Origin of the sequence: Micromonospora sp. DT227 (genome assembly GCF_049841835.1) — a bacterium.
Classification (GTDB): Bacteria; Actinomycetota; Actinomycetes; order Mycobacteriales; family Micromonosporaceae; genus Micromonospora.
In genome coordinates, this window is the sequence record NZ_JBNCLA010000001.1 from 639,243 (window position 1) to 695,411 (window position 56,169).

General features: G+C 72.9%; 53 protein-coding genes, 1 tRNA gene and 1 pseudogene (2 of these 55 running past the window's edge). 24 read left to right on the top strand and 31 right to left on the bottom strand.

From position 1 onward, the window contains the following. Together ACLQ2W_RS03180 and ACLQ2W_RS03185 are read left to right on the top strand one after the other, a co-directional pair. A protein-coding gene (locus tag ACLQ2W_RS03180; RefSeq protein ID WP_425785145.1) for a phytoene/squalene synthase family protein crosses the window boundary here: on the top strand, positions 1-871 show its 3' portion. Its footprint begins 56 nt before the window's first position; only the last 871 of its 927 coding nucleotides appear in the window; its start codon lies beyond the left edge, outside the window; its stop codon occupies positions 869-871. Further along, entirely contained in the window at positions 868-2,190 is a 1,323-nt protein-coding gene (locus ACLQ2W_RS03185) for a cryptochrome/photolyase family protein (protein ID WP_425785146.1), read from the top strand. The genes ACLQ2W_RS03180 and ACLQ2W_RS03185 overlap by 4 nt, the downstream gene beginning before the upstream one ends. Before the next feature lie 273 nt (positions 2,191-2,463). On the opposite strand, the gene ACLQ2W_RS03190 is transcribed toward ACLQ2W_RS03185, so the two are convergent. Beyond that, positions 2,464-3,564 (bottom strand): serine hydrolase domain-containing protein, encoded by a 1,101-nt coding sequence (locus ACLQ2W_RS03190; RefSeq protein ID WP_425785147.1) that lies wholly within the window; start codon positions 3,562-3,564, stop codon positions 2,464-2,466. A gap of 93 nt (positions 3,565-3,657) precedes the next feature. Between ACLQ2W_RS03190 and ACLQ2W_RS03195 the strand changes: the two genes are divergently transcribed. Continuing rightward, the gene (locus ACLQ2W_RS03195) at positions 3,658-5,142 is read left to right on the top strand and encodes a dihydrolipoyl dehydrogenase family protein (RefSeq protein ID WP_425785148.1); all 1,485 of its coding nucleotides are present in this window, start codon (positions 3,658-3,660) and stop codon (positions 5,140-5,142) included. 4 nt (positions 5,143-5,146) lie between these two features. Here ACLQ2W_RS03195 and ACLQ2W_RS03200 read toward each other — a convergent pair whose 3' ends face one another. The 3 genes from ACLQ2W_RS03200 to ACLQ2W_RS03210 are packed head-to-tail and all read right to left on the bottom strand — an operon-like array spanning position 5,147 to position 6,579. Next, entirely contained in the window at positions 5,147-5,911 is a 765-nt protein-coding gene (locus ACLQ2W_RS03200) for a crotonase/enoyl-CoA hydratase family protein (protein WP_405091938.1), read from the bottom strand. A gap of 36 nt (positions 5,912-5,947) precedes the next feature. Then, a complete protein-coding gene (locus ACLQ2W_RS03205; protein WP_425785149.1) occupies positions 5,948-6,373 on the bottom strand; it encodes a PIN domain nuclease in 426 nt (141 codons plus the stop codon). After that, positions 6,370-6,579 (bottom strand): type II toxin-antitoxin system VapB family antitoxin, encoded by a 210-nt coding sequence (locus ACLQ2W_RS03210; RefSeq protein WP_357304141.1) that lies wholly within the window; start codon positions 6,577-6,579, stop codon positions 6,370-6,372. Before ACLQ2W_RS03210 ends, ACLQ2W_RS03205 begins: the two co-directional genes overlap by 4 nt. 123 nt (positions 6,580-6,702) lie before the next feature. On the opposite strand from ACLQ2W_RS03210, the gene ACLQ2W_RS03215 reads away from it, so the two are divergent. Beyond that, positions 6,703-7,554 carry a Rieske 2Fe-2S domain-containing protein gene (locus tag ACLQ2W_RS03215; protein ID WP_425785150.1) on the top strand — a complete coding sequence of 284 codons (852 nt, stop codon included), beginning with the start codon at positions 6,703-6,705 and terminating at the stop codon, positions 7,552-7,554. A 20-nt stretch (positions 7,555-7,574) separates the two neighbouring features. On the opposite strand, the gene ACLQ2W_RS03220 is transcribed toward ACLQ2W_RS03215, so the two are convergent. From ACLQ2W_RS03220 to ACLQ2W_RS03275, 12 genes are all read right to left on the bottom strand, one after another. Next, the gene (locus ACLQ2W_RS03220; RefSeq protein ID WP_425785151.1) at positions 7,575-8,603 is read right to left on the bottom strand and encodes a LysM peptidoglycan-binding domain-containing protein; all 1,029 of its coding nucleotides are present in this window, start codon (positions 8,601-8,603) and stop codon (positions 7,575-7,577) included. 15 nt (positions 8,604-8,618) lie between these two features. Continuing rightward, positions 8,619-9,047, bottom strand: coding sequence for a hypothetical protein (locus ACLQ2W_RS03225; protein WP_425785152.1), 429 nt, complete (start codon positions 9,045-9,047; stop codon positions 8,619-8,621). Further along, positions 9,044-9,514, bottom strand: a complete 471-nt coding sequence (locus ACLQ2W_RS03230; RefSeq protein WP_405091943.1) for a TadE/TadG family type IV pilus assembly protein — start codon at positions 9,512-9,514, stop codon at positions 9,044-9,046. The genes ACLQ2W_RS03225 and ACLQ2W_RS03230 overlap by 4 nt, the downstream gene beginning before the upstream one ends. After that, positions 9,511-9,921, bottom strand: coding sequence for a TadE/TadG family type IV pilus assembly protein (locus tag ACLQ2W_RS03235; RefSeq protein WP_425786001.1), 411 nt, complete (start codon positions 9,919-9,921; stop codon positions 9,511-9,513). Before ACLQ2W_RS03235 ends, ACLQ2W_RS03230 begins: the two co-directional genes overlap by 4 nt. 74 nt (positions 9,922-9,995) lie before the next feature. Then, the gene (locus ACLQ2W_RS03240; protein WP_425785153.1) at positions 9,996-10,196 is read right to left on the bottom strand and encodes a hypothetical protein; all 201 of its coding nucleotides are present in this window, start codon (positions 10,194-10,196) and stop codon (positions 9,996-9,998) included. A 26-nt stretch (positions 10,197-10,222) separates the two neighbouring features. Further along, positions 10,223-11,083 carry a type II secretion system F family protein gene (locus ACLQ2W_RS03245; RefSeq protein WP_425786002.1) on the bottom strand — a complete coding sequence of 287 codons (861 nt, stop codon included), beginning with the start codon at positions 11,081-11,083 and terminating at the stop codon, positions 10,223-10,225. A gap of 2 nt (positions 11,084-11,085) precedes the next feature. Further along, positions 11,086-11,988 carry a type II secretion system F family protein gene (locus ACLQ2W_RS03250; RefSeq protein ID WP_425785154.1) on the bottom strand — a complete coding sequence of 301 codons (903 nt, stop codon included), beginning with the start codon at positions 11,986-11,988 and terminating at the stop codon, positions 11,086-11,088. Next, a complete protein-coding gene (locus ACLQ2W_RS03255; protein WP_425785155.1) occupies positions 11,985-13,529 on the bottom strand; it encodes a CpaF family protein in 1,545 nt (514 codons plus the stop codon). Before ACLQ2W_RS03255 ends, ACLQ2W_RS03250 begins: the two co-directional genes overlap by 4 nt. Beyond that, positions 13,519-14,352: a ParA family protein gene (locus ACLQ2W_RS03260; protein WP_405091949.1), complete on the bottom strand. Its 834-nt coding sequence runs from the start codon at positions 14,350-14,352 to the stop codon at positions 13,519-13,521. Before ACLQ2W_RS03260 ends, ACLQ2W_RS03255 begins: the two co-directional genes overlap by 11 nt. Then, a complete protein-coding gene (locus ACLQ2W_RS03265) occupies positions 14,352-15,017 on the bottom strand; it encodes an SAF domain-containing protein (RefSeq protein WP_405091950.1) in 666 nt (221 codons plus the stop codon). The genes ACLQ2W_RS03260 and ACLQ2W_RS03265 overlap by 1 nt, the downstream gene beginning before the upstream one ends. Then, entirely contained in the window at positions 15,014-15,958 is a 945-nt protein-coding gene (locus ACLQ2W_RS03270; protein WP_425785156.1) for a hypothetical protein, read from the bottom strand. The genes ACLQ2W_RS03265 and ACLQ2W_RS03270 overlap by 4 nt, the downstream gene beginning before the upstream one ends. Further along, entirely contained in the window at positions 15,952-16,518 is a 567-nt protein-coding gene (locus ACLQ2W_RS03275) for a hypothetical protein (RefSeq protein WP_425785157.1), read from the bottom strand. The genes ACLQ2W_RS03270 and ACLQ2W_RS03275 overlap by 7 nt, the downstream gene beginning before the upstream one ends. A gap of 579 nt (positions 16,519-17,097) precedes the next feature. On the opposite strand from ACLQ2W_RS03275, the gene ACLQ2W_RS03280 reads away from it, so the two are divergent. Next, a complete protein-coding gene (locus ACLQ2W_RS03280; RefSeq protein WP_425785158.1) occupies positions 17,098-17,880 on the top strand; it encodes a prepilin peptidase in 783 nt (260 codons plus the stop codon). 44 nt (positions 17,881-17,924) lie between these two features. Here ACLQ2W_RS03280 and ACLQ2W_RS03285 read toward each other — a convergent pair whose 3' ends face one another. Further along, on the bottom strand, positions 17,925-18,413 hold the full coding sequence (locus ACLQ2W_RS03285; protein ID WP_425785159.1) for a hypothetical protein: 489 nt from the start codon (positions 18,411-18,413) through the stop codon (positions 17,925-17,927). Positions 18,414-18,473: 60 nt separating this feature from the next. On the opposite strand from ACLQ2W_RS03285, the gene ACLQ2W_RS03290 reads away from it, so the two are divergent. Beyond that, a complete protein-coding gene (locus ACLQ2W_RS03290) occupies positions 18,474-19,250 on the top strand; it encodes an SAM-dependent methyltransferase (RefSeq protein WP_425785160.1) in 777 nt (258 codons plus the stop codon). A gap of 177 nt (positions 19,251-19,427) precedes the next feature. Beyond that, a complete protein-coding gene (locus ACLQ2W_RS03295) occupies positions 19,428-20,612 on the top strand; it encodes an MFS transporter (protein WP_425785161.1) in 1,185 nt (394 codons plus the stop codon). 3 nt (positions 20,613-20,615) lie between these two features. On the opposite strand, the gene ACLQ2W_RS03300 is transcribed toward ACLQ2W_RS03295, so the two are convergent. Continuing rightward, on the bottom strand, positions 20,616-20,939 hold the full coding sequence (locus ACLQ2W_RS03300; RefSeq protein WP_425785162.1) for a hypothetical protein: 324 nt from the start codon (positions 20,937-20,939) through the stop codon (positions 20,616-20,618). Beyond that, positions 20,936-21,835, bottom strand: coding sequence for an RNA polymerase sigma-70 factor (locus ACLQ2W_RS03305; protein ID WP_425785163.1), 900 nt, complete (start codon positions 21,833-21,835; stop codon positions 20,936-20,938). Before ACLQ2W_RS03305 ends, ACLQ2W_RS03300 begins: the two co-directional genes overlap by 4 nt. 166 nt (positions 21,836-22,001) lie before the next feature. Here ACLQ2W_RS03305 and ACLQ2W_RS03310 point away from each other — a divergent pair, with 166 nt between their 5' ends. The 8 genes from ACLQ2W_RS03310 (at position 22,002) to ACLQ2W_RS03345 (ending at position 32,196) form a co-directional block, all read left to right on the top strand. Beyond that, a complete protein-coding gene (locus tag ACLQ2W_RS03310) occupies positions 22,002-22,487 on the top strand; it encodes a carboxymuconolactone decarboxylase family protein (protein ID WP_425785164.1) in 486 nt (161 codons plus the stop codon). A gap of 205 nt (positions 22,488-22,692) precedes the next feature. After that, positions 22,693-23,613, top strand: a complete 921-nt coding sequence (locus ACLQ2W_RS03315; protein ID WP_425785165.1) for an endonuclease domain-containing protein — start codon at positions 22,693-22,695, stop codon at positions 23,611-23,613. Then, a complete protein-coding gene (locus ACLQ2W_RS03320) occupies positions 23,600-24,253 on the top strand; it encodes a hypothetical protein (protein ID WP_405091961.1) in 654 nt (217 codons plus the stop codon). The genes ACLQ2W_RS03315 and ACLQ2W_RS03320 overlap by 14 nt, the downstream gene beginning before the upstream one ends. Then, positions 24,253-27,435, top strand: coding sequence for a helicase HerA domain-containing protein (locus tag ACLQ2W_RS03325; RefSeq protein WP_425785166.1), 3,183 nt, complete (start codon positions 24,253-24,255; stop codon positions 27,433-27,435). Before ACLQ2W_RS03320 ends, ACLQ2W_RS03325 begins: the two co-directional genes overlap by 1 nt. A gap of 212 nt (positions 27,436-27,647) precedes the next feature. Next, complete coding sequence (locus tag ACLQ2W_RS03330; protein WP_405091963.1) at positions 27,648-27,941, top strand: hypothetical protein; 294 nt, start codon at positions 27,648-27,650, stop codon at positions 27,939-27,941. Beyond that, the gene (locus ACLQ2W_RS03335) at positions 27,941-28,561 is read left to right on the top strand and encodes an RNA polymerase sigma factor (RefSeq protein WP_405094113.1); all 621 of its coding nucleotides are present in this window, start codon (positions 27,941-27,943) and stop codon (positions 28,559-28,561) included. Before ACLQ2W_RS03330 ends, ACLQ2W_RS03335 begins: the two co-directional genes overlap by 1 nt. Next, positions 28,548-30,440, top strand: coding sequence for an EAL domain-containing protein (locus ACLQ2W_RS03340; protein WP_425785167.1), 1,893 nt, complete (start codon positions 28,548-28,550; stop codon positions 30,438-30,440). Before ACLQ2W_RS03335 ends, ACLQ2W_RS03340 begins: the two co-directional genes overlap by 14 nt. Positions 30,441-30,723: 283 nt before the next feature. After that, positions 30,724-32,196 (top strand): endo-1,4-beta-xylanase, encoded by a 1,473-nt coding sequence (locus ACLQ2W_RS03345; protein ID WP_425785168.1) that lies wholly within the window; start codon positions 30,724-30,726, stop codon positions 32,194-32,196. A 15-nt stretch (positions 32,197-32,211) separates the two neighbouring features. On the opposite strand, the gene ACLQ2W_RS03350 is transcribed toward ACLQ2W_RS03345, so the two are convergent. The 12 genes and pseudogenes from ACLQ2W_RS03350 to ACLQ2W_RS03405 form a co-directional block, all read right to left on the bottom strand. Continuing rightward, positions 32,212-32,649 (bottom strand): MerR family transcriptional regulator, encoded by a 438-nt coding sequence (locus tag ACLQ2W_RS03350; protein WP_425785169.1) that lies wholly within the window; start codon positions 32,647-32,649, stop codon positions 32,212-32,214. 18 nt (positions 32,650-32,667) lie between these two features. Then, a complete protein-coding gene (locus ACLQ2W_RS03355) occupies positions 32,668-33,708 on the bottom strand; it encodes an NAD(P)-dependent alcohol dehydrogenase (protein ID WP_425785170.1) in 1,041 nt (346 codons plus the stop codon). A gap of 46 nt (positions 33,709-33,754) precedes the next feature. Beyond that, positions 33,755-34,831 carry a Gfo/Idh/MocA family protein gene (locus ACLQ2W_RS03360; protein WP_425785171.1) on the bottom strand — a complete coding sequence of 359 codons (1,077 nt, stop codon included), beginning with the start codon at positions 34,829-34,831 and terminating at the stop codon, positions 33,755-33,757. A 1-nt stretch (position 34,832) separates the two neighbouring features. Beyond that, complete coding sequence (locus ACLQ2W_RS03365) at positions 34,833-35,954, bottom strand: Gfo/Idh/MocA family protein (RefSeq protein WP_425785172.1); 1,122 nt, start codon at positions 35,952-35,954, stop codon at positions 34,833-34,835. Continuing rightward, the gene (locus tag ACLQ2W_RS03370) at positions 35,951-36,835 is read right to left on the bottom strand and encodes a sugar phosphate isomerase/epimerase family protein (RefSeq protein WP_425785173.1); all 885 of its coding nucleotides are present in this window, start codon (positions 36,833-36,835) and stop codon (positions 35,951-35,953) included. Before ACLQ2W_RS03370 ends, ACLQ2W_RS03365 begins: the two co-directional genes overlap by 4 nt. A 14-nt stretch (positions 36,836-36,849) precedes the next feature. Beyond that, positions 36,850-37,686: an ATP-binding cassette domain-containing protein gene (locus tag ACLQ2W_RS03375; protein WP_425785174.1), complete on the bottom strand. Its 837-nt coding sequence runs from the start codon at positions 37,684-37,686 to the stop codon at positions 36,850-36,852. Next, a complete protein-coding gene (locus ACLQ2W_RS03380; RefSeq protein ID WP_425785175.1) occupies positions 37,683-39,497 on the bottom strand; it encodes a dipeptide/oligopeptide/nickel ABC transporter permease/ATP-binding protein in 1,815 nt (604 codons plus the stop codon). Before ACLQ2W_RS03380 ends, ACLQ2W_RS03375 begins: the two co-directional genes overlap by 4 nt. Next, on the bottom strand, positions 39,494-40,435 hold the full coding sequence (locus ACLQ2W_RS03385; protein ID WP_425785176.1) for an ABC transporter permease: 942 nt from the start codon (positions 40,433-40,435) through the stop codon (positions 39,494-39,496). Before ACLQ2W_RS03385 ends, ACLQ2W_RS03380 begins: the two co-directional genes overlap by 4 nt. 82 nt (positions 40,436-40,517) lie before the next feature. Beyond that, complete coding sequence (locus tag ACLQ2W_RS03390; protein ID WP_425785177.1) at positions 40,518-42,038, bottom strand: ABC transporter substrate-binding protein; 1,521 nt, start codon at positions 42,036-42,038, stop codon at positions 40,518-40,520. Positions 42,039-42,084: 46 nt separating this feature from the next. Beyond that, a complete protein-coding gene (locus tag ACLQ2W_RS03395) occupies positions 42,085-43,230 on the bottom strand; it encodes an ROK family transcriptional regulator (protein ID WP_281943774.1) in 1,146 nt (381 codons plus the stop codon). Between the two features lie 889 nt (positions 43,231-44,119). Continuing rightward, positions 44,120-46,333 (bottom strand): SF1B family DNA helicase RecD2, encoded by a 2,214-nt coding sequence (recD2, locus tag ACLQ2W_RS03400; RefSeq protein ID WP_425785178.1) that lies wholly within the window; start codon positions 46,331-46,333, stop codon positions 44,120-44,122. Between the two features lie 16 nt (positions 46,334-46,349). Continuing rightward, positions 46,350-47,016, bottom strand: a pseudogene (locus ACLQ2W_RS03405) (uridylate kinase); the annotation flags it as partial. 120 nt (positions 47,017-47,136) lie between these two features. On the opposite strand from ACLQ2W_RS03405, the gene ACLQ2W_RS03410 reads away from it, so the two are divergent. The 9 genes from ACLQ2W_RS03410 to ACLQ2W_RS03450 all read left to right on the top strand — a co-directional run. Beyond that, positions 47,137-47,209: transfer RNA gene (locus ACLQ2W_RS03410), tRNA-Lys, on the top strand. A gap of 310 nt (positions 47,210-47,519) precedes the next feature. Next, positions 47,520-47,714 carry a hypothetical protein gene (locus ACLQ2W_RS03415; protein WP_281943769.1) on the top strand — a complete coding sequence of 65 codons (195 nt, stop codon included), beginning with the start codon at positions 47,520-47,522 and terminating at the stop codon, positions 47,712-47,714. A 156-nt stretch (positions 47,715-47,870) separates the two neighbouring features. Further along, positions 47,871-48,920: a LacI family DNA-binding transcriptional regulator gene (locus ACLQ2W_RS03420; RefSeq protein WP_425785179.1), complete on the top strand. Its 1,050-nt coding sequence runs from the start codon at positions 47,871-47,873 to the stop codon at positions 48,918-48,920. Positions 48,921-49,176: 256 nt separating this feature from the next. Next, positions 49,177-50,250 carry a LacI family DNA-binding transcriptional regulator gene (locus ACLQ2W_RS03425; protein ID WP_425785180.1) on the top strand — a complete coding sequence of 358 codons (1,074 nt, stop codon included), beginning with the start codon at positions 49,177-49,179 and terminating at the stop codon, positions 50,248-50,250. After that, positions 50,247-51,536 carry an extracellular solute-binding protein gene (locus ACLQ2W_RS03430; protein WP_425785181.1) on the top strand — a complete coding sequence of 430 codons (1,290 nt, stop codon included), beginning with the start codon at positions 50,247-50,249 and terminating at the stop codon, positions 51,534-51,536. Before ACLQ2W_RS03425 ends, ACLQ2W_RS03430 begins: the two co-directional genes overlap by 4 nt. Continuing rightward, positions 51,536-52,489, top strand: a complete 954-nt coding sequence (locus ACLQ2W_RS03435) for a carbohydrate ABC transporter permease (protein WP_425785182.1) — start codon at positions 51,536-51,538, stop codon at positions 52,487-52,489. Before ACLQ2W_RS03430 ends, ACLQ2W_RS03435 begins: the two co-directional genes overlap by 1 nt. A gap of 1 nt (position 52,490) precedes the next feature. Further along, entirely contained in the window at positions 52,491-53,336 is an 846-nt protein-coding gene (locus ACLQ2W_RS03440) for a carbohydrate ABC transporter permease (protein WP_199199815.1), read from the top strand. A gap of 1 nt (position 53,337) precedes the next feature. Next, the gene (locus ACLQ2W_RS03445) at positions 53,338-54,408 is read left to right on the top strand and encodes a glycoside hydrolase family 130 protein (protein ID WP_425785183.1); all 1,071 of its coding nucleotides are present in this window, start codon (positions 53,338-53,340) and stop codon (positions 54,406-54,408) included. Positions 54,409-54,425: 17 nt separating this feature from the next. Continuing rightward, on the top strand, positions 54,426-56,169 hold the 5' portion of the coding sequence (locus ACLQ2W_RS03450; protein ID WP_425785184.1) for a hypothetical protein. It continues 281 nt past the right edge of the window; only the first 1,744 of its 2,025 coding nucleotides appear in the window; the start codon lies at positions 54,426-54,428; its stop codon lies off the right edge, out of view.

A 56,169-nucleotide genomic window follows, 5' to 3' on the forward strand; every position in this document is an offset into this window, starting at 1 on the left:
CGGCCGTACCTACTATCTCGCCACCCGGCTGCTCCCCGCTTGGAAACGGCGGCATGTGCACGCCCTGTACGGCTTCACCCGCTACGCGGACGAGATCGTCGATCGCACCGAGGACCTGCCGCCCGCCGAGCGGGCCGCCAGGCTGCGCGAATGGTCGGACCGGTTCGTCGCCGGCCTGCACGGTGCGTCGGTCGACGACCCGCTGCTCCCCGCCGTGCTGCACACCATCGCCGTGTTCGACCTGGACCGCGCCGACTTCGCGTCGTTCCTGCGCAGCATGGCGATGGACCTGACGGTGATGTCGTACCCGACCTACGACGACCTGCTCGACTACATGGAGGGCTCGGCCGCCGTCATCGGCACCATGATGCTGCCGATCCTGGGCAGCTCCGACCCGGCCGCCGCCCGGGAACCCGCCCGCCAGCTCGGCTTCGCGTTCCAGCTCACCAACTTCATCCGGGACGTCGCCGAGGACCTCGACCGCGGCCGGACCTACCTGCCCGACGAGGACATGGCCAAGTTCGACGTCACCCGCGACGACCTGCTCGCCGCGAAGGCCGCCGGGCGGACCACGCCGGCGATCCGCGAGCTGATCGAGTACGAGGTGACCCGCGCCCAGGCCCACTACCTCGCCGCCGCGCCCGGCATCCCGCTGCTCAACCCCGCCTCGCAGGCCTGCATGCGCACCGCGTACGCGCTCTACGGCGGCATCCTCGACGAGGTCGCCGCCCAGGACTTCGACGTCTTCGTCCGCCGGGCCCTGGTGCCGCAGCGGCGGCGGATGTCGGTGGCCGCCCGGTCGCTGCTCACCCCGACCGGCACGCCGGTGCGGGTGCCCGGCCCGGCGCTCACCCCGGCCCTGGCCGGATGACCGAGCGTACGGCCGTCGTGCTGTTCACCCGCGACCTGCGGGTGCACGACCACCCGGCGCTCGCGGCGGCCGTCTCGGCGTTCGACCGGGTGGTGCCGCTCTACGTGCTCGACCCGACGTTGCAGAAGCTCTCGCCCAACCGCACCCGGTTCCTGCACCAGAGCCTGGCCGAACTGCGCGAGGCGCTCCGCAAGCGCGGCGGCGACCTGGTCGTCCGACGCGGCGACCCGGTGGCCGAGACGGTCAAGCTGGCGCGCCAGGTCGGCGCCGAGGGCATCGGGCTCTCCGCCGACGTGACCCGGTACGCCCACCGCCGGGAACGCCGGCTGCGTGCGGAGTGCGAGCGGCACCGGATGTTCCTCCGGCTCTTCCCCGGGCTCACCATCGTTGAGCCGGGCGCGCTGCGGCCGGCCGGCGGCGACCACTACCGGGTGTTCAGCCCCTACTTCCGCGCCTGGCAGGGCGTGCGGCTCCGGGAGGAGTTGGCCGCGCCGAAGCGGGTCCGGCTGCCCGACGGCGTCGACCCGGGCCGGCTGCCGGAACCGCCGAAGGGCGACAGCCCGGACGCCGCCGAGGGCGGGGAGAGCGTCGCCCGCCGCCGCCTCACCGCCTGGCTGCCCACCCTCGACCGGTACGACGACATCCACGACGACATGGCCGGCGACGACACCTCCCGGCTCAGCCCGTACCTCCGATGGGGTTGCGTCTCCCCGCTGGCGGTGGCGAACCGGGCCGGCGACCGCGACGGGCCGTTCGTCCGGCAGCTCTGCTGGCGCGACTTCTACCACCAGGTCGTCGCCGGTTTCCCGGACCTGTCCACCACCGCCTACCGGCGGGGCGCCCGGGAGGAGTGGCGGGACGACAGCCACGCGCTGGCGGCCTGGACCGAGGGGCGCACCGGGATGCCGATCGTGGACGCCGGCATGCGGCAGATGCGCGCCCAGGGCTGGATGCACAACCGGGCCCGGCTGATCACGGCCGGCTACCTGACCAAGCATCTCGGGCTGGACTGGCGGCCGGGCCTGGACGTCTTCTTCCGCTGGCTGCTCGACGGCGACCGGGTCAACAACTCCGGCAACTGGCAGTGGGTGGCCGGCACCGGCAACGACTCCCGGCCGTACCGGGGCTTCAACCCGGTGCGGCAGGCCGAGCGCTACGACCCGGACGGCGCGTACGTACGGCGCTGGGTGCCGGAGCTGGAGTCGGTGCCGGGCAAGGCGGTGCACCAGCCGTGGCGGCTGCCCGACGAGACCCGTCGGGGCCTCGACTACCCGCCGCCGCTGGACGTCCCCGGCAGCGACCCGGTCTGGATGCGCTGAGCCGAACCCGCGCGTCCCGATCACCTTCCGTGACTTCGGCGTCCGGCCGGACCCTGCCTCCGGTTCCCTTTGCTCTGCAGCCATATCCGCATCGGTAACGGAACGTGGCTGGGCAGCCCGCCCGCGCCGTTCCGGCGCGGCGGCTGAACTGCCTGATGACGACGATGCTGCGCCATTGGCTGCAGAGCAAAGGCGAAAACTGGGAAGGGGTCTTCCCGCCCGGAGGATCACCCTGCGCAACAAGGCTCCGTCGTCACGCTCGGTGGCAAGCGGTCAGAGGCAGGAGTGCAACGCCTCGACCAGTTCGTCCACCCGGTCGTGGTCGGCCAGTCGCGCGGTCGCGTAGGCGAACGTGTAGCCGCGCGCCGGGTCGGCCCAGGCGCTGCTGCCGCCGATGCCGCCCATGCCCCAACTGCCGTCCGGCTCCCACTGCATGCCGAGCGTCCAGTGCGCCGTCCGGTCCAGCACCAGATCCGGGCCGGCGTACTGCACCCGGGTCGCCTCGGCCACCAGGTCCGCACCGAACAGCCGGATCCCGTCGAGGATGCCGCCGGCGAGCAGACCCGCGTAGAACCGGGCCAGCCCGGACGCGGTGGCGTGCAGGTTCACCGCCGGGATCTCCGCGGCCCGCCACGCGTCGCCGTTCACCACGGCGACGTCCCGCCCGCCCGGCGGGTTGTCCAGCGCCCGGGCCCGCAGCGAGCCGGGCTCACCGCGCGTCCGGTCCGGCCAGCCCGGATCGCCGTACGACAGGTCGGCGCACCGCCGCCGGTCGGCCGGGCCCAGTCCGAAGGCCAGATCCAGCCGCCACGGGCCGGCGATCTCCTCGGCCAGGAAGCGCCCCACCGACCGCCCGTCCACCCGGCGGACCAGCTCACCCACCAGGTGCCCGTACGTCCAGGCGTGCTCGCCCGCGACGGTGCCCGGCACCCACTCGGGCTCGGCCGCGGCCAGGTCGGCGCAGAGCAGCTCCCAGTCGGTGACCGCCTCGGCGGGTCGGGGCACCGGGAAGGCCGGCAACCCGGCGGTGTGGTCGAGCACCTGCCGCACGGTGGCCGGGGCACGGAACCCCGGCCAGTACGCGGACACCGGCGCGTCCAGGTCGACCCGACCCCGGTCGACGAGCAACAACAGGCAGCACGCCACCACCGGCTTGCCCACCGAGTAGACGTCGACGAGCGTGTCCGGCCGCCATGGCCGATCCGCCCCGACGGGCGGCGTCACCGCACCGGGCGGTACGGCCGCGCGGCTGCCGCCCACCAGCTCCAGCACCGGTGTGCCGTCGTGCCAGACGGACAGCGCCGCGCCGGTCTCCCGGCCGGCGGTGAACAGGTCGTGGAAGCAGTCCCGGACCGGGGCGAAACGCGCGTGCATCCGGTCACGGTAGGCCGTCGCACTCATGACCGGCGGAGGAATTCCGGCCGGGTCCGGTGGTCGGCGCCCCCGGCCGTGCGGAATGCTGGCGGGATGGCAGAGCCGGAACTGGTGGACGTGGTCGTGGTCGGGCTCGGCGTCGGCGGCGAGGAGGTGGCCGGGCGGCTCGCCGAGGCCGGCCTCGACGTGGTCGGCATCGAACGGGACCTGGTCGGTGGCGAGTGCCCCTACTGGGGGTGCGTGCCGAGCAAGATGATGATCCGGGCGGCCAACGCGTTGGCCGAGGCGCACCGGGTGAACGAGCTGGCCGGGTCCGCGCAGGTGCGCCCCGACTGGGCGCCGGTGGCGAAGCGGATCCGGGAGGAGGCCACCGACACCTGGGACGACAAGGCGGCGGTGGACCGCTTCACCGGCAAGGGCGGCCGGTTCGTACGCGGCAGCGGCCGACTCGACGGCCCGAACCGGGTACGCGTCGGCGACCAGGTCTTCGAGGCCCGCTACGGGGTGGTGCTCGGCACCGGCACCCGGCCCTCGATCCCGCCGGTCGACGGGCTGGCCGACACGCCGTACTGGACCAACCACCAGGCCATCGAGGTCGAGGAGCTGCCGGGCACGATGCTGGTGCTCGGCGGCGGCGCGATCGGGCTGGAACTGGCCCAGGTGTTCGCCCGGTTCGGCGTGCGGGTCACCGTCGTCGAGGCCGGCGACCGGGTGCTCGCCGTCGAGGAACCGGAGGCGTCCGCGCTCGCCGCCGACGCGCTGCGCGCCGACGGGGTGGAGATCCACACCGCGGTCAAGGCCGGCCGGGTCAGCCACGACGGCGACGAGTTCACCGTCCACGGCGACGGCGTTTCGTTCCGCGGCGAGAAGCTGCTGGTGGTGACCGGCCGCCGGGCACACCTGGAGGAGTTGGGGCTGGACACGGTCGGCGTGGACGCCAACCAGCGCTACCTGCCGGTCAACGACCGGATGCACGTCACCGAGGGCATCTGGGCGGTCGGCGACCTCACCGGCGAGGGCGCGTTCACCCACATCGCGATGTACCAGGCCGGCATCGTGGTGGCCGACGTGCTCGACCACATGCGGCGTACCCGGGGCGGGCCGGACGCCAGCGGCACCGCGAGCGTGGTCGGCGGCGCAGCCGGCGTGGTCAGCGCCGTCGGCGGTGCGATGAGCGCGGGCGGGTCGACGGTCGCGCCGGGCAGCGTCCCGGTCGCCGACTACCGGGCGCTGCCCCGGGTCACGTTCACCGACCCCGAGGTGGGCGCCGTCGGCCTCACCGAGCAGCAGGCCCGCGACCGGGGCATCAACGTCCAGATCGGCTACACCGACCTGACCTCGTCCACCCGGGGCTGGATCCACAAGACCGGCAACGCCGGTTTCATCAAGCTGGTCGCCGACGCCGACCAGGGCGTGCTGGTCGGCGCCACCTCGGCCGGCCCGGCCGGCGGCGAGGTGCTCTCCGCGCTGCTGGTGGCCGTGCACGCGGCGGTGCCGATCAGCCAGCTCCGGCACATGATCTACACGTACCCGACGTTCCACCGGGCCATCGAGGACGCGTTGCGCAACCTGAAGTGACGCCTCAGCCGGCCGGCGCACCGTGCCGGCCGGCACCGGCGGCGAACCGGCCGGCGCCGCGCACCCCGTCGACCGCGAGCGACTCCGTGCCGTAGGCCAACTCCACGGCGAGCGCCTCCGGCTCGGGCCGGCCGGCGCCGTCGAGCAGCGCCGCCCGGTCGTTGCGCAGGCAGGTCTGCGGGTGCCGGGCGATCCCGGCGGCCAGCCGCTCGGCCTCCGCCCGGGCCGCACCGGGCGGGACCAGCCGGTTCACCAACCCCATCGCGTACGCCTCGTCGGCCGGCACCGGCCGCCCGGTGAGGATCAGGTCCATCGCCCGGCTCTCCCCGATCAGCCGGGGCAGCCGGACCGTCCCGCCGTCGATCAACGGCACCCCCCACCGACGGCAGAACACGCCGAGTGTCGCGTCCGACTCGGCGACCCGCAGGTCGCACCAGAGCGCCAGCTCCAGGCCGCCGGCCACCGCGTACCCGGAGATCGCGGCGACGACCGGCTTGGACAGGCGCATCCGGGTCGGGCCCATCGGACCGTCGCCCTCGGCCTCGACCCGGTTGCCGCGCGCCGTGCCGATCGCCTTGAGGTCGGCGCCCGAGCAGAACGTGCCGCCCGCGCCCCAGAGCACGGCGACCGCCGCGTCCGGGTCGGCGTCGAACGCGCGGAACGCGTCGGCAAGTGCCCGGGCGGTCGGCCCGTCCACCGCGTTACGGGCCTCCGGCCGGTCCAGAATCACCGTGGTCACGCCCGCAGCGTGCTCGACGCGCACCCCCATCGCCCCAGCATGCCCGCGCCGGTGCCGGGCACGCTACTACTTGATCGCGCCGGGTGGGGCCAGCCAGCGCATCGGCTGGCCGGTGACCGCGCCCACCTGGTCGAAGTCCCGGTCGTAGTGCAGCAGCGAGAGCCCGTGATGTTCGGCGGTGGCGGCGATGAGCAGGTCGACCGCACCGGCCGACCGGTGCTTCCCCCGTGCCGTCAGTTCGAGCTGCGTCTCCGCCGCACGCTCGTAGACCCGGTCGGGGATCGTCACCCATCCGAAGACGGTCCGGAGCTGATCCGCCAGTTGCGCGCGGTCGGCGACGGACCGGGCGGTGTAGAGGAATTCCAGTTCGACGAGTGGACAGACGGCGACCAGCCCGGCGGTCACCGTCTGCTCCCACCGGTCCAGCACTTCCGGGTCACGAAGTAGCCGGACGAGGGCGCTGGTGTCGATCAGGTAGTCGGCGAGCTTCACGAGCGGTAGTGCCCCTTGTCGAGCAGCTCGTCAAAGTCGCCCGCCTGTCCACGGCCGGCCAGTTCGGCCAGGGCGCGGGCGCGGCGGAGGCGGGCCGCGCCCTCGCGCAGAGCCACGTTGACCGTGTCCTTCTTGGTCTTGGTACCGAACGCCCGGGCCGCGTCCGCCAGTGCCTCGTCGTCGACGTCCACCAGGATCTTGGTCATATCGCCCCCTATATACGACCGGCCGTTGCAGTATATCCAGGATGTCGTCCGCCCCGGCCAGATCCGGTCAGGGTTTTGCCCGGCGTCCGGTTTGGGGGCTCTGCTGCCGGGAAGTCGGAACAGGTGCGCGAACTACTGACGAAGCTCGAACAGGCCGCAGGGCTCGACCGGGTCGGCGACCGGGTCCAGCGCGTCGTGCAGGGCACGCTGCGCTCGCAACGCGTCCGGGACGCGCTGCACGGCGTCTGGCTGGGCCATCCGCTGCACCCCGCCATGGTGCAGGTCCCGGTCGGCGCGTGGATCTCCGCCGCCGTGGTGGACCTGATGCCCGGCCAGCGCCGGGCCGCCACCGCGTTGGTCGGGCTCGGCACGGTCAGCGCGTTGCCGGCGGCGGTCGCCGGGTGGAACGACTGGGCGGCGCTCTCCCGGGACCAGCGGCGGATCGGGCTGGTGCACGCCGGGGCCAACATCGTCGGCCTCACGCTCTACGCCGGCTCGCTGGCGGCCCGACTGAACGGGCGGCACGGCCTCGGCCGGGCGCTGGCCTACCTGGGGCTGTCCGCGGCCGGCGGCGGTGCGTACCTGGGTGGGCACCTCGCCTACAAGCAGGGGGCCCAGGTCAGTCAGAGCGTCTCCGATCTGCACCTGATCGGTGAGGGCTGGCACCCGGTGGGCGACCTGAACAGCCTGCCGCAGCGCGAACTGGTCACCCGGGAGATCGACGACGTCTCGGTGATCCTCTACCGGCACGGTGACGACGTCACCGTGATGTTGGAGCGCTGCCCGCACCAGAGCGGCCCGCTCGGCGAGGGCGAGGTGCGGCAGATCGACGGCCATGCCTGCGTGGTGTGCCCATGGCACGGCAGCGCGTTCCGCCTCAACGGCGGCGAGGTGGTGCACGGCCCGGCCGCCAACGACCAGGTCGTGCTGCCCACCCGCGTGGTCTCCGGCCGGGTCGAGGCCCGGCTGCCCTGATCCCGGGCCGGCACACCGCCTCAGTCGCGGCGGTGCCGTCCGTTGCCCAGCGCGCGGGCCGCTACCGGCCGGCGGCGCAGCCCGAGGACGGCGCCGATCTGGGCGCCCACGATGCTCGCCACCGCCAGCACCGCCGAGATGGCCAACGGGCGGTTGATGCCGTCCTCGGCCGTGGCCCGGGACGCGCCCGCCGCCATGGCCGGCGGCTGCCCCTCCGGCGCCTCCACCGTGGGCGTGGTGTCCCGCGCCGGCGTGTGCGGTGCGGGCTTCGGCTTCGGCTTCGGCGCCATCGCGGACGTACCGCCCCCGTCGGGCTTCGCCGGGGCGGGCTTCGCCGGCGTCACCACCAGCCGGCCGGCGGCGTGCCGGCGGGCCCCCTCGTCCACCGCGCCGCCGGGCAGTTCGAGCAGCTGGCCGGGGCGGATCCGGTCCGGGTCGGCGAGCCGGTTCAACCGGGCCAGCTCCCGGTAGCGGTCGAAGTCGTCCAGGTAACGGTCGGCCACCTCGCCCAGGTAGTCGCCCTTCGCCACCCGGTACACCGCCGGGCCGGTGGCGTCCGGTGCGGCAGGCGTCGGCGTCGCGACCTGCGGTGCGGTGTACGCCGTGGTGACGGCCGGCGCGGCGACCACCGGTTGCGGCGCGGCCAGCGTCGCGGCGCTGGCCGCGGCCGGGCTCGCCGCCAGGATCAGCGCCACGGAGCCGACCAGCGCGGCGGCGGCCCGCTGCTGGCGGTGCATGCCGGGCAGCTTCGGCGCGGGTCGGCGCAACGCCGACGCGAGCAGTTCCACCACGACCGAGAACGCGAACGTGGCCCAGCCGAACCAGCCCACCACGGCCAGCGCCCGCAGGAAGAGCTGCCCGTCGTCGCGGCTGGTCAACGCCGTACCCACCTCGGCCAGGGTGGGCAGGTGGTCGGGCAGCGGGTTGCCGGCGAAGGCCAGCAGGGCGACCGGTCCGCCGGCCAGCAGCCCCACGAGCACGACGAGAGCGCCGAGCCCGGTGAGAACCTGGCCGGCGCGGTGGACGGCGGAGCGTCGGGGTGCACCCATGGCGGCCTTCCCTTCCTACGGTCCGGTGAGCGCCCGAGCGGTGGCCTCACCGGTGACGGTGGCGGTCTTCTGCACGCCGAAGAGCCCGATCAGGTCCCGGCGGTAGGTGATCCGGACGCGTACCCGGATCTGGGTCTCGAGGCCGACCACGGGGAAGTCGACGTCGTGGCCACCGACCCCACCCGCGGCGCTGAGGTAGTCGGCGACGGCCTTACGGGCGGCGACCTGGTCGATCCGCTTCGGACCGCCCTCGATGGCGCTCGCGCGGTCGATCATCTGACCGCCGCTGCGGGCCGCCTCGGCGGCCAGGTTGTCGGCGCGTTGCAGCGTCCGGAGCTGCCCGGCGCCGTCGTAGGCGAGGCTGACGACGGCCAGCACGCCGGTCATCGCCACGGCCAGGAACAGGCTCACCCGGCCGCTCTCCGCCCCGCGCCGGCCGGTCATCCGCGGCTCCGGTAGGTGTCCAGCGGCGAGGTGAAGCGCGCCGCGACCGTCTTGCCGCCCGGCACCCCGGGCAGACCGGGCGCGCGCAGGTCGTCGAAGGAGACGGTGCAGGTGACCGTCACCGTGACGGTCGCCGGCACGCCGGCCGCGCTCCGGTACGCGGTGGCGAAGGTGGTCTCCTGCCCGGCCACCGACCCGCTCAGGTCCAGCCTCGGCGGGGCGGTGCAGCGCAGGCCGGACCAGTTGAGCTGGTCGCGGGCCGCCTGCTCGGCGGCCTTCTCGCCGGCGCGGGCGTCGCGCGCCAGGGAGGCGGCCCGGGCGGCGTCGTGCGCGGCGGACTCCACCGCCTCGTCGGCGACGGCGGTCCGGCCGGCGACCCCGGCGAGCACCATCAGCCCGATGAAGGCGGGGGCGAGCACCGCCACCTCGATCGAGACGGAACCGCGGTCCCGACGTGCCGGCCTCATCCCGTGGTCCAGCGTTCGGCGGGACCGTGCGCGGTCTGCGTGACCTCGAAGTCGACGCCCGGGACGACCGACAGGGAGCGCCCGCGCACCGTGCAGGTGACGTCGACGGCGGTCTCCACGCAGGTCGGTCCGTTCTTGTCCCAGCCGACCAGCCAGTCGCCGGAGCGGCGCAGGAACGTGATCGCCTGCGCCCGGCCGGCGTCCGGCCCGGCGTCGAACGTGCGTTGCGCGTTCACCCCGGTCTGCGCCGCGTTGAGCGCGGTGGACCGGGCGACGAACCAGACGCCGACCTGGATCGAGCCGAAGAGCAGCACCAGGATGGCCGGCATCATCACGGCCAGCTCGACCGGGTTGGCGCCCCGCTCGCGCCCGCCCGCGTCGAGGCGGGCGCGCAGCGTGGCGGCGATCCGCCCCGGACCGCGCGGACCGGGCCGACCGGCGGGTGCCGGTCGGCTCCGGGCCGTACGGGCGGGGTGGGAGATCACGGCGCGGTGTTGTTCGGGATGGCGTTCATCCAGTTGTTCGCCTTGGTCAGAGCGAGCGTGGTGACCGCCATGGCCACCGCGACCAAGCCAAAGATGATCACGGCGGTCGGGACCGGGCTGTCGCCGCGCTCGCTGTCCCCGCGTAGTTCAGCGAGGCGGGTGCTCACCGTCGCGTAGAGGTAGGCGTAGAGGTGCATGGTCTTCTCCTTCTCGGGGGTGGGGTTCACAGGCGGGCGAGGAACGGATAGACGGCGAATCCGAGCAGGACGAAGACCAGCAGCGATCCGGGAATGTCCAACTTGCTGGTCACCCCCTCGGCGCGGGTCAGGTTGTCGGTACGGATCTGGTCGCGCAGCGAGTCGGCACGGGACCGCAACGTCTCGTGCACCTGGGCGCCCTCACTGCCGGAGGAGCGCATGATCGCGCCCACGTCACCCAGCTCCGGAATGCCGATCCGGTCCGCCAGCTCCTGCAACTCGTCCCACGGCGAGTGCATCTGGAGCTGGGCGAGCCGCAACGCCTCCCGGATCCGGTCGAACACCCAGCCGTCGCAGACCGCCGCCGCGCGTTCCAGCGACTGCACCGGGCCGTGCGCGGCGGAGAGTTGCAACGCCACCAGGTCGAGGTAGGTGCAGACCGCCTGGCGGAACTCGTCCCGGGCGGCGTCCGCCCTGGCCAGCACCGCGCGGTGCGCGACCAGGCCGGCGAGCAGCGCCATGCCGAGGCTGGCCACCACCGGCACGGCCACCGGCAGGGAGATCCCGCCCAGGAAGAGCACGGCCGAGAGGACTGCCGGCGTGACGAACCCGATCAGCGCGGAGAGCAGCACCGACAGGGCGTACTGCTCGGGGGTCTGGTCGAGCAGGGCGAGCTGCCGGGTCGGCGGGCGCAGCCAGCGGGCGAAGCCGCCGAGCCAGTCCGGCCCCGCGCCGGCCGTCGGGGCCTGACCGGGCGGCTGGTGCAGCCGGCGCAGCGCCGGGCCGAGCGCCGGGGTGGCCGGGAGCGCCTCGCGGACCACGAGGAAGAGACCGAGCCCGACCGCCGATCCGCCCAGCACCGCCACCGCGAGCTGCCAGTTGAGGATCACTATGCGATCGCCTCCTCCGGGTCGGGCGCCGGCAGGAAACGCGCCGGGCGGGGCGGCTGGCTCATCGACCGCACCCAGGCCAGCAGGCCGATGAAGGCCGCGCCGAGCACCGCCATCACGAGCTGGCCGGTGAGCGTGCCGTAGGGGCGGATGTAGTCGCTGTTCACCAGCCCGTACGCCAGCGTGGCGAGCGTCATGCCGGTGAGGAAGCGGACCGCGAACCGGGGCTGGGTCCGCTTCGCCTCGACCTCGCGCCGGGTGGCCACCTCGGCGGACGCGGCGCCGGCGATCGAGCGGAGCACGTCGCCGAGGCGCTCGCCCCGGTCGGTGAGGTGCAGGATCAGCGCGGCCACCACCTGATCGGCGACCGGGTCGGCGATCTCGTCGGCGAACGCCAGCAACGCGGACTTGGCCAGCCAGCCGGCCTGGAGGCGGGCGGCCAGCGTGCGTACCTCCTCCTGGATCTCCTCCGGCGCGGTGGTGATGGTGCCGACGATGGCCTGCTGGAGCCCTTGCCCGGTGGCCGAGATGTCCTTGAGTCGCCGGGTCCACTCGCCGACCGCCTCGATCCGGGCGATGGCCCGTTGCTCGGCCCGGCCGACCGCGAACAGCCACGGCACCCCGGGCACCGCGAGCGCCACCAGCAGGCCCACCACCGGCAGCCCGGTGAGCAGGAACGCCACCGCGCCGGCCGCCACCGCGCCGCCCAGCAGGAGCTGGTGGCGTCGCTGGTCGGCGCGACCGGTCCCGGCGCCGGTCCAGAGCCGGCTCAGACCCGGCCCGGCGCTGCCCGGCGTCGACCCCGGTGGCCGGCGGGTGCCGACCAGCGCGACCACGGCCAGCACCAGCCCGGCCACGCAGGCCGCGCCGGAGACCAGCGCGATCAGCTCGATCTGCGTCACGCCTGCCCTCCGTTCGGCCGGCGCCCGAGGCGGGTGTGTCGGGGCCGCCGCCAGGCGCCGACGCCGGCCTCGACGAACCGGGTGAGCAGCCGGGCGTCGTAGCCGACGCGCAGCAGTTGGTCGCGGATCCGCTCCGGCAGGTGGCGGGGGACCGCCCGGCCGTCCGGCCCCGGGCCGAAGACCGTGGTGGTGGTGATCCGGTTGCCCTCGCCGACGCCGATGACCTCCTCGACGTGCGAGACGAAGCGGTGCTTGCGGCCACCGATCGCGGTCTCGTCCTCGACCGTGACGTAGACGATCAGGTCGAGCGCGTTGCCGGCCATCCGGCGGGCCTGGTCGACGGTCATCTCCCGGCCGTGGGAGAGCGCCAGCTCGATGATCCGTTCGCTCACCCCGGCCGGGGTACGGGCGTGGATGGTGCACATCGACCCACGACTGGTGGTCATCGCCTGGAGCATCGGCACGATCTCCCGGGACCGCACCTCGCCGACGATGATCCGCAGCACGCCCATCCGCAGCGACACCGGGATCAGGTCGGCGATGCTCACCTCACCGGCCGGTCGCCCGTCCGCGCCGCGTTCGCCGTGCCCCTCCCGGGACTCGAAGCTCATCACCGCCCGGTGCTTGTGCCCGCGCCGGGCCGGCAGCAGTTCCCGGCTCTCCTCCAGCAGCACGTACGGCTCGTCGGCCGGGATGTCGTCCATCAGCGCCCGGATGACAGTGGTCTTGCCGGCCCCGGCCAGCCCGGCGACCATGATGTTCAACCCGGCGCGCATGGACGCGCGGAGGAAGTCGCGCAGCAGCGGATCGATCATCTCGTCCAGGTCGGGGCGGGCGCCGGCGATGTCCTCCAGGCTCACGTCAAGCGTGTTGTGCTTGCGGATCACCGCGTACGGGCGGTGGCTGACCAGGAAGACCGCGGCGAGCCGGCTGCCGTCGGGCAGTTGCAGGTCGAGCGTGGGCTTGGAGGTGGAGAGCGACCGCTCGGTGGCCCCGGCCCGGCGGGCCGCCGCCTGGAGGATCTCCACCAGTTCGTCGTCCGTCTCGGCGATCGGCTCGGCCCAGTCGACGCCGCCGCCGTGCCGGGTGATGCGCACCTGGTCGCAGCCGAGGATGTGCACCTCCTCGATGGTGTCGTCGACGAGCAGCGTCTGGAGCCGGCCCAGCCCGACCAGTTCGGCGGTCACCTGGTCGAGCAGCAGCCGTTCCGCGTCGGCGGGCATCGGCGTGCCGGCCCGGCGCACCGAGTCGGCGTACGCGGAGACCACCGCGACCGCCAGTCGGGCCCGCTCGACCTCCTCGGCGTCGGCGTCGAACTCCTGACCGCGCTGCCAGTGGGTGAGTCGTTCGCTCAGTTCCCGGCGCAGCTCGCGGACGACCGCGAAGTCGACCCGGGGACGGGGTGGCGGGGCGGGCGGTGCGGCGGGGAGCGCCGGGCCGGCCACGTGGTGCCGTCCGTTCGGCGGCGCCAGCGGCGGGACCGTGGAGACGACGCCGGGTTGCTGCCCGCGCGGGTCGTGCGAGACCGGCTCAAACCGCACCGGGCACCCCCGGCGCGGTCGGCGCGCTGACCGCTGCCGCGGCGGTCACGCCGGGCCAGGACAGCCGGGCCCGACGCCGGTCGAGCAGCGCCCGGACCGGCACCTCCAACGCGCCGGCCGCGCGCATGAGCGGCCGGTTGGCGCGTACGGTGCCGCCGCGGCCGAGCACCTCGGCGGTACGCGGGTCGTGCGGCAGGCGGGCGATCACCGGCAGTCGCAGCGCCTTGCTGATCTCGCTGGTGCCGTGCCCGTCGCCGACCACCAGCAGGCGCAGGTTGCCCGGCGGGACGCGGTGCTCGGTGAGGTCCCGTTCGATCGCCCGGACCGCGGCCCGGGTGGCGGAGAGGTCGGGCAGGTGCGCGCGGGTGACCAGCAGCACCACCGCGGCGGCTCGCAGCAGCGGCCAGGGTGGACCGGCGACCGCCAGTCGACCGCAGTCGACAAGCACGTCGTAGGGGGGCACGCCGCGTTCCAGCCCGGTGAAGTAGTCGGCGAAGCGCTGCCAGAGCGGGACCACGCTGCCGGCCTGGGCCGGGTCGACCACGCCGGGCAGCAGCAGCCGCTCGCGTCGGGGCGCGTCCAGGTCGACGAGCTGGGACCAGAACGTGCTCTCCAGGCTGCCGTCGCGCAGTTCGCCGACGGCCAGCTCGCCGATGCCGCGCGGGCCGTCGAGCGCGCCGCCGAGGTAGCCGGCGAGGATGGAGCCACCCGACGGGTCGCACTCGGCCAGCACGAGCCGGCGGTGCCAGCTCAGCGCGGCGGCCAGCGTGGTGGTGGTGACGCCGGGCGAACCCTTCGCCGAGACCAGGGCGATGATCGCCATCAGGCCGCCTCGGTGAGCACGAGCGCGATCCGGTCGTCCGCGGCCAGCACCACCACCGCCGGCACGTCCCGGACGGCCAGCGCCAGGTAGACCACCACGTCGCCGTTCTCCGGCGTGGCGGTGTCGATCACGGTGGCCGCGAACCGGGTGCCGCCGCCCCGGGCCGCGTCGGAGCCGCTGGTGCCGGCGGTCGGCGTGCTGACCAGCAGCACCTTGTCGCCGGGGTGCAGTTCGCGGGCGGGTACCTGGTCGGCCGCCAGTCCCAGCGCGATCTGCTGCTGGCCGGGGCCGAGCAGCGGGGCGTCGGTGAGTTGGGCCGGGGTGAGCAGCGTGCCGGGGGTGAGCCGCACGGCGGCCCGCAGGCCGAGCAGTTCCTTCATCCGGTCGGCCGGCACCGGCCGCAGCTCGCGCCCGCCGGAGACGCGGACCGGCACCAGGTCGTCGGCGGTGAGCTGCTGACCCACCTCGACCGGCCGGGCGACCGCCAGGTAGCTGCCGGTGGACCGGACCGAGGTGACCGCGAACGCCGCGCCCAGCCCGCCGAGCGCGATCAGCAGGATGGCCAGGCCGAGCAGGCCGGGCCGGATGCGTCGCTGCCGGACCACCTTGGGCGGCGCCACCGGCGCCTCCACCGGGGTCCCGTTCCGGGCCGCCACAACACTCATCGGGTCACCACCTGGAGTTCGTTGATCTGCACCGGGACGACACCGCTGACCCGGCTCTGGTCGATCACGCCGCTCTCCCCGCCGCTGGACGACCAGTCGACGGTCCAGAACGTGGTGGCGTAGACCTGGTACGTGTCGGCCTTGGAGTAGCCGTTGGGCAGGCCGCAGTCGGGTGACGGGGCGCCGGCGTGCGGCCCGTCCGCCTGGTACGGCGTGCCCGGTCCGTCGCAGGTGACGTCGAGGTCGTCGGCCATGTGCCAGACGATCCGCTTCACCTCGGCGGTGATCGTGACGGTGAGGCCCCGCTCCGACGCGGAGGCGGTCAGCGGCCCGAAGTAGGACTTGCCGGGGCTGGCCCACATCCAGACCGGCAGCCCGACCAGCCCCGGCCCCTTGCTGCGCCGGGGCGCGACCGCCGCCCGGGGCGGCAGCAGCGAGATCGAGGCCAGCGCGCGACGAGCCAGCTCCTCCGGGTCGGGTGGGGTGCCGTAGCCGCCCGGCGGCGCGTCGAGCAGCACGTTTCCCTGCTGGCCGGTGGCGCCGCCGACGCAACTGGCGGTGTACCACTGCTTGCCGTCGGGTGCGGGGAGTTGGGGCTCGGTCAGCTTGTAGTAGCAGCCGTCGCTGTTGTTGAACCAGCCCATCACGTCGTCGTAGCACTTGACGACCTGGCCGTTCCACTGGCACTTCGCGGTGCCTCCGCCGCTGCTGCCGCCGCCGTCGTTGCCGCCGCCGCCCGGCCCGCCGCCGCCGCCCGGGACGCCCGGGTCGTCGTCCCAGACGTCGCAGTTGGTCTGGTCGGGTGGGCAGGAGCCGCCCGGGTCGGCGGCGCGGGCGGGGGAGCCGGCCAGCGTCAGCACCGCCACCAGGCCGGCGACGAACCACCGGCGGGGCGCCCCGACCCGGTCGGCCGGGACGCTCCCTCCTCCCCAGGTCAGCACGGCTGGTCCCGGTGCGCGGCGCCGGAGTTGATCAGCCACCGGCCGTCCGGATAGCGGGCCGCGGTCGCGGTGGCGAGATACCGTCCGCTCCGGGTGCCGGGCACCGGCTTGCCGTCCTTGGCGTAGACCAGCCGGTAGCCGGTCGCGTCCAGGCAGTCCTGGATCTCGACGGTGGGCGTTTCGGCGGCCAGGTCGACCGAGACCACCGTGGGGGTGGAAACCAGTTTTCCGGTACGCATCGCGCCGTGCTCCTTCGCGTCACGAATTGCCAACCGAACCTGGGTCAGCAGCGGGTCGGCCAGAAATCGACCGAGGGCGGGATGGCTGGGATCGCTGCGGGCGCTCGCCGCCCGGGACGCGGCGAGATAGCCGGAATAGGCGGTGAGTGCCGCTTTTTCGGCCGCTTTCTCCTCGGCGGTGGAATGCGCGGCGGGCGCGGCGGCGCGGCCGGTCAGTGGGCCGGTGGTCGCCTCGGGCCCGGTGCCGCAGCCGGCGGCGCCGACCGCCAGCACGAGGCTGAGCAGGCCGCCTTCCCATCGGCGGGATTGCCATGTGCGCAACGCCGAGCCCTCCTCGGTGCCGGCCCGGTGCGGTCGCGCGGAGCGCTCCGGGCATGCGGAAGCACGCCCGGATCTGTCGGACCGGACCTCGACCGCCACCGTGTGCATTTACCTGTGCTGATCTTCGTCAAATGTGGAAGTGATGTCTCCGGTCCGCCTCCGACGCCATTGAGCGGGGGTTGCGTCGTACCCAAGGGGCGAGCATAGGCTGACGTCCGCCGATGCAACAGAGGCAATTCACGTGAACACGTTGAGTGAAGACGGGTGGTGGCGGCCGGTGGCGTTCCGGACGGTGACGAGCGGGTCCTCCCCGGCCTCCCCGACAGTCGGTGTGCGCTCACCCGCACCCGTCCACCCGCCCGCGCCGGCCGGCCGCCGCGCCACCGGTATGGGTGGGGTGCACCCCGCTCGTCCGATCCGTCCCGCCGGCCGGCCACGCCCGGCACCCATCGCCGGCACCGGCCGCTCCGGGGCCCCGCCGGACGCCATTTTCCGCGCCATCCGCCACACGCCGATCAACGTGACGTCACTCTGCGTGCTCCGCAGGGGAACCACCGGCAACCGGACGGGGGAGCCGGCATGACCACCGAACGGGTCCGCCACCCCGACCCGCCGGCCGTCACCCGCCGCCCGCTCGTCCGGCTGTTGGCCACCCTCGCGATCGGGCCGCCGGTCCGGCTGGCGGTGGCCCGCTACGCCGTACCGCCGGACCGCCCGGACCGGACGGCGTGCGACGCCTGCGGCACGCCGATCGGGCTGGACCGGCCGTGGCCGGCGCTCGGGCCGGCGGCCCGCTGCCCCGGCTGCCGGGCACGGATCGGCGCGCCACCGGCCGTGGCGGAGGTGGCGCTCGCGGTCGCCGTCGCGGTGCTGGCGTTGGCCGGCGGGCTGCCCGGCGCGCGTCTGGCGCTGGCCTGGTGGCTCGCCTGGGCGGTGCCGATGGCGCTTGTGGACGCCGCGGCGCACCGGCTGCCCGACCGGCTGACCTGGCCGGCCGCCGCCGGCACCGCGGTGCTGCTCGGGGCGACCGCGCTGGCCGGGCCCGGCCCGGCACCCTGGGTACGGGCCGTCGCGGCCGGGCTGGCGCTCGGCGCCGGCTTCGCGGCCACCACCGTGCTGTTAGGCCGGCGCGGTTTCGGCCTCGGCGACGCCAAGCTGGCCCTCGGCGCGGGCGCGCTGCTCGGCTGGTACGGCTGGCCGGTCCTGGTGGCCGGGCTGGTGCTCGCGGTCACCCTGGCCGCGCTGGCCGGGCTGGTGCTGCTCGCCGCCCGGCGGGTCCGCTGGCGCAGTCACCTGCCGTTCGGGCCGTTCCTCATCCTCGGCACCGCCGCCACGCTGGTGCTCACCACCGCAGGCGGGTAAGGACGGGCCCCCGCTCAACGCCTCCGGTAGAGAAGGGGCCCCGCCTAACGCTCCGTGCCCCGGTCGCCCGGCGGCTGGGCCGGTACGCCGGACATCCGCTCGACGATCTTCTCCAGCGCCTCGAACGCGTACGCCCAGTTGTGGCACTTGAAGCTGCGCAGCCCGGTGATCGGGGTGCGACAGTCGGCACAGTGGACACCGGGCACCGCGTCCGGCACCTCGGTGTTGACGTACTTCCGCTCGCCGAGCACCACCCGCGCGATCATCGCCGTGTCGTGCACCCGGTGCAGCGCGGACGAGACGATGTCGTACCAGGTCACCCGGCGTCCGCACGTGGGGCAGTCCGGCTCGTCGCCGCTGACCCACAGCGGCGCGCCGATGCTGTGCGCCGGGAGGTTCAGCAGCCGCTCCATCCGGCGTACGTCCGACTCGGGGGTGGTCCACCGGTGCCGCCCCGGTAGCGAGGCGGGCGAGTCGTAGACGGCGCGGAACAGCACCGGGTCGACCTCCACGGTCTGCCGCCGATCGGTCATCGGTACCTCCTGGGAACAACGGGTCAGCGTTTCGTCGCCCAGGGTGCTACACATCAGGGCGTGACGGCTGCTGAAACGCGACCCAACGTGGCCCGGATGTACGACTACTACCTGGGCGGATGCCACAACTTCGCGGCCGACCGGGCCGCCGCGGAGGAGATCCTGAAGATCTTTCCGGACACCGGCGTGGCGGCCCAGACCAACCGCGCCTTCCTGCGCCGGGCCGTGCGGTGGGCGGCCGAGCGGGGCGTACGCCAGTTCCTCGACGTCGGCGCCGGGCTGCCCACCCAGGGCAACGTGCACGAGGTGGTCCGCGCGGTGAACCCGGACGCCCGGGTGGTCTACGTGGACACCGACGAGGTGGCCGTCGCGTACGCCCGGCGGTTGCTGCCCACCGACGGCGGTCGCACCGTGGTGGTCCGCGGTGACCTGCGGCGGCCCGACGAGCTGCTGGCCGACCCGACGCTGCGCGCGACGCTCGACCTCCGCGAACCGGTGGCGCTGCTGCTGGTCGCGGTGCTGCACTTCGTGCCCGACGCGGACGACCCGTGGGCGGCCGTGGCCCGGCTGCGCGACGCCACCGCGCCCGGCAGCCTGCTCGCGTTGTCGCACCTGACGCTGGACGGCGCGCCGCCGCTGCCCGCGCGGGCCGGCACCGAGGTCTACCGGCGCAGCAGCGCGCCGCTGGTGCCCCGCACCCACGCCGACGTGGCCCGCTTCCTCGACGGGTACGACCTGGTCGAGCCCGGTCTGGTCCGGCTGGCCGACTGGCGGCCGGACGGCGAGCCGCGAGCGGCGGTGTCGCACGGTTACGGCGGGGTGGGCGTGCGTCGCTGACCTCCCGACGCTATCCAAGTTAGCAAGCATCGGGCATCTGCGGTATCGGTCGACGAACCGATGAACGCGGTGGGAAATCCTCGTTAGATTCGCCGAGCTGATCTGACGGGGAGGTCACCGGTGTCCATTGTGCCCACAATCGAAAAGCGAATTCCGCCACTGGTCCGGCGAGGACTCGTGCCGGAAACGCGACCACAGCGCATTCTCGCGCTGGCGACGTTCGTCAACATGATCGGCAGCGGCGTCTTCATGGTCACCGCCGCGCTGTTCTTCACCCGCGTGGTCGGTCTGCCGCTGGCCCAGGTCGGCCTCGGCATGGGCGTCGCCGCCGGTGCCGGCCTGCTCGCGGGCGTACCGGTGGGGCATCTCGCCGACCGACGCGGGCCCCGGGAGGTCTACCTGGGCATGCTCGTGATCCAGGGCGCGGCGATGGGCGCGCTGCTTGTCGTCCGCAGTTTCTGGCTGGTCCTGGTGGCGCTCTGCGTCGGTGAGTTGGCCCGTTCCGCCGGGGGTGCGGCGCGGGGACCACTCGTTCGCGGAATCGGCGGCGACGACCTGCCGAGATATCGCGCGTACCTGCGCTCGGTCGCCAATCTGGCCGGCAGTTGCGCCGCGATCGCGACCGGGTTCGCCGTGCAGTTCGACAGCCGCCCGGCCTACCTGGCGCTGGTGCTGGCGAACGCGCTCAGCTTCGTCGCCGCCGCGGCCGTGGTCGCCGCCCTGCCGGCACTGCCGCCGGTGCCCGCACCGCCACGCACCAACCGCTGGGCGGTCCTACGCGACCGGGGGTACGTGGCCGTCACCGTGCTGGACGGCGTCATGTCGATCCACCACCAGGTGCTGCTCTTCGCGCTGCCGCTGTGGATCGTCGGGCACACCGACGCGCCCCGCTGGCTGGTCGGCGCGACCGCCCTGGCCAACACCGCGCTCGTGGTGCTGCTCCAGGTACGAGCGAGCCGGGGCGTGGACAGCAGCGACGCGGCCGGTCGGGCCGTACGCCGGGCCGGGGTGGCCTTCCTCGCCGGGATGGCGGTGGTCGCCGCGACCGCCACGCTGCCCACCTGGCTCGCCGTCGCCGGCATCGGGCTCGGCGTCTGCGTGCACACCGTCGGCGAGCTGTGGCACACCGCCGGCTCGATGGAGCTGCGTTTCAGCCTGGCCCCGGCGCACGCGCAGGGGCAGTACATGGGCCTGTTCGGGTTCGGCGCCGGGCTGGCGAACGTGGTGGCGCCGACCGTGCTGGCGTTGTGCTGCATCACCTGGGGCGCGCCCGGCTGGCTGCTGCTCGGCGGCGTGTTCCTGGTGGTGGGACTGGTGACGCCGGAGGTGGTGCGCCGGGCGGAGCGGAACCGTCCGGCGTGACGCTCAGTCGAGGCCGCGGTGGGCGGCCCAGAGCGTGGCCGCGCGGTCGGCCGCCGCCGCCACCAGCGCGGCCAGCTCCGGCCGGTCCGGCACCCGGAACGCCACGTACGCGCCGCGCCCACCCGCCGTGGGCCGGCCGTACGCCTTGGCGGCGAGCCGGCCGTCCGGCAGCAGCCGGATGTTGAGCGTGGTCAGCGTGAACTCCTCGCCGCGCCGGGTGTCGGTCCAGCGCAGCGCCTCCGGAACGGCCACGTTGATGGCGAGGGCGGTGACGTCGGGCGGGGCGTCGCTGCTCATCCGGGCTCGGGCGGGGGCGTCGCTGCTCATCCGGGCATCGTCGCACGGCGGCTCAGCGTCGTCTCCCGGGTCATCCGGGACAGCTTCTCCGGGTTGCGCACCGCGTAGAGCCCGGTGATCCGGCCGTCGTCGAGGCGTACCGCCACGACCGTGTCCAGCTCGCCGTCGAGCCGCACGAGCAGCGCCGGGTAGCCGTTGACCTGCGCCGGCGTCATCGACGCCGCCTCGGCGACCCGACGCCAGCCGCCGGCCAGCAGGCGGGCCACCTTGTCGGCGCCCGCGACCGGGCGCGGGATCGCCTGCCTGATCCCGCCGCCGTCGCCGACCAGCACGACGTTCTCGGCGAGCACCGCGAGCAACGACCGGAGGTCGCCGGTCTCGACGGCCCGCCGGAACGCGTCGAGCGCGTCCCGGGTCTCGGCCGCGGAGACGGTACGGCGGGGCCGGCGCGCCGCCACGTGGGCGCGCGCCCGGTGCGCGATCTGCCGCACCGTGGCCGGTGTCCGGTCGACCGTCTCGGCGATCTCGTCGTACCCGACGTCGAACACGTCACGCAGCACGAACACGGCCCGCTCGGTCGGCGCGAGCGTCTCCAGCACCAGCAGCATCGCCATCGAGACGCTGTCGGCCAGCGCCACGTCGTCGGCCACGTCGGGGGTGGTCAGCAGCGGCTCGGGCAGCCACGACCCGACGTACGACTCCTTGCGCCGGCCGAGCGCGCGCAGCCGGGACAGCGCCTGGCGGGTGGTGATCCGGACCAGGTAGGCGCGCCGGTCCCGGATCTCGTCGAGGTCGACACCGGCCCACCGCAGCCAGGTCTCCTGGACCACGTCCTCGGCGTCGGCGGCCGAGCCGAGCATCTCGTACGCGACCGTGAAGAGCAGGTTCCGGTGGGCGAGGAACTCCTCGGTGGCCGGGTCCGCCATGGTTGGCTCCTCCGCTGCTCGACTGCGTTCCCCACCAGACGCCGGACGCCGGCCCGCTGTGACGCCGCACCGCTGTGGCGGTCGTCACCCGGCCACGGTGTCACGCCGACGCCGCCGCCGGCATCTCGTGTCCGACCGAACGCCACACCACCAGATAGGCGGAACCATGGAGACCCGATTCAACCTGTTCGACAACGCGATCTCCGCGAACTTCTTCAAGCGGTTCGCCAACGCGGGCCTGGTGATCCAGCAGTCGCCGCTGCCGCACTCCACCCAGGAGTTGGTGTCGCTGCGGGCCAGCCAGATCAACGGCTGCGGCTGGTGCATCGACATGCACACCAAGGAGGCCGCTGCCGCCGGGGAGAGCGCGGTCCGGCTGCACCTGGTCGCCGCCTGGCGCGAGTCGACGGTCTTCACCGAGGCGGAACGCGCCGCGCTGGCGTTCGCCGAGGAGGGCACCCGGCTCGCCGACGCCCACCCGGGGGTCTCCGACGAGACGTGGGCCCGGGTGCGTGAGCACTACGACGACGACCAGGTCGCGGCGCTGGTCTGCCTGATCGGGTTGATCAACGCGGCGAACCGGGTCGCGGTGATCGTGCACCAGCGGGGCGGCTCGTACGAGGCCGGCATGTTCGCCGCCGCGCTGCGCTGACCGACCGGGGTGGCCCGGTCCGGGGCACTGTCGGTTTGCGGTCAGTGCGACAGCCTGGCGTGGTCCGAATCGGATTCGTACCCTGATCCGGGACGTCTCGGTCGACGGTGGGGAGGGGCTGGCGCTGCTGTCGAACCGGAGCCTCGCCGACGTCCCCACCGATCGCGTCGTCGCCCTGCCCGACGCGGAGACCGACGCGCTGGCCATGCTGATCGCCCGCGACCATCCGGACCTGGCCGCCGTGGTGCACCGCCCGGCCACTCGACCCGTCATGCCGGCGGACGTCGTGCACGCCGCGCTGGACCGGCTCGAACAGGTCGCCGTCGAGTTGCTGCCGGCCTGGCTGCCCGAGATCGCGGACGGGGTCCGCCCGGACACGGCCGGGCTGGCGGCGGTCCGGCTCGCGGCCACCGCGCGGGCCCGCCGCGAGCGGTATCCCGGCACGTTCCTGCCCGACCTGGCCCGCTACGCGGTGACCGGTCGACGGGCCACCACCACCACGCCGCTTCCGGTGCGTACCCGGGCGGCGGCGCTGGCCCGCCTGGTCGCCGGCGCGTTCGGGCGGCGGCGGGTGGTGCTGCTCGTCGAACCGGTGGCCGGCGACGGCGCGGTGGTCGCGGCCGGGGCCACCTGGCTCGGGCAGCACGGCGGTCCGGCCGTCTGGCTGGTGGGGGCCGGCGCGGCCGGGCCGGAAGGGTTGCCGGCGTTCCGGCTCGCGCCGCCGCGCGCCCCGCTCCCCGGCGGGTTGGCGGCGGGAAAGCCGCATCCGGGCAGCGACGTCGAGAAACGGCTGGAGGCGGCACTCGCCGCCGAGAGTTGGGCAGCCGGACGACGGTGGAACCAGAGCTTTCAGTCGCACGGCTTGGCCACGCCGGTGCGACTCGATCTACTGTGGCCGGACGAATGGTGCGTGGTGGAGATCGACGGGCCGGAGCACTGCCGTCCGGTCCACTACGAGGCCGACCGGCAGCGCGACGTCCAGCTCCAACTGGACGGCTACACGGTCCTGCGCTTCACGAACGCCCGGGTGATCCACGACGTCGGCGCCGTGGTCCAGCAGATCGGTACGTATCTGCGGGCCCGTCGCCGGGACATGGCGGAAGGACGGCAGCATGGCCGGCGATGAGCTGACCGCATCCGAGAGCGCGATCCTCGTCGTGCTCATGGCCGAGGCGCGGGAGGTGTTGAACACCGAGCTCCGCGACCGTTACCAGCTCGACGTACGCAAGCCGCAGCGGGACAAGCTCACCCGTCTGCAGTACGTCGCCAGCCGTCGGAGCGGGTCGACGTACGCCCTCCAGCTCGACGACAAGGGCTGGGTACGCATGCAGACCGACCTCGACTTCACGCTGCGCGGGGCGTCCGCGCTCGGTGCCGCGTTGGCCGCCCTCCAGACCAACCTGCGTGAACGCGTCCTGGCGCGGAGCGGTTGCGCCACGCTGGCCGAGCTGTTCGCCCTGACCGACGTGCGCGCCCCGGCACCCGCTCCGGCGGCCGGGCCGACCGGGTCGATGGAGGCGCGCGTGGTCAGCGCCTACCGGGCGCTCGCCGACGAGCCGGGGGCCTGGGTGAGCCTGCGCCGGCTGCGCCCGTTCTTCGCCGACGTGTCGCGGGAGCACCTGGACGAGGCGCTGCGCGGGCTCAGCCGGAGCGACGGCGTGAGCATCGCGCCCGAGTCGAACCAGAAGACGCTCACCGAAGCGGACCGCGCGGCGGCGCTGCGACTCGGCGGCCAGGAGAACCACCTGCTGGCGATCGGCGTGTGATGGACGAGGCGGAACGGGCCGCGCTGGCAGCGCTGCGGTTCGACTGGGCGCCGGTGCCCGACGACGTGTGGCGACCGCTGCCCTTCCACGTCGACGGCCTGCACCTCCCGGTGGTCCGGGACGTCATCGCCGGCGTGGACGAGGCCGCGTCGAACCCGCACGGCAGCCCGCTCGGCCTGGTCGTCCAGGGCCAGCGGGGCTCCGGCAAGACCCACCTGCTGGGCGTGATCCGCGAGCGGGTGCAGCAGCGGGGCGGCTACTTCTTCCTGGTCGGCCTGCTCGATGCCGAGAGCTTCTGGGACGGGGTGCTCGCCGCGATGCTGGACGGCCTGGCCCGGCCGGTGCCCGGCAGCCCGGAGACGCAGCTCAAGCTGCTGCTGCGGCGGCTGTCGGCGCTGGTGGGCGCGCCCCGGACGGCCCGCCGGGCGGTGATGGGCGACACCGGACTCACCCGCGCCGCACTCGACGCGTTCCTGGAAGGGCTCGGCGACTTCGACAGGCATGCGGCCCGGACCTGCCAGGAGACGGCGCGGGCGCTCGCGCTGAGCGCCTCCGAGAACATCTCCCACCGGGACGTCGCGGAGAACTACTTCCTCTCCGGCGAGGAGATGACGCCCGGCGAACGTGCGGCCTGGGGGATGCGTCGGGTGCCGCGCCCGGCCCAGCAGATCGTGCAGGACCTGTCCTGGCTGTTGGCGCTCACCGGCCCGTCCGTGGTGGCGATCGACCAGATCGACACGCTGATCGCCCAGTTGGCGATCCAGAGCGACCCGGCGGTGGTGGGCGCCGCGATGAGCCCGGAGCAGGCGCTGACGCTGGCCCGGATGGCGGACGGCCTGATGTCGCTGCGCCAGACGACGCGGCGCACGCTGACCGTGCTCGCCTGCATCCCGAACTCGTGGACCATCATCCGGTCCACCGCCGCCGACACGGTGGCCGACCGGTTCCGGGAGACGCCGATGCTGCGCCGCATCGACGACGCCGACCTGGGCCGGGCGATCGTCGAGAAGCGGTTCGCGCTGCGCTACCAGGGGGTCGGGTTCTCCCCGCCGTACCCTTCGTGGCCGGTGTCCCCGCGCGCCTTCGCCGGGGCCGGATCGTTCACCCCGCGCCAGTTGCTGATCGAGATCGACGGGCACATCCGGGCCTGCCTCGCCGACGACGAGGTCCGGGAGATGACCGGCCTGGGCGAACCGTCCGCCGTTCCGTCCCGGGTGCACCGGCCCACTCCGGCGACGGCCACCGCCGAGGAGACGGATCGCTACGACGCCCGCTTCGCGGAGCTGCGAGCGTCCGCCGATCTCGTCGCGCCGCGCGATCGGGCGTCGGAGGACGGGACGATGCCGGCGCTGCTGGCCGCCGGGCTCACCGCCTGGATCCTGGAACGCGGTGACGCCGGGGCGGCGTTCAGCGTCGACCCGCCGCCGAGCACGGACCCGCCGCTGCACGCCCGGCTGCGCCTGACGCTGAACGAGCACACCGAGGACCAGGTGCACTGGTGTTTCCGGGCGGTCAGCGACAACCACCACGGCAACGCGGCGCTGGCCCGGCTCCGCAAGGCGAGCGTGGCGTCGGCCCTCGACACCGGGCTGACGAAACGCAAACTGTTCCTGCTGCGCAACCGCGACTGGTCGACCAGCGCGGCCACCCGGAGGACGCTCGAGGCGTTCCACGCGGCGGGTGGCCGGACGATCGGCCTGGACGACGAGGACCTGCGGACCCTCTCGGCGCTGCGGATGATGCTCGCCGAGACCACCATGGACCTGCGAGGCTGGCTGGCGGATCGGCGTCCGGCCCGGAGCCTGACGTTCCTGCGGCACGCGCTGGCGGACGTCGACGGGTGGACGGCGGCCGACGGGCCGCCACCGGCGCCCGCGTCGACCCGGCCCGTGGCCCGGCCCACGCCACCCTCGGCCGCGAGCGGTCCCACGGCGGCGACCGGGCCGGCGTTCGTGGTGGGCCACGGGTACGACGACGACGCGCCGGTCCCGCTGGCCCTGGAAGCGCTCCGGAAACACGCCACGATCTTCGCCGGCTCCGGCTCGGGCAAGACCGTGCTCATCCGCCGCATCGTCGAGGAGTGTGCCCTCGCGGGTGTCTCCGCCATCGTGCTCGACCCCAACAACGACCTCGCCCGGCTCGGGGAGGCGTGGCCCGACCCGCCGCCGCAGTGGCGGTCTGGTGACCCGGCCCGGGCGGCGGACTACCTGGCCCACACCGAGGTGGTGGTCTGGACGCCGCGCCGCAGCTCGGGCCGTCCGTTGAGCTTCCAGCCGCTGCCCGACTTCACCAGCGTGCGCGACGACCCGGACGAGTTCGGCGAAGCCGTCGAGGCGGCCGTCGCGGCGCTCGCGCCCCGGGCCATGGTCACCGGACGGGCCACCCGGGCGCACCTGGGGCTGGCGGTGCTGCGCAAGGCCGTCGAGCACTACGGCCGGCGCGGCGGTTCCCGGTTGAAGGGCCTCGTCGACACGCTCGCCGACCTGCCGGACGGGATCATCGACCTGGAGGACGCCGACAAGATCGGTCTCGGCCTCGCCCAGACGCTCACCGCCGCCATGGTGAACGACCCGCTCTTCGGCGGCGAGGGCACGCCGATGGACCCGGGCGTGCTGCTCACCCCCGCCGCCGGCAAGCGGGCCCGGGTCTCGGTCGTCAGCCTGGTGGGGCTGCCGTCCGACGACGTCCGTCAGAGTTTCGTCAACCAGCTCCAGATGGCGTTGTTCGCCTGGATCAAGAAGCACCCGGCGGGTGACCGGCCGCTGCTGGGGCTGCTCGTGATGGACGAGGCGCAGACGTTCGCCCCGTCGGGGGCGATGACCGCCTGCACCCAGAGCACGCTGGCGCTGGCCGCCCAGGCCCGCAAGTACGGGCTCGGATTGATCTTCGCCACGCAGGCTCCGAAGGGGCTGCACAACCGCATCCCCGGCAACGCGGCGACCCAGGTGTACGGCCTGATGAACAGCCCCATCCAGATCGAGGCGGCTCGCGAGATGGCCCGGGCCAAGGGCGGGGACGTGCCGGACATCTCCCGGCTGACGGTGGGCGAGTTCTATCTCGCCGCCGAGGGCGCCGCGCCGCGGAAGATCCGTACGCCGCTGTCGTTGAGCCACCACCCGCGCAGCCCGCTCACTGTCGAAGAGGTGCTGGACCGGGCGCGCGGGACGAACCGTGGTGGTTGATCGGTAGCCAAGAGTGACGGAGAGCTACGCGCAAATTGCCCCCATGGGATTGTCATGACCACTTCGCGCAGCGTTCCGACGAGATGACTTTGTGCTGTATGCGCTGCCAGGGACCTTGATCATCGATCTTCGAGAACATTGTGGACGCGGAGGCGTCTACATCCGCTGCCCGCCACGGATAGTAATTGGCGACCGAAGGGGGCAGGAGAACGATGAACGAAGCGCTGGCGGAACCGCTCACCGGCTATCAGGTGATGGCTGTGGCTGTGGCCGTCGCGGGGGCAGCGGCCGGACTGGTGCGCGCGTGGGTCGCGTACCGGGCACGCATACAGGAGGAACGCGAGGCGACGACACGTACCACAGCCCGGGTCACCTGGCTGATCAGGCTCGCGGAGGCCGACCACGACATGGTGCGGATCGTGGAGCGCGACCGCGACGGGCACCGCGAGGTGGAGCTGGGTGGCCGCGGCGTGCCGAAGGCCGAGGCCGTCGAGGAGGCGGCGTGATGGAGTTCGAGGGCACCGCCGCCCTGACGACGGACCAGGTCGACCGCGAGACGGCGCGGAAGGCTGAGGCCGCTCGCGTGAAGGCCGCGCACGACCAGGAGTTCGCCGTGTTCGCCGAGGCCTCCTACCACCAGGTGGAGCGGATCCTCAGGTCGGCGTGCCGGGACCGCGAGGTGGTCGAGGACGCGCTCAACGAGGCGTACCTGCACGGGCGGGTCAAATGGTCCGAGCTGCGGGCCCACGACCGGCCGATCGGCTGGATCGTGGTGACCGCCCGATTCAAGATCATGAAGGATCGCCAGCGGTGTCAGCGGGAGGCCGCGATGGCCCCGGAGGACCTGCCGCCGGTACCGCGCTCGAACATCGCCGACGTGTGGGAGGCGCAGGAGACGCTGCGGGGCTGGTTGCACCAGCTCCCGACGCGGCACGCCGAGGTGTTCCAGATGGCGCAGGAGGGATTCTCCAACCAGGAGATCGCGCGCATCCTCGGGCTGACCGAGAACAGCGTCCGCTCCTACAAGGTCGCCGCCCGGCGGGGGCTGCGCGAGTTGGCCGAGGAGGCCGGCTACACCGGCCCGGACGGCCACCGGCGGCAGGGGGAGAGCCGTGGATCTCGATGACATCCTGGCCCTGGCCGAGACCACGCCCAGCCCGCTGGAACTCGCCCGGGCGCGGCGGGTCGCACGCGCCGCGCAGAGCCAGTACGACGTCTCACTCGCCGAGGGCTACAAGATCCTGGTCGACGCCGACCTCGTCGACCCGTTGACCTGCGACGCAGACGAGGCGGCCCGGGTCGCGCGCGCCGCCCAACTGTCGAAGTTGGGCACCGTCACCTGGGCGGCCGGTGGAACCGAGGGCGTCGGGCGGATCTTCTGGTCGGACGAGATGGCGCGGATCTTCGGGCACGCGCCAGGAACGTTCCGGCTCACCCCCGACACGCTTCTCGGCCTCGTGCATCCCGGGGACGCGGGGCGGGTCCGTGCGGCGGTCCGGGCCGTATGGGAGCGGAAGCGTCCCGGCCAGGTCGGCTTCCGGGTGATCCGCCCTGGCGGCAGCATCCGCCACGTGCACTGCCGCCTGGAGATTACGACCGACCAGGGCGAGCCCTCCGGAATCATCGCCACCGGTGAGGACGTCACCACGCTCGAACTCGCCCGGCGGGAACGTCGCCGGCTCGCCGTCCGCAGCCGCATGCTCTGCGCCGACCCGGCCGCGCGGGACACCCTTACCGGGCTGGCGACCCGCGGCTACGTCATCGACAAGGTCGATCGGGCCCGCCGCACCACGGGTGGCGCCGTCGTCGTCGTGGCGACCGAGCCCGCCACCCGGCTGCCGGAGGCGCTCACCGACGAGGACCGCGACCAGTTGACCGCGGCGGTCGCCCGTCTCCTGCGTACGGTCGTCGGGAGCGAGCTGACGGGGGGCCTGGTCGGTTCCGGCCTGTGGGGAGTGCTCCTCGCGCCGGCCGGGGACGACGCCGAGCGCCTGGCGGCTCGGATCGTCGAGCGGTTCCGGAACCATCTGTTCAGCGTCCGGCAGAAGACGGTGCGACTCAACACCTCGGCGGGCGTCGTGCATTTCGGCGGCGGGATCAGTGCGAGCGGATTCGACCTGCTCGTCGACGGCGAGCACGCGGCCCGCGACGCACGCCGCGACGCGGCCTCCATCACCGTGCTCGACCAGCCGGTCGCCGACGGCGAGCGGGCGGACCGGTGCCGTTCCCGGGTGCGGCACGCGGTCTCGGCGAACAGATTCGCCCTCTACGCGCAGCCCATCGTCGATCTCCAGCTCAACCAGGTCACCCGCCACGAGATCCTGCTGCGGGTGCGGAGTGACACCGGCGAGCCGGTCGCACCCTGGGCCTTCCTCGACATGGCCGAGCGGGTCGGGGAGATCCTCACGGTGGACAAGTGGGTCGTCGACCACGCCCTGGAGTTGATCGGCCGGGGCGCCCAGACCTCCCACTACCAGGTCAACCTCTCCGGCAGGTCGCTCGCCGACCCGGGGCTGCTTGCCTTCGTGACCGAGGCGATCGACAGGCACGGCGTCAGGCCGGAGTGTCTGACGTTCGAGATCACCGAGACCGCCCTCATCGAGAACCGGAACGAGGCGCTTGCCTTCGCGACCGGGATCAGAGAGGTCGGCTGCCACCTGGCACTTGACGACTTCGGCACCGGCTACAGCACGCTCACCCATCTGAAACAACTTCCGGTGGACCTCGTCAAGATCGACGGGACGTTCATCGTCGACCTCTGCCGGTCGCCGGCAAGTCAGGCCCTGGTGTCCATGCTGGTCAAGCTCTGCGAGGCGCTCGGCATCCGGGTCGCCGCCGAGTACGTCCAGGACGAGCAGACCATCGAGCTGCTGCGGAACCTCGGGGTCGACTTCGCCCAGGGTTACCGGACCGGACGACCCGAGCCGATAACCGTCAGCCGGACGGAGGCGCAGACGGTCGAGCTGGAACTGCGGTTCCCGCCGCAGTACACCGCGCTCGGCTGATCGTCGTCGGGCGCGGCGCGAGCCGTGGTCGGTCCCACATCGCCTGATGTACGGCACCCGGGGACTGGAAGTTTCGGCGACTGTGCCGCGCCGGTTTCTGCGCTCATTGACGTTGACCGATCAACATGTCGCGAGTATGTTGCGGTGAAGTTACCGGTAGCTTTCCGGAAGTTTCGGGGCCGGTGACCCGGACCGCGCACCACCGTCCCGGTGGTGTCCCCGCCAGGTGCGCGGTCCGTGCACACAGCCTTGCGCATCCTCACCCGATATGTAGAGGAGTGTCATGAAACGTCTACTAAGGCGTGGCCCCTACCGCCTGCTGCTGGCCGCCACCGCCGGCTCGCTGGCCCTGGCCGGGGCCGCCCTTGTGGTGCCCGGCCCGGCCCAGGCCGCCAGCACGCTGGGCGCGGCGGCCGCGCAGTCGGGCCGCTACTTCGGCACCGCGATCGCGGCGAGCCGGTTGAACGACTCGACGTACAGCACCATCGCGGCGCGTGAGTTCAACATGATCACGGCCGAGAACGAGATGAAGCCGGACGCCACCGAGCCGAACCAGAACCAGTTCAACTTCTCCGCCGGTGACCAGATCTACAACTGGGCCACCCAGCGTGGCCTGAAGGTGCGCGGTCACACCCTCGCCTGGCACGCCCAGCAGCCCGGCTGGATGCAGAACATGCAGGGCAGCACGCTGCGCAACGCGATGATCAATCACATCAACGGTGTGATGGCCCACTACAAGGGCAAGCTCGCCGCGTGGGACGTGGTGAACGAGGCGTTCAACGAGGACGGCAGCCGCCGCAACTCCAACCTCCAGGGCACCGGCAACGACTGGATCGAGGTGGCGTTCCGCACCGCGCGGGCGGCCGACCCGTCGGTCAAGCTCTGCTACAACGACTACAACATCGAGAACTGGTCGTACGGCAAGACGCAGGGTGTCTACCGGATGATCCAGGACTTCAAGTCCCGGGGCGTGCCGATCGACTGCGTCGGTCTGCAGACCCACTTCACCGGCGGCAGCTCGCTGCCGAGCAACTTCCAGACCACGCTGTCCAGCTTCGCCGCGCTCGGCGTCGACGTGGCGCTCACCGAGGTCGACGTCACCAACTCGTCGACCTCGCAGTACCAGGGTCTGACCCAGGCGTGCCTGAACGTGCCGCGCTGCATCGGCATCACCGTGTGGGGCGTGCGCGACAGCGACTCCTGGCGCTCCAACGAGAACCCGCTGCTGTTCGACGGCGGCGGCAACAAGAAGGCCGCGTACACCTCGGTCCTGAACGCGCTCAACGCGGCCGGCCCGGGGCCGACCACCTCGCCGACCACCTCGCCGACCGCGACGCCGACCTCCGGGCCGACCACGCCGCCGCCGTCCGGCGGCGCCAGCCGGATCGTCGGCAGCCAGTCCGGCCGGTGCGTCGACGTGCCCAACTCGTCGCAGACCAACGGCACCCGGGTGCAGCTCTACGACTGCCACGGCCAGACCAACCAGCAGTGGACGTCCACCGGCAGCAAGCAGCTGACCGTCTACGGCGGCAGCCGCTGCCTGGACGCGGCCGGCTCCGGCAACGGCGCGGCGGTCCAGATCTACGCCTGCAACGGGCAGGCCAACCAGCAGTGGAACGTCAACTCCAACGGCACCATCAGCGGCGTGCAGTCCGGCCGCTGCCTCGACGTCTGGGGCACCGCCAACGGCCAGCAGATCCAGCTCTACGACTGCAACGGCCAGGCCAACCAGCAGTTCCGGCTCGTCGCCAACTGACCGACAGGCGGTGGCTCACCGTGGTGACGGTGGGCCACCGCAGTCGTCGGGCAGGTCGTCGTCCTCGCAGGTGCGGCCGTGCGCCATCAGGTCGCGGAAATCCGCCATCTTGTGCCGCATCACCCGCAGGTCCTCGTCCAGCTCGGCGCGGCGGCGGTGCAGCCGTTCCTCCTGCTCCTGAAGGATCCGCAGCCGCTGCGCGGAGTGCTCCGGGGTGCCGGGGCCGAGCGCCACGAAATGGCGGATCTCCGCGATCGGCATGCCGGTGCGGCGCAGCGCCTGCACCAGGCGCACGAAGCGGACGGCCGCCGGCCCGTACCGGCGGCGGCCGTCCGAGGTGCGCGTCACCAGCGGGATCAGGCCCTCACGCTCGTACCAGCGCAGGGTGTCGAGGCTCATGCCGGTCAGCTCCGACACCTCACGGATGCCCAGAGCGGTCGCGGTGGCGTTCACCCGCCAACCGTACGTCGGTCACCCGAGGTCGGAGAGGTCCAGCACGAACCGCCAGCGCACGTCGTTGCGGGCCAGCCGGTCGAGCGCGCGACCCACCTCCCGCGCCGGGACCTTCTCGACGTCCGCGACGATGCCGTGGCGGGCCGCGAACTCCAGCATCTCCCGGGTACGCGGGCGGCCCGCGCTGCCGGACGCGGCCAGCCGCTTGTAGCCGAGCAGCAGCGCCAGCGCCTCCGGCTCGTACCGGTCCGGGATGCCCAGCATGCAGAGCGTGCCGTCCATCCGCAGCGCCCGCAGGTACGGCGACGGGTCGTGCTTGGCCGACGCGGTGTCGAGGATGAAGTCGAACCGGCCCGCCTGCGCCGCCATCGCCGCCGCGTCACCGGAGACGATCACCTCGTCGGCGCCCAGCTCACGCGCCCCGGCCTCCTTGCCCGGCGAGGTGGTGAACACCGACACCCGCGCGCCCAGCGCCCTGGCGAACTTGACCGCCAGGTGCCCGAGGCCGCCAAGCCCCACCACACCGACCCGGTCCCCGGCGCCCACCTCCCAGCGGCGCAGCGGCTCGAACACGGTCGCCCCGGCGCACATCAGCGGCGCCGCCCCGGCCGGGTCCAACCCCGCCGGCAGCGGGTACGCGAACGACTCCCGCACCACGTAGTCCCGCGCGTAGCCGCCGAGCGTCACGCTGCCGTCGACGCGGTCCCGACCGCCGTAGGTCAGGGTGGGGAAGTCCACGCAGAACTGCTGCTCCCCGGCCTGGCACGCGCCGCAGGTGCCGCACGAGTCGACGATGTTGCCGACCGCGACCGGATCGCCCACCCGGAAGCCGGTCACCTCGCTGCCCAGCGCCGTGACCTCGCCGACGAACTCGTGCCCCGGCACCAGCGGCGGGGCGTCCGCGGTCAGCGCCTCGGCCGCGTGCAGGTCGGTGTGGCAGACCCCGCACCAGGTGACGCGTACCGCGAGGTCGTCCGGGCGCAGGGCCCGGCGTTCGAACGTGTACGGCGTCCAGCTTCCGCCGGGAGCCGTCAGTGCCATGCCTGTCGTCTGTGCCATGGCGGCGACGCTAGGCGCTGGAGTTCGCTCCAGCGCAAGCCTGCGCTCAGCCGGCGGTCTCCAGCGTCGACCCGATCGTGGCGAAGCCGCCGCCGGCGCGGGCGGTGTCGGCGATGGCGGTGAGCACCTCCAGCACGTGCAGCCCCCGGTTGCCCGTCGCCTGCGCCGGTCGTCCGGTCCGGATGGCCTCGGCCATGTCCACCAGCCCCATCCCCATGAACCCGTCGGACCCGCGCGGGCCGGGGAGCACCTCGACGAAGTCGGTGCCCGGCCCCTTCAGCAGCACCGGGCCACCCCACGAGTTGGCCTGCGCGGCGACGATGGTGCCCTCGGTGCCGTGGATCTCCAGGTGCGGCGTACGCGTCGCCGCGACGTCGAAGCTGGTCACCAGCGTGCCCAGCGCCCCGCCGGCGAACTCCAGCACGGTGTTGATGTGGGTGAGCGTCTCCACCCGGAAGGTCGACCCGGCGCGGGGCCCGGTCAGCACCTCCCGCTGCGCCCGCGCCGTGCCGCCCAGCGCCCCCACCCGGACGACGGGACCCATCAGCGCGGTCAGCACCGTGAGGTAGTACGGCCCGATGTCGAACAGCGGGCCGGCGCCCTCCTGGTAGAGGAACTCGGGCTCCGGGTGGAACCGCTCCGGCCCGGGATTCATCATCGCGGCGGCCACCGAGGTCGGCGTGCCGATCGCGCCCCGGGCGACGAGCTCCGCGCAGGTCCGCGCCCCGACGCCCAGGAACGTGTCCGGCGCGGTGCCGACCCGCAACGACCGGGCCCGCGCGGCGTCGAGGACGCGGCGACCGTCGGCCATGGTGGTGGCCAGTGGCTTCTCCGTGTAGACGTGCTTGCCGTGCGCCAGCGCGCGCAGGCTCACCTCGGCGTGCGCCCGGGGCGGGGTGAGGTTGAGCACCAGGTCGAGACCCGGATCGGCCAGCAGGTCGTCGACCGGGAGCACCGCCGGCACCCGGTGGGCGGCGGCGAGCGCCCGGGCCCGCGTCGGGTCGGCGTCGGCGCAGGCGGCGACCGTGACGGCCGGTTGGCCGGCCAGATTGGCGAGGTACCGGGAACTGACGTTGCCGCACCCCACCACGCCGACCCGGACCGGTCCCCGTGCGTCGGTCATGTCAGGAGAGCCTGATCTCTCGACCGGTCCGCGCCGACTCGTAGATCCCGTCGAGCATGCGCATCACCTCCGCGCCGTGCGAGACGGGCGCGACCTCCTCGGCCTCGCCGAGGCAGAGCGCGACGAAGTGCGCGATCTCGTTGGCGAACCCCTCGGCGAAGTCGAACGACAGATTGTCGATCTGGGGTGCCACGTTCAGCACCGTGTCGAGCATCTCGGTGGCGATCCGCAGCTCCGGTTCGAGTTCCGCGCCGCCGCGCTCGCCGAAGACCGCCACTTCGAGGCGGTCCTCCAGCGCGTGCAGCGAGTAGCTGGTCTCCAGCGTCAACGACGCGCCGTTGTCGAACCGGATCAGCGCGGCGGCGAAGTCCTCCACGTCGCTGCGCGTCGGGTCGTAGTCGGCGACCTTGTAGCGCGACAGCGAGGTGACGTTCGCCCGGTTGCCGAGCGGCGAGTGGGTGACCGCGCTGACGGTGACCGCCCGCGGCGTACCCATGAAGTACCAGCAGAGGTCCAGGACGTGCACGCCGATGTCGATGAGCGGCCCGCCGCCGGACCGCGCCCGGTCGGCGAACCAGCCACCCGGGTTGCCGAGCCGTCGGATGTTGGTCGCCCGCGCGTGGTAGACGTCGCCCAGCAGGCCGGTGTCGACGAACGACTTGAGCACCAGCGCGTTCGCGCCGAACCGCCTGACGAAGCCGACCTGGAGATGGCGGTCGTTGCGCGCGACCGCGTCGACGAGCGCCTGCGCCTCCCCGGCGGTACGGCTCAGCGGCTTCTCCACCAGGACGTGCTTGCCGGCGTCCAGCGCGGCGGTGGCGATCTCCGCGTGGGTGTCGTTCCAGGTGCAGATGCTCACCGCGTCGATCTCCGGGTCGGCGAGCAGGCCGTCGAGCGTGGGATGGACGCGGGCCACGCCGAACGTCTCCGCCTTCTGCGCGCTCCGCTCCTGGTTGACGTCGAACACGCCGGCGAGGTGGACGTCCGGGTTGGCGGCGTACGCGTCCAGGTGCATGTCCGCGATGCTCCCGACGCCGATCACCCCCACCCCGAGCCGGCTCACGAGGCCGTGCCGACCGGGCATGCCCTCACGGCCCTCGCTTCGCTCGGTGCGTTCGTTCATGCCGCCCCCACCTCGGCGAAGAGCCGCTTCGCGTTGGCCAGGCCGATCGGGTTCGCCATCAGGCACTCCTCGATGCCCTCGAACTCGATGGAGACGAAACCGTCATAGCCGGCGTCGAGGATGCCGCGCACGATCCGACGCATGTCCAGGTCGCCGTAGCCGACGATGGAGCCGAGCAGGTAGGTGCCGCCGGGGGTGTGGTGCCAGCCGTCGCCGGGGAACTGCGAGCGGACGTAGAAGTCCTTCAGGTGCACGATGCTGGCGTACGGGGCGTTGCCGGCGACCGCCACCACCGGGTTGTCGTCCACCGACATGAAGTTGCCGACGTCGAGCGTGGTCTTGAAGTTCGGCTCGTCGACCAGGTGGATGAGCCGGCGGACCCGCTCGCCGCCGTTCATCAGCAGCCCGTGGTTCTCCACGCTGGTGGTGATGCCGTACTGCGCGGCGTAGCGGGCGATCTCCTGGCACGCCTCGACCATGCGGGGCAGCAGCGCCTCGAACTCGGCGACGTCCTTGGCCCGGTGCGCCCACTTGGCGACGTCGTGGCGGAACAGCGTGATGCCCAGCTCGGCGGCCACGTCGAGGTGCCGCTTCACCCGCTGCATGTGCCGGTCGGCGTCCTCGCCGAGCAGGTCGGCCGGGACGACCAGGTTGGACAGCGTGACGCCCTGGTCGGCGGCGCGGGTCTTGATCTCGCGTACGAGATCGGGGTCCTGGTCGAGCGTGGAGGTGTCGTTGGAGATCTCCGGGGAGAGCGACACGGTCGCGATCTCCATGTGGGTGGCGTCGCTGGCCGCGATCCAGTCGATGACCTCGAAGAGGCTCATCCGGCCGGTGCGCAGGTGCTGGTAGAAGGAGTAGGAGCTGAACCCGAATTGCACGATGTTTCCTTTTCCTAGAGGGCGGCGTACCGGCGGCGTCGTTCGGCCTGGCGGACCGGGTCGGGAATGGGGGACGCCATGAGGAGCCGGTTGGTGTAGGGATGCTCCGGCCGGGACGTGACCACGTCGCCGTCGCCGGTCTCGACGATCCGGCCCTTGAGCATCACCGCGACCCGGTGGCAGACGTAGCGGACCACCGACAGGTCGTGGGAGATGAAGAGGTAGGCGACGCCGGTCTTCTCCTGCACGTCGATGAGCAGGTCGAGGATGCGGGCCTGGGTGGACAGGTCGAGCGCGCTCACCGGCTCGTCGCAGACGATGAGCCGGGGCTTCAGCGCCAGGGCGCGGGCGATGGCGATGCGTTGCCGCTGCCCGCCGGAGAACTCGCGCGGATACCGGCGGCCGGCGTCCGCCTCCAGGCCGATCTGGCGCAGCAGCTCACCGATCCGCGCGGTGGCCTCGGCCCGGGCCACGCCCTGGGCCCGCAACGGCTCGGCGAGGATGGTCTCCACGGTCATGGCCGGGTTGAGCGAGGAGTACGGATCCTGGAAGACGACCTGGATGTCGCGGCTCAACGCGCGGCGGGCGCGTCGGTTCGCGTGGGTGATGTCGACGCCGTCGAACGTGACCGTGCCGCCGGTGATCGGGGCGAGGCCCAGCACGGCACGGCCCAGCGTGGTCTTCCCGGAGCCGGACTCGCCGACCAGACCGACCGTCTCGCCCGCGCCGACCCGCATCGAGACGGCGTGCAGCGCGTGGAACGACGGCCTGCGCCAGCCGGCGCCGCGGTAGACGACGTCGACGTCGCGGATGTCGAGCAGGGGCGTGCCGGTGTCGTCGGGGGCGCTCACGACCCCACCTCCTGGAGGTCGCCGCGCTCCCGCCGGGGCGGCGCGTCTTCGAGGGTCGCGTTCAGGAGCATGCGGGTGTACTCGTGTCGCGGGTTCGCGAAGAGGCCGGCGACCGGCTGCTGCTCGACGATGAGGCCGTCGCGCATGACCGCCACCCGGTCGCAGATGTCGGCGACCACACCCAGGTTGTGGGTGACCAGGACGAGCCCCATGTCGCGCTCGCGTTGCAGACCGCGGAGGAGTTCGAGGACCTCGGCCTGGACCGTGACGTCGAGCGCGGTCGTCGGTTCGTCGGCGATGAGCAGCTCCGGGTCGCAGGAGACGGCGCCGGCGATGAGCACACGCTGGGCCATGCCGCCGCTGAGCTGGTGGGGATGGGCGGCGAGGGTACGCGGGGGGTCGGGGATGCCGACGCGGTCCAGCAGGTCGAGCGCCCGCGCGGTCGCGGCCTTCCGGGACAGGCCGAGCCGGTGCCGCATCGGTTTCGTGAGCTGGGCGCCGATCGTGAAGGACGGGTCGAGGTTCGACATCGGCTCCTGCGGCACGTACGCCATCCGGGTGCCGCGCAGCTTGCGTAGCTCGCTCTCGCGCAACCCGACGAGCGACTGCCCGTCCAGCGCGAGCTGCCGGGCGGAGACGGTGGCGTCGGGCGGCAGGAGCCCGAGGATCGCGAACGACGTCTGGGACTTGCCGGAGCCGGACTCCCCGACCAGGCCGAGGACCTCGCCGCGCGCGACGTGCAGCGACACGCCGCGTACCACCTCCTTGGTGGTGCCGTCCTCCGCCACGTACCGGACCGCCAGGTCCTCGACGCGCAGGAGGGCGTCGGCGGGCGGTGCGGCGGGCACCGGCGCGTCGCCGACCGCGGCCCGGTCGGCCGGCGTGTCGCCGGTCTCGATCCGGTCGACCGGGGTGTCGTCGGTGCGGGCGGGGCGTGCCGCGCGCTTGGTCCTACGCCGCAGGCTGATGCCGAGCGAGTCGGCGAGCGCGGTGCCGAAGAGCACCAGCGCCATGACCGTGACGCCGATCGCCACGCCGGGCGCGATGACCAGCTCGGGGGCGCGGTGGAAGTTCTGGAACGCGTTGCTCAGCTCGCCGCCCCAGCTCGGGCGCTGCGGGTCGCCGAAGCCGAGGAACTCCAGCCCGGACTGCACGATGATCGCCATGCCGAAGATGAACGAGGACCGCACGAGCACCGGACCCAGCACGACGGAGAGCACGTGCAGGAAGATGATCCGGACGTCGGACAGCCCGGCGACGCGGGCGGCGTCGAAGTACAGCTCCTCGCGTACGCCGATCACGGCGCTCCGGGTCAGCCGGAAGATGTCCGGTGAGGCGAGCACCCCGAGCGTGATCATCGTGGGGGCGAGGCCGCTGCCGAGCGAGGCGATCACCACGATGATGATCAGGATCTCGGGCAGGGACATCAGCATGTTGAAGAGCCAGCTCGACACCCCGTCGAACCACTTCGCGCGGTAGCCGGCGAGCAGGCCGGCGGGAATCCCGCACAGCAGCGCGACGGTCACCATGATCGCGCCGGCCTGGAGGCTCACCCGGCCGCCCCACAGCAGCCGGCTGAGGATGTCCCGGCCGTTCCCGTCGGTGCCCAGCGGGTGGTCGCCGCTCGGCGGCCGGAGCGCCTCGGAGAGCACCACCAGGTTGGGGTCCTGCGGGGCGAGGAGCGGGGCGAGGACGCTCGCGGCGACGATGGCCAGCAGCACGGCGCCGGCCACCACGCCCATCGGGTTGCCGAGGAAGGCGCGGAGTCTTCTGGAGGTACGGCCCGCACGGACCGTCGTGTCGGCGCTCATGCGTTGCGTACCTTCGGATTCAAAGCGGCGTAGAGGATGTCGACCGTCAGGTTGACGAGCACGACGACGAGCACGGTGAAGAGCAGGACGCCCATGATGACGGGGATGTCGCTGTTGCCCGAGGCGTTGATGGCGACCGCGCCGATGCCCTGGAGGCCGAACACCCGCTCGATGATGGCGGCGCCGCTCATCGCGGCGATGAACTGCAACGAGAGCATGGTCAACGCCGGCGGCGACGCGTTGCGCAGCACGTGCACCAGCAGGATGTGGCGTTGCGACAGGCCCCGGCTGCGGAGCGTCCGGACGTACGCCTGGCCGTTGACGGTGATCACGGAGTTGCGCAGTTGCTGGGCGATGGCGGCGATCGACCCGATCGACAGCGCGATGATCGGCAGGGTGATGGACCAGAGCCAGCCGCTGGGGGAGTCGCCCAGGTGGACGTAGCCGGTGGCGGGGAACCAGCCCAGCCGCACGGCGAAGATCAGCGCCAGGATGATCGCCACCCAGAAGTTCGGCAGGCTGAAGCCGAGCACCATGACCACCTGGAGCGCACGGTCGAACGTCCCGGGCCGGGTCGCCGCGAGCAGCCCGAGGACGACGCCCAGGACGGCAGCCACCAGGACGGCGCCGAGCGCGAGGGACACGGTGACCGGCAGGCGCGAGACGATGAGGTCCATGACGTCGGTGTTCTGCGCGGACGAGACACCCAGATCGCCCCGCGCGACGTGGCCCAGCCAGTCCAGGTACTGCTGGGCGACCGGCCGGTCGAGGCCGAGCTGCGCGCGCTTGACCGCGACCTGTTCCTCCGTGGCGTAGAGGCCGAGCGCGCCCCGGGCGGGGTCGGAGCCGGTGAGCATGAGGAAGAAGAACATCCCCGTCACCACCGTGAACGCCAACAGCAGGCCCGTGGCCAGTCGCCGGCCGATGAAGCCCAACATGCCTGCTACCTCCTAGCTGACCTGGGGTGGTCCGCCGGGTGGGCCGGTGGTGACCGGCCCACCCGGGGATCGACGGGCGGGGTTACTTGGCCGGGGCGAAGAAGCGCAGGCTCGGCATGAGCTGTGCCTGCTGCATGGTCACGTCGATGTCCGGCTTGAACAGGTAGACGTTCTCCTGCGTGACGATCGGGGCGAACCAGGCCTGCTCCACCAGGTGGGTGTTCAGCTCCTTGTAGAGCGCCGCCTGCTTGTCGCCCTGCGCGGCGGGAATCTCCTTGAGCAGCCGGGTGACGGTGTCGTCGGTGTACTTGAAGTTGTTCCACAGCGACGTCGGGGTGAGCTTGTTCAGCACGTCCGTCCAGGCCGGGATGTTGGTGGAGAAGGAGAGCATGAACGCCGGCTGGCCCTTCAGGGTCTCCAGGCCGCCGTTGGCGAAGCCGTTGACCGGCACCTGCTCCACCGTGATGCCCACGTCGGACAGGTACTGCGCGACGATCGGCACCAGCGGGGACATGAAGCCCTCACTGAACGAGATCTTGATTTTGAAGCCGTTGCCGTAGCCCGCCGCCGCCAGCAGTTCCTTCGCCTTCGCCGGGTCGTACGGGTAGCGCTCGTTCAGCTCCGGCACCCACGCCTCGCTGGCCGGGTTGAACGTCTGCGTGGAGACCTGGCCGAACCCGCCATAGTGGGTCTCCAGGATGGCCTTGCGGTCGAGCGCGTGGTTGATCGCCTGCCGCACCCGCACGTCGCCGAGCGCCGCCGACGCCTTGCCGGCCCGGTCCTGGAGGATGATGCCCTGCCACTCGCCGGGCACCGTCTTGACGGTGAGCCCGTCGGTCTTCGCCTTCGGCACCATGTCGGAGGTCCCGTACATGAACTGGATCTGACCGGTCGCGAGCGCGTTGTAGCGGGCGGTGAACTCCTCGTACGGACGGATCACCACGGTCTCGAACGGGAACGCCTCGCGGTTCCAGTAGCCCTCACGCGCGGTGAACTTGTAGCTGACGCCCTTCTCGGACGCGCCGGCGTCGAGCAGGTAGGGCCCGGAGCCGACCGGGGTGGTGGCGATGCTTCCCGCGGCGAGCGCCTTGGGGCTCACCATGTAACCCAGGTACGTCGCCAGGCCGGCGAGCAGGCCGGGGCTCGGCTCGCTGAGGTGCAGACGGACCGTCTTCGGGTCCACGACCTCGACGCGTTCGATCGCCCGGGCCGCCTCGGAGGCGCTGCCGGCGCCCTTCTTCCGCGCCTCGATGTTGACCTTCACCGCCTCGCCGTCGAGCGCGGTGTCGTCGCTGAACGTGACGCCGTCGCGCAGCTTCAGCGTGAGTTCGGTGAGGTCGTCGTTGTACGCGTACTCGGAGGCGAGGTTGCCTTCGATCTTCGAGTCGGCGGTCTTGCGGAGCAGCGGGTCGTAGACGGCCTCCGCGTAGTGGATGACCGCGCCCTCCTTCATCTCCGCCGGGTCCCAGGTCAGGACGTCGCCGTTGTTGCCGAGGACGAGTTGGGCGGAGCCGGCCTCACTGGCCTGCCCGCCACCGCTACAACCGGCGAGGGCGAGGGCGACCGCGGCAAGCGCTGCCGTCAGCGTGCGGGGTAGTTGCACTATGTTCCCTTCTGTTGCTGCAAAGCCAGCGCCGGTCGGCGTCGGGTCAAGCGATTCCGAGCTGTTGGCTCATGACCATGGCGGTCGCGCCGCGCAGGACTATGTCGTCGCCCAGCTCGGAGAGCCGGAGGACGATGTCGCCGTGGACCTCGGTCAGGGCGCGCCGGCGGATGGTCTCCATCGCGGCCGTGGCCAACGGCCCCTCCAACACCCGGTGCGGTCCGCTGAGGACGATCTCGGAGATGTTGAGCGCGGCCACGATCGGCGCCAGCACGGAGCCGAGCGCCTCGCCCGCGACGGTCAGCACCCGGGCGCGCTCCGCGTCGGTGCGGGCCCCGGACAGGTCCTCCTGGATGCGCCGGGTCGACAGCCAGGTCTCCAGGCAGCCGGTCTTGCCGCACACGCAGGGCCGCTCGCTGCCGGCGTCCACGACCACGTGGCCGATCTCGCCGGCCGCGAACCGGCTGCCCAGGATCGGGGTGCCGCCGAGCAGCAGACCCGCCCCCACGCCGACGCCGACCCGGACGAGGAGCGTGTCCGCGGCGCTCTCGCCGTAGCTGCGTTCGGCGAGCGCGGTGGCGTTGGCGTCGTTGGACACGACCACCGGGCAGGCGAAACGCTCACTGAGCAGCGCCTGGAGGTGGATGTCCTGCCAGCCCAGGTTGGGTGCGCTGAGGACGACGCCGCCGAGGTCCACGATGCCCGGCGTGCCGATGCCGATGCCGAGGAGCGGCGCGGTCACCTGCCGGTGTAGCGCCTCGACGAGACCGGTCACCTTCGCCAGGGCGTCGGCGCCGGTGCTGCCCTCGATCTCGACCTGCTGGCGGGCCACCACGGTGCCGCCGAGGTCGAGCACGGCCCCCCGGTAGAGCGTCGAGTGGCTCAGATCCAGGGCGACGGTCTGGTAGGCGCGCTCGTTGAACTCGAGCATCATGGCCGGCTTGCCCGGCCGGGTGCCGGCCCGCGTGCCGACCTCGACCACGAGGTCGTCGGCGAGGAGATCGCTCACCACGTCCGAGACGGAGACCCGCGTCAACCCGGTACGACGCGCCAGATCCGCCCGGCTGTGCGGTCCTTCCCGGTACAGCATCCGCAGCAGCAGTTCCCGGTTGTGCACACGTGCCTGCTCCGGGCGCACCTTCTCGCCGGTGCGGACCCGAGCCGGAACCTGGTCTCGGCGAAGGGTGCCCACCACCTGTCCCGGCTGCTCGGGCGGCGTTGCTCCGGAGGTATCAATGCACGTCACCCGGTTAGTACAGGGGGCTAACAAACCCCGGGACAAGAACGGGGCTCGCCTTGATGCCAAGTCGTTATGTTCGCCCCACGCCACCGTCAAGATCGAATAAGGTGGGCAAATGCCCTGGTAGCGACGCTGTCGCTCGCGCGCGCGGGAGAGGAGTGGTCAATTCGACGGCGAACGGGGGGCGCCGTCGCGGGTAGACCTCCGGTACGGTCCGTGGGGGACTATCCACGCTCGGTCAGTCAAGCGTGGCCTTCCGCCGGTCCACCGCGCCAGTCGCCGCCCGCCCGTCTCCCCGTCCCCCGTCCCCGGCCACGACCCCGGCCTCGTCTACGGCCCACCGGTGCCAGGCCCGCCGCCGCGCCCGCGTCGCCCACTCCACCACCGCCGCAGCGTGCACGCCGACACCCACGACCGCAGGGCCGACGCCGTCCGATATTGATCAGGCTCGTCGCCCAGTTCGGCCGCCCCGCCGACCCGGCCCCGTTGTGGCCCGCCGGTCTCTCGCCCTTCCCGTCCTTCGCCCGCCCGTCACTCGCCCGGCCTGCTGCCCGCCCGGCCTGCTGCCCGCCCGGCCTGCTGCCCGCCCGGCCTGCTGCCCGCCCGGCCTGCTGCCCGCCCGGCCCGTCGGGGCAACGGCTTGTGATCGTGGAACCTGCACGCGGCCACGTTCGTCCGCGCTCTCGCCGAACCCGTGCCCGGGTGCGCCAGCCCGCCCTTCTGAGCGTTGATCTTGCACTTTGGGCCCACGAAGCGCGGCTTATGCGCCGTTCGTCGGGGCAGCAAGTGCAAGATCGACGCGCTGGGGCGGGGGTGGGGTGAGGGCGAGGTGGGGTGGGGGCTATGTGAGGCGGTGGTTTAGGGCGGTGTGGCGTCGTCCGGCGCCGACGGTGCGGACGGCGGCGGCGAGCGCGCGGCGGGAGCCGACCAGGACGACCAGTTGCTTGGCGCGGGTGACGGCGGTGTAGAGCAGATTGCGTTGCAGCATCATCCAGGCGCTGGTGGTCAACGGGATCACCACGGCCGGATACTCCGAGCCCTGGGACCGGTGGATGGTCATGGCGTACGCGTGGCTGAGTTCGTCCAGCTCGTCGTAGTCGTACGCGATGTCCTCGTCCTCGTCGGTGCGGACGGTGAGCGTCTGGTCCTCCGGGGAGATGGCGGTGACGATGCCGAGCGTGCCGTTGAAGACGCCCGCCTGACCCTTGTCGTAGTTGTTGCGGATCTGGGTGACCTTGTCGCCGATGCGGAACACCCGCCCACCCATCCGCCGTTCCGGCTGCCCCTCGCGAGGCGGGGTGAGTTTCTGCTGCAACAGCGTGTTCAGCGCGCCGGCGCCGGCCGGGCCGCGGTGCATGGGGGCGAGCACCTGGATGTCGCGGCGGGCGTCCAGGCCGAACCTGGCCGGGACGCGGGTGCAGGCGACGTCGACGGTCAGGGCGGCGGCGGCCTCGGTGTCGTCGCAGGCGAAGAGGAAGAAGTCCGGCAGCCCCTGGAGGAGGGGCGGGCGGCCGGCGTTGATGCGGTGCGCGTTGGTGACGACGCCGGACTCGGCGGCCTGGCGGAAGACCTGCGTCAGCCGCACCCGGGGAATCGCCGGGGCGGCGAGCAGGTCGCGGAGCACCTCACCGGCGCCGACCGACGGAAGCTGGTCGACGTCACCGACCAGCAGCAGGTGCGCGCCGGGCGGGACGGCCTTGACGAGCTTGTTGGCGAGGACGAGGTCGAGCATGCTCGCCTCGTCGACCACGAGCAGATCGACGTCGATCGGGTTGTCGCGGTCGTAGGACGCGTCACCGCCGGGGCGTAGCTGCAACAGCCGGTGCACGGTGGCGGCCGGATGGCCGGTCAGCTCGGCGAGACGCTTCGCGGCGCGGCCGGTCGGCGCGACGAGCGTGACCTTCGCCTTCTTCGCGGCGGCCAGCTCGACGATCGAGCGTACGGTGAAGCTCTTGCCGCAGCCCGGCCCGCCGGTGAGCACCGCGACCTTCGAGGTCAGCGCGAGCCGGACGGCCTGTTCCTGCTCCTCGGCGAGGTCGTTGCCGGTGCGGGCCCGCAACCACCGCTGCGCCTTGCCCCAGTCCACGTCGTGGAAGTGGGGCAGCCGGTCGACCCGGTCGCGCAGCAGCCGGGTCAACGAGGTGGCGAGCGACCGCTCGGCGCGGTGGAGGGGCACCAGGTAGACCGCCGGCACCGGTTCCCCGTCCCGGCCGGGCAGCGACTCGCGGACGACACCCTCGTCGGCCACCAGGTCGTCGAGGCAGCGGGCGACCAGGTCGGCGGGCACGTCGAGGATCTTCGTCGCGTCCGCGACCAGCTCCGGTTCGGGCAGGTAGCAGTGCCCGTCGTCGGTGGCCTCGGAGAGCGTGTACTGGAGGCCGGCCATCACGCGTTGCGGGCTGTCGTGCGGGATGCCCACCGACCGGGCGATCGTGTCGGCGGTCTTGAAGCCGATGCCCCACACGTCGGCGGCCAGCCGGTACGGCTCCTTGGTGACCACGTCGACGGAGGCGTCGCCGTACTGCTTGTAGATCCGCACCGCCAGCGAGGTCGACACGCCGACGCCCTGGAGGAAGACCATCACCTCCTTGATGGCCTTCTGTTCCTCCCACGCGGCGGTGATCTTCGCCGTACGCTTCGGGCCCAGCCCCGGCACCTCGACCAGTCGGGCCGGCTCCTCCTCGATGACCCGCAACGTGTCCAGGCCGAAGTGCGCGACGATCCGCTCGGCGAACACCGGCCCGATCCCCTTCACCAGACCCGAACCGAGGTAGCGCTGGATGCCCTGGATCGTGGCGGGCAGCACGGTGGTGTACGAGTCGACCTCGAACTGCCGGCCGTAGCGCGGATGCGACGACCAGCGTCCGTGCAGGCGCAGGCTCTCACCGGGCTGCGCCCCCAACAGCGCGCCGACCACGGTCAGCAGGTCACTGCCCCGCTCGGTGGCCACCCGGGCCACCGTGTAGCCGGTCTCCTCGTTGACGTAGGTCAGGCGCTCCAGGACCGCTTCCAGCGTGGCCAGCGGGGGACGGGGTGCGGCGGTCACGGCCACCATCTTGCCTCCGACCGACGCGGCTCTCCCAGACCGGCTGCCACGGTTCGTCGTTGTGCACGATGATGTCCGCGTGCTCGGTCGGACGGGCGGTGGCGAAGTAGAGCTGCTGGGCGGGGAGGTACCGCTCGCGCCAGCGCCGTTCGACCTCCGCCCGGGACGACACCTGGCGCTCCCGGATCACGGCCCGCTCCACGGTCCGGTCGAGTGCGGTCGACACGAAGACGCGCAGGTCCCACCGTTCGAGCAGTTCCGGGCGCAGCAGGAAGACGCCGTCGAAGACCAGCACGGCGTCGGCGGGGGCGGTCGTGACCGGCGGGGCCAGCACCGTGTCCGTGGCGTGGTCGTAGACGGCGGGGCGGAAACGCCGGTCCCCGCCCGGGCCGAGCGGATCCAGCAGCACCCGGGTCAGTGATTCCCGGTCGTGGGCGTCGAAATAGCAGCCCTCGGCTGAGAACTCACCGCGCGGATAGCGTTGCGCCCGGGGGAACAGGAAGTCGTCGACGGTCGCGCGGATGACGTCGCGGCCCCGCTCACGCAGGATGGCGGCCAGCTCGTCGGCGAGGGTGGTCTTGCCGGCGGCGGGCGGCCCGTCGACGGGCGACGCGCGTCGGGTGGGTGCCGGTGACGGACCCGACGGCCCCGGCCAGGTGGTCGAGCAACTCGTCGCGGGTGCCGTGCGCCATGTCCGGCCGCCGTCCTGGGTCGTCGCGAAGGTGCGGTTCGGGGTCGACCTTATGCGCGTCACCCTCTCGGGCACGGACCTCAACCCTCACCACGGTGATCGGGTAGCCTGATGGCCCAGCGGGCCGTTAGCTCAATTGGCAGAGCTGAGGACTTTTAATCCTTAGGTTCTGGGTTCGAGTCCCAGGCGGCCCACCGCCACCCTGTCCCCTGAACGCCGCGAGACCGCCGGCTTCGGCCGTCGCGCGGTCGGTCGCCTCCCGGCCCGCCCGGTCGCCTCCATCGCTCCGCGCACCCGGTGGCCGCCGCCTCCGCGCCCACCTTGCTCCCGCCGCTGCGCGTCGGCCTCGGCTCGCTGTCGGGTCCTTGACCCGGACTTCACCGGCACCTGCCCCGGCTGGCATCCATCCCACAGGGCCTCGGAACTCGGTCGATGACGCTGTTTGATAGCTTCTTGACCGGTACAGAAGACTCCTTTACTATACCGGTATAGAAAGCAATGCCGATGAGTCAGGAGTTCGCCATGGAGATGCCCGCCGCCTTCGTGACCGCCGTCAACGCCGTCGACTTCGAATTCGCCAGCGCCCGCCCGGACGCCCCGGTCGTCCCGTACGTGGAGAAGCCGCCGCGCACCAGGGCCGTCCGCGCGGCCGTTGCCAGGCGTCTCGCTCGCGTCGCCAAAGTGGTCAGGCTGGCGTGACGCCGGTCTTTGATAGCCTCGTACCAGCCGGTAGGCATCGGCGTCCGCCGACCCGCACGGCGGGTGTCGGACGACAGGACCGGTCCGCCGTCAGGGCTCCCTCGCCCTCCGGCGGCGGACACATCTGGACCGACTGGTGGTGGCGTGGCGTCCCGGGTGACACTGCAGACGATCGCTGACCGGGTCGGCGTGAGTCGGATGACCGTGTCGAACGCCTTCTCCAAGCCCGACCAGTTGTCCGCGGCGCTACGCGAGCGCATCCTCACCGCCGCCCAGGAAGTGGGCTACGTCGGCCCTGATCCGGCGGCCAGAGCCCTGGCCAAAGGCACCACCGGCGCCGTCGGCATCGTACTGACCTCCTCGCTCCGCTTCGCCTTCACCGACCTGGTCGCCACCAGCTTCCTCGGCGCGGTGGCGGAGGAACTCGGCCCGACCGGCCTGTCGCTCACCTTGCTGACGTCGTCCGACGACGGCGCGATCATTCCGGCGCGTGACGTGGCGATCGACGGTGCGCTTGTCTACTCGTGCGATCCCACGTCGACCGCCGTCCAGTTCCTCACCCGCCGCAAGCTGCCCCTGGTCTACGTCGACCAGGTGCCGGTCGACGGGATCCCCGCCGTCAACGTGGACGACCGCGCCGGCGCTCGGGCCGCCGCCCAGCACCTGATCGACCTGGGGCACCGGCGGATCGGCCTGCTCCTGTCCGGCCTGCACGGCACGCACGGTGTGGTCACCGCGGCCGACCTCACTGTGGAGGGGCACGCCTCCACGCAGCGGCTGCTCGGGTGGCGCGACGCGCTCGACGCGGCCGGCATCGATCCCGTGATGGCTCGGCAGGGCGGCGCCGACCTGGAGCAGGCGAAGGCGGGTGCCCGGCTGCTCCTGGACCGGCCCGACCGGCCCACCGCGCTGCTCTGCTTCTCCGACGCTGTCGCCTACGGCGCGCTCCGGTGCGCCGAGGATCTCGGCATCGACGTGCCCGGCCAACTGTCGGTGGTCGGCTTCGACGACAACCCACTCGCCGTGCAGATTCGCCCCACCCTGACCACCGTCCGTCAGGACGTGCAGGCCAAGGGGCGGCTCGCGGCGGCAGCGCTCAGCCGCGCGATCCAGGACCGTCTCGCCGGCCGTCCGATCACCGCCGAACACTCGCTGCTCCCCACCGAACTCGTCGTCCGGGACAGCACCGCCCCACCGGCAGGCTGATCACTCCGCGATTCACCGGCCAGCGCGCACACCGGCGCCCGGCTCGGCGGTCCGCCACGTCCGTCTCGGCGCACTCGCCCTCGCCCCGGACGGCACCGCCCGTCGCGCGTGCGTAACCCGGCGTCGCGTCCCCCTGACGTGGCGCTGACCTGCCGTCGAGCCGCCGGACATCGATCGGCCGTCTCCTGTTGTGCAGTCATGAGAACGGGTCTAACCTCCGTTGCTTAAACCGGTTTAGTAGCGCGAGGAGGTGCCGGTGACCCGGCCAGGTCGACCGACGATCCGCGACGTCGCCCGCGTGGCCGGCGTATCGAAGGGTCTGGTGTCCTTCGCGCTCAACGGCCGCCCCGGGGTGGCCGACGAGACGCGGGAGCGGATCCTCACCGCCGCCCGCGCCCTGGGCTGGGAGCCGAGCCACCGGGCCCGCGCCCTGTCCGCCTCGCGGGCGTTCGCGGTCGGCCTGGTGATCGCCCGCCCGCCCGAGCTGCTCGGCGCGGACCCGTTCTTCCCCGCCTTCATCGCCGGGGTGGAGCGGACCCTGTCCGACCGGGGCCAGGCGCTCGTCCTCCAGGTGGTGCCGGAGTCGGCCGAGGAGGCCGGCTACCGGAAGCTGGCCGCCGACGGCCGGGTGGACGGCGTCTTCCTGCTCGACCTTCGGGTGGACGACCCACGGCTCGCGCTGCTGGAACAGCTCGGGCTGCCGGCGGTGACGATCGCCCGCCCGATGGCGCCGACCCGCTGGCCGGCGCTGCTGATCGACGACCGGCCGGGCATCGCCGCCGCGGTCGCCCACCTGGTCGACCTGGGGCACCGACGGATCGGGCACGTCGCCGGGCCGGACCACTTCCTGCACGGCCGGGTCCGTCGGCTGGCCTGGGAGCGGGCGCTGGCGGACGCCGGCCTGCCCGCCGACCTCTGCGTGGCGTCGGACTTCTCGGCGGCCGGCGGCGCGCAGGCCACCCGCGAGCTGCTCGACCGGGCCGAGCAGCCCACCGCGATCGTGTACGCCAACGACCTGATGGCCATCGCCGGGCTCGCGGTGGCCCGGGAACTCGGTGTCGACGTGCCCGGGCAGCTCTCCGTGACCGGGTTCGACGACGCCGAGCTGGCCGGCTACGTCAGCCCGCCGCTGACCACCGTGCGGACCGACCCGTTCGAGTGGGGGCGGGCCGCCGCGCACGTCCTGCTCGAACTCATCGACGGCGAGCCGGTGGCCGACGTGCCCACGCCGCCCGCGCAGCTCGTCCTCCGTGCCTCCACCGCACCACCACCGGCGCCGCCCGCCCAGCGGCGTCGTTCCCCCGCACCGTCCCGATCGGAGCAGACATGAAACGTACCCTTCCGGCCCTGCTGCTGACCGCCGCGCTCGCCGTCACCGCGGGTTGCGACGGCAGCGGCGGTGGCGGTGACGCCGCCGAGGCCAACGCCGCCCGTGGCCCGATCGACATCTGGCTCTCCAACAACCAGGAGGAACTGGCCTGGGGCAAGGCGATGGTCGAGGCGTGGAACGCGGAGCACGCCGACCAGAAGATCACCGCCCAGGAGATCCCGGCGGGCACCAGCTCGGAGGAGGTGATCGGCGCCGCCATCACCGCCGGCAACGCGCCCTGCCTGATCTTCAACACCGCGCCGGCGGCCGTGCCGCAGTTCCAGAAGCAGGGCGGGCTGGTCGCCCTGGACTCGTTCGACGGTGGCGCCGCCTACATCGCCGAGCGCACCGGCCAGACGGCGGACCAGTACAAGTCGCCGGACGGCAAGTTCTACCAACTGCCGTGGAAGTCCAACCCGGTGATGATCTTCTACAACAAGACGGTCTTCGCCAAGGCCGGGCTGGACCCGGAGCGGCCCCCGCTGGCGACGTACGACGAGTTCCTCGCCGCCGCCCGGAAGATCAAGTCGTCGGGCGCCGCCCCGGCCGCCATCTACCCGGCCCCGACCAGCGAGTTCTTCCAGTCCTGGTTCGACTTCTACCCGCTGTTCGCGGCCGAGACCGGTGGCAAGCAGCTCGTCGACCAGGGCAAGGCCCAGTTCGACTCGCCCGAGGGCCAGCGGGTCGCGGAGTTCTGGAAGACGCTCTACGCCGAGGGCCTCGCCCCGAAGGAGAAGTACAACGGCGACTCGTTCGCCGACGGCAAGGCCGCCATGGCCATCGTCGGCCCGTGGGCGATCTCGGTGTACGGCAGCAAGGTGAAGTGGGGCGCGGTGCCGGTGCCGACGTCCACCGGCAAGCCGGCCGACCAGATCCGCACGTTCAGCGACGCGAAGAACGTCGCCATGTACTCCGCCTGCAAGAACCGCGCCACCGCCTGGGACGTGATGCGCTTCGCCACCAGCAAGGAGCAGGACGGCTCGCTGCTGGCCAAGACCGGTCAGATGCCGCTGCGCACCGACCTGGCCGCCGCGTACCCGGACCACTTCGCCAAGAACCCGGCCTACCAGGCGTTCGCCGACCAGGCTGCCCGGACGGTCGAGGTGCCGAACGTGCCGAACTCGGTGGCCGTCTGGCAGGCGTTCCGCGACGCGTACTCCGAGTCGGTGATCTTCGGTAAGAAGCCGGTGCCCGACGCCCTCGGCGCCGCCGCGGACAAGGTCGACCAGCTCGCCGCCGGATCCTGATGTCCACCGCCCACACCGCGGCGGCCCCCGCCCCCGGGGCCGCCGCGCGAAGCCCGAGACCGGCCGGCCGGGGCCGGATGGCGACCGTGCTGGGCCGCCACCCGGTGGGCATGGTGCTGGCCGCGCCGTACGCGGTCTTCATCGCCGTGGTGTTCGCCTACCCGCTCGGGTTCGCGATCTGGATGAGCTTCCACGACTACTTCTTCGCCGCACCGGGCGCGGTGGTGGACCGGCCCTTCGTCGGGCTGGACAACTACCGCGCGGTGCTCGCCGACCCCACGGTCCGCCAGTCGTTCGGCAACATCGGGATCTTCCTGGTCATCAACGTGCCGCTGACCACGGTGCTGGCGCTGCTGCTGGCGGTCGCGCTGAACCGGGTGGTGCACGCCCGGACGTTCCTGCGGGTCGCGTTCTACGTGCCGTACGTGACCGCAAGCGTGGCGGTGGTCGGGGTGTGGTTGTTCCTGTTCAACGCCGGCGGCCTGGTCAACTCCGTGCTCGGCCCGCTGGCGCCCGACCCGTCCTGGCTGGTGAACGCCGGCCTGGCGATGCCGGTCATCGCGGTGTTCGTGGTCTGGAAGCAGCTCGGCTTCTTCATCCTGCTCTACCTCGCCGCGCTCCAGAACGTGCCGAAGGAGCTGTACGAGTCGGCGTCGGTCGACGGCGCGGGCTGGTGGCGGCGGTTCCGGTCGGTGACCGTGCCGGCGGTCCGCCCGGCGACCGCCCTGGTGGTCATCCTGGCCACCATCACCGGCGCCAACCTGTTCACCGAGCCCTACCTGCTCACCGGCGGGGGCGGCCCGAACGGCGCGTCCGCCTCCCCGGTGCTGGTGATGTACCAGCGCGGCATCCAGCAGGGCCAGCCGGACGTGGCCGCCGCCATCGGCGTGCTGCTGGTGATCGGGGTGCTGATCATCTCGTTGGTCAACCGCCGGCTGATCGAGAGGGACTGACGTGACACCGACCTCCACCGCCCGGTGGCCGGGGCTGCTGCGCCACGTGGTGCTGTTCGCCGGGGCCCTGCTGTTCCTCTTCCCCTTCTACTACATGCTGATCGGCAGCCTCCAGGCCGAACCGGACACCTCGGTCGCCGGGGCGTTCCCCACCTCCGGCCTCACCCTGGACAACTACCGGGACATCAACTCCCGGGTCGACCTGCTCGGCTCGCTGATCAACTCGGGCGTGTTCACCGGCGGCGTCATCCTCGGCACCGTGGTCTTCGGGGTGCTCGCCGGCTACGCGCTGGCCCGGCTGCGGTTCCGCGGCCGGGGCACGCTGTTCGCGCTGGTGCTGCTGGTCCAGGTGATCCCCTTCCAGCTCCTGCTGATCCCGCTCTACGTGCTGATCGTGCGCGGGTACGGGCTGGCCGACTCCTACCTCGGGATGATCCTGCCGTTCGCGATCAACACCACGGCGGTCTTCGTCTTCCGGCAGTTCTTCCTGCAACTGCCGGACGAGCTGTTCGCCGCCGCCCGGATCGACGGCGCCGGTGAACTGCGGGTGCTCTGGTCGGTGGCGTTGCCGCTGGTCCGTCCCGCGCTGCTGACCGCGGTGCTGCTCACCTTCATCGGGCCGTGGAACGAGTTCCTCTGGCCGTTCCTGATCACCAAGCAGGCGGACATGCAGCCGCTGGCGGTCTCGCTGGCCAACTACATCAGCAACGTGGCGGCCCGCGCCGCCAACCCGTACGGCGCGGTGCTGGCCGGTGCCTGTGTGCTCGCCGCGCCGGCCGTCGGCCTCTTCGTGGCCTTCCAACGACACTTCATCTCCACCGACATCGGCTCCGGTGTGAAAGGTTGACATGCCTGTCTCGACCACTGTCCCGTACACGCTGACCCGGCTGGGCGTGCTGATGGCGCCCGACCCGGCCGAACCGTTCGAGGCCGCCGGCGTGCTCAACCCGGCGAGCGGGCGTACCCCGGACGGCCGGCTGCACCTGCTGCCCCGGCTGGTCGCCGACGGCAACGTGTCCCGCGTCGGGCTCGCCGAGGTCGAACTGCGCGACGGCGTACCGGTCGGCGTGCGCCGGCACGGCGTCGTGCTGGCCCCGGACGAGGGCTGGGAGCGCGGCCTGAACAACGCCGGGGTGGAGGACCCGCGCACCACCTGGGTGCCGGACCTCGGCCAGCACCTGATGACGTACGTGGCGTACGGGCCGCTCGGCCCCCGCCTCGCGCTGGCCGTCTCCACCGACCTGCGCTCCTGGCGGCGGCTCGGGCCGGTGCAGTTCACCTACCAGCCCGACCTGGACACCGACCTCAACCTGTTCCCCAACAAGGACGCGGTGTTCTTCCCCGAACCGGTGCCCGGCCCGGACGGCCGGCCCTGCTACGCCATGCTGCACCGGCCGATGTGGGACCTCGGCTGGTTCCGCCCCGGCGAGGGCGTGCACCTGCCGGCCGGCACCACCGACGAGCGGCCCGGCATCTGGATCTCGTACGTGCCGGCGGACGAGGTGCACGCCGACATCACCGCGCTGGCCCGCCCCCGGCACCACCGGTGCGTGGCCCTGTCCGAGTTCCCCTACGAGGAGCTGAAGATCGGCGCCGGCCCGCCGCCGCTGCGGGTGCCGGAAGGCTGGCTGCTGCTCCACCACGGGGTGACCGGCCACGTCCCCAGCGGCTGGGACCCGACCACCCAACGCGTCGAGTACGCGGCCGGGGCGATGCTGCTGGACCCGGCCGACCCGGCCCGGGTGCTGGCCCGCACCGCCGAGCCCATCCTCGTGCCGGACACCGAGGACGAGAAGGCCGGCACCGTGCCCAACGTCGTCTTCCCCACCGCGATCGAGGAGGTCGACGGCGTGCGGTTCGTGTTCTACGGAATGGCGGACACGAAGATCGGCGTCGCCCGGCTCGACCACACCCAGTGACGCCCGAGGAGACCACCATGAAACGCCGATCCCTCCTGCTGGGCGGCAGCCTCGCGCTCGGCGCCCCCCTGCTGGTGGCGGCCCCGGCCCGGGCCGCCACCGTGCCCGCGTTGACAAATTTGTCCCATCTGGACTACCTGCTCGACCGGGTCACCCCGCCCGCGCAGGCCGGGCACACCACGTACCGGCTCGCCGACACGCCCACGATCGGGGTGCTGTGGACGTACGCCGAACCGAACCCGGACGGCACGTTCCGGCGCGTCGGCGGCGGGGCGTACGACCCGGCGACGGACACCTGGGGGCAGGGCGCCTACAACGCCGACGACATCGCCCGCGCCGCCGTGGTCTACCTGCGACACTGGCGGTCCACCGGCGCCACCACCAGCCGCGACGCCTCGTACGCCCTGCTGCGGGGCCTGACCTATCTCCAGACCGCCACCGGGCCGGACGCCGGGAACGTGGTGCTCTGGATGCAGCCCGACGGCACGCTGAACCCGAGCGCCGAACCGGTCGAGCTGCCCGACCCGTCCGACAGCGGCCCGTCGTACTGGCTGGCCCGCACCGTCTGGGCGCTGGGCGAGGGGTACGCCGCCTGGCGTACCGCCGACCCCGGGTTCGCGTCGTTCCTGCGCGAGCGCCTCGACCTCGCGGTCGGCGCGTTGGAACGCCAGGTGCTCGTCCGGTACGGCACGTGGCAGGTCGTCGACGGCGAACGGACGCCCGGCTGGCTGATCGCGGACGGCGCGGACGCCACCGCGGAGGCCGTGCTGGGGCTGGCCGCGTACGTGCGGGCCGGTGGCGGCGCCGGGGCGCGGCGGGCGCTGAGCCGGTTCGCCGAGGGCATCGCCGCGCTGGCCGACGGGGACGTCCGGGAATGGCCGTTCGGCGCGGTCCGTCCCTGGGCGCTGTCCCGCTCGGTGTGGCACGCCTGGGGTTCGCAGATGCCCGCGGCGCTGGCCGTCGCCGCGCGGGTGCTCGGTGACCGGCGGCTGCTGCCGGCGGCGGTGGCCGACGCGGCGGTCTTCACGCCGTGGCTGCTCACCTCCGGCGGCCCGGACAACGGGCGGCAGCCCACCCCGACGGACCGGTCGCAGATCGCCTACGGCGTGGACTCCCGCGTGCAGTCGCTGCTCGCCGTCGCCGACGCCACCGGGCGCGACGGGTTCCGGCAGCTCGCCGGCCTGACGGCCGCCTGGTACTTCGGCGCCAACGCGGCCGGCGTGCCCGGGTACGACCCGGCGACCGGGCGCACCGTCGACGGCATCGCCGGCGACGGGACGGTCAACCGCAACGCCGGCGCCGAGTCGACCATCCACGGCCTGCTCAGCATGCTGGCGTTGGACGCCCACCCCGAGGTGGCGGCGCTGGCCCGGCAGGGCCGGATCGTGACGCGGGTCGGCGGCACCGTGGTGGAGGCCGAACAGGCCACGCTGACCGGCGGCGCGGAGGTGGTCACCCCCGACTCGACGTGGACCGGCGAGTCCGCGTTCAGCGGCGCGTACGCCCTGCTGCCGGCCGGCGCGACCGCCCGCTGGCGGTTGCCGGCCGCGGACCAGCCCCGGCTGGTGCTCCCGGTGGTCGAGTTGCGGCCGGGCAGCCGGGCCGTCACCCGGTGGTCCGCCGCCTCGCCCGACGGCCGGGCGCGGACCGTGGGCACCGTCCGGCACGGGCGGGTCGGCGCGCAGGGGACCTCCCCGGCGCCCGGCGCGCTGCTGCCGGTGACGCCGAGCGGCCCGGCGGAGGCGCCGGCCGACGCCGTCG

Excerpts from the sequence above, each read along its gene's own strand:
- ACLQ2W_RS03300 (WP_425785162.1), bottom strand. The coding sequence starts at position 20,939 with ATGAGCAGCGACGCCCCCGCCCGAGCCCGGATGAGCAGCGACGCCCCG.
- ACLQ2W_RS03225 (WP_425785152.1), bottom strand. The coding sequence starts at position 9,047 with ATGACCGGCCGGCGCGGGGCGGAGAGCGGCCGGGTGAGCCTGTTCCTG.
- ACLQ2W_RS03360 (WP_425785171.1), bottom strand. The coding sequence starts at position 34,831 with ATGACCGACGCACGGGGACCGGTCCGGGTCGGCGTGGTGGGGTGCGGC.
- ACLQ2W_RS03435 (WP_425785182.1), top strand. The coding sequence starts at position 51,536 with ATGTCCACCGCCCACACCGCGGCGGCCCCCGCCCCCGGGGCCGCCGCG.
- ACLQ2W_RS03195 (WP_425785148.1), top strand. The coding sequence starts at position 3,658 with ATGGCAGAGCCGGAACTGGTGGACGTGGTCGTGGTCGGGCTCGGCGTC.
- ACLQ2W_RS03415 (WP_281943769.1), top strand. The coding sequence starts at position 47,520 with ATGAGTCAGGAGTTCGCCATGGAGATGCCCGCCGCCTTCGTGACCGCC.
- ACLQ2W_RS03280 (WP_425785158.1), top strand. The coding sequence starts at position 17,098 with ATGACCACCGAACGGGTCCGCCACCCCGACCCGCCGGCCGTCACCCGC.
- ACLQ2W_RS03200 (WP_405091938.1), bottom strand. The coding sequence starts at position 5,911 with ATGGGGGTGCGCGTCGAGCACGCTGCGGGCGTGACCACGGTGATTCTG.
- ACLQ2W_RS03365 (WP_425785172.1), bottom strand. The coding sequence starts at position 35,954 with ATGAACGAACGCACCGAGCGAAGCGAGGGCCGTGAGGGCATGCCCGGT.
- ACLQ2W_RS03260 (WP_405091949.1), bottom strand. The coding sequence starts at position 14,352 with ATGGCGATCATCGCCCTGGTCTCGGCGAAGGGTTCGCCCGGCGTCACC.
- ACLQ2W_RS03445 (WP_425785183.1), top strand. The coding sequence starts at position 53,338 with ATGCCTGTCTCGACCACTGTCCCGTACACGCTGACCCGGCTGGGCGTG.
- ACLQ2W_RS03190 (WP_425785147.1), bottom strand. The coding sequence starts at position 3,564 with ATGCACGCGCGTTTCGCCCCGGTCCGGGACTGCTTCCACGACCTGTTC.
- ACLQ2W_RS03345 (WP_425785168.1), top strand. The coding sequence starts at position 30,724 with ATGAAACGTCTACTAAGGCGTGGCCCCTACCGCCTGCTGCTGGCCGCC.
- ACLQ2W_RS03320 (WP_405091961.1), top strand. The coding sequence starts at position 23,600 with ATGGCCGGCGATGAGCTGACCGCATCCGAGAGCGCGATCCTCGTCGTG.
- ACLQ2W_RS03355 (WP_425785170.1), bottom strand. The coding sequence starts at position 33,708 with ATGGCACAGACGACAGGCATGGCACTGACGGCTCCCGGCGGAAGCTGG.
- ACLQ2W_RS03185 (WP_425785146.1), top strand. The coding sequence starts at position 868 with ATGACCGAGCGTACGGCCGTCGTGCTGTTCACCCGCGACCTGCGGGTG.
- ACLQ2W_RS03430 (WP_425785181.1), top strand. The coding sequence starts at position 50,247 with ATGAAACGTACCCTTCCGGCCCTGCTGCTGACCGCCGCGCTCGCCGTC.
- ACLQ2W_RS03385 (WP_425785176.1), bottom strand. The coding sequence starts at position 40,435 with ATGTTGGGCTTCATCGGCCGGCGACTGGCCACGGGCCTGCTGTTGGCG.
- ACLQ2W_RS03240 (WP_425785153.1), bottom strand. The coding sequence starts at position 10,196 with ATGCACCTCTACGCCTACCTCTACGCGACGGTGAGCACCCGCCTCGCT.
- ACLQ2W_RS03325 (WP_425785166.1), top strand. The coding sequence starts at position 24,253 with ATGGACGAGGCGGAACGGGCCGCGCTGGCAGCGCTGCGGTTCGACTGG.
- ACLQ2W_RS03305 (WP_425785163.1), bottom strand. The coding sequence starts at position 21,835 with ATGGCGGACCCGGCCACCGAGGAGTTCCTCGCCCACCGGAACCTGCTC.
- ACLQ2W_RS03315 (WP_425785165.1), top strand. The coding sequence starts at position 22,693 with ATGCTGATCGCCCGCGACCATCCGGACCTGGCCGCCGTGGTGCACCGC.
- recD2 (WP_425785178.1), bottom strand. The coding sequence starts at position 46,333 with ATGGTGGCCGTGACCGCCGCACCCCGTCCCCCGCTGGCCACGCTGGAA.
- ACLQ2W_RS03330 (WP_405091963.1), top strand. The coding sequence starts at position 27,648 with ATGAACGAAGCGCTGGCGGAACCGCTCACCGGCTATCAGGTGATGGCT.
- ACLQ2W_RS03310 (WP_425785164.1), top strand. The coding sequence starts at position 22,002 with ATGGAGACCCGATTCAACCTGTTCGACAACGCGATCTCCGCGAACTTC.
- ACLQ2W_RS03265 (WP_405091950.1), bottom strand. The coding sequence starts at position 15,017 with ATGAGTGTTGTGGCGGCCCGGAACGGGACCCCGGTGGAGGCGCCGGTG.
- ACLQ2W_RS03335 (WP_405094113.1), top strand. The coding sequence starts at position 27,941 with ATGGAGTTCGAGGGCACCGCCGCCCTGACGACGGACCAGGTCGACCGC.
- ACLQ2W_RS03230 (WP_405091943.1), bottom strand. The coding sequence starts at position 9,514 with ATGAGGCCGGCACGTCGGGACCGCGGTTCCGTCTCGATCGAGGTGGCG.
- ACLQ2W_RS03220 (WP_425785151.1), bottom strand. The coding sequence starts at position 8,603 with ATGGGTGCACCCCGACGCTCCGCCGTCCACCGCGCCGGCCAGGTTCTC.
- ACLQ2W_RS03210 (WP_357304141.1), bottom strand. The coding sequence starts at position 6,579 with ATGACCAAGATCCTGGTGGACGTCGACGACGAGGCACTGGCGGACGCG.
- ACLQ2W_RS03285 (WP_425785159.1), bottom strand. The coding sequence starts at position 18,413 with ATGACCGATCGGCGGCAGACCGTGGAGGTCGACCCGGTGCTGTTCCGC.
- ACLQ2W_RS03380 (WP_425785175.1), bottom strand. The coding sequence starts at position 39,497 with ATGAGCGCCGACACGACGGTCCGTGCGGGCCGTACCTCCAGAAGACTC.